Annotated in this window: 67 protein-coding genes and 1 tRNA gene (1 of these 68 only partly in view); 55 read left to right on the top strand and 13 right to left on the bottom strand. The window is 60.7% G+C overall.

Annotation, left to right across the window (positions count from 1 at the left end):
* The first annotated feature begins 1,057 nt into the window (after positions 1-1,057).
* From K7H91_RS11800 to K7H91_RS11825, 6 genes are all read left to right on the top strand, one after another.
* Positions 1,058-1,771: a hypothetical protein gene (locus K7H91_RS11800; RefSeq protein WP_230720433.1), complete on the top strand. Its 714-nt coding sequence runs from the start codon at positions 1,058-1,060 to the stop codon at positions 1,769-1,771.
* 253 nt (positions 1,772-2,024) lie between these two features.
* Positions 2,025-2,624: a TIR domain-containing protein gene (locus K7H91_RS11805; protein ID WP_230720434.1), complete on the top strand. Its 600-nt coding sequence runs from the start codon at positions 2,025-2,027 to the stop codon at positions 2,622-2,624.
* Positions 2,624-3,622, top strand: a complete 999-nt coding sequence (locus K7H91_RS11810) for a caspase family protein (RefSeq protein WP_230720435.1) — start codon at positions 2,624-2,626, stop codon at positions 3,620-3,622. The genes K7H91_RS11805 and K7H91_RS11810 overlap by 1 nt, the downstream gene beginning before the upstream one ends.
* 8 nt (positions 3,623-3,630) lie before the next feature.
* Positions 3,631-3,918: a hypothetical protein gene (locus K7H91_RS11815; RefSeq protein ID WP_230720436.1), complete on the top strand. Its 288-nt coding sequence runs from the start codon at positions 3,631-3,633 to the stop codon at positions 3,916-3,918.
* A 125-nt stretch (positions 3,919-4,043) separates the two neighbouring features.
* Positions 4,044-5,051, top strand: coding sequence for a nucleoid-associated protein (locus K7H91_RS11820; protein ID WP_230720437.1), 1,008 nt, complete (start codon positions 4,044-4,046; stop codon positions 5,049-5,051).
* Complete coding sequence (locus K7H91_RS11825) at positions 5,044-6,252, top strand: hypothetical protein (RefSeq protein ID WP_230720438.1); 1,209 nt, start codon at positions 5,044-5,046, stop codon at positions 6,250-6,252. The genes K7H91_RS11820 and K7H91_RS11825 overlap by 8 nt, the downstream gene beginning before the upstream one ends.
* A gap of 93 nt (positions 6,253-6,345) precedes the next feature.
* On the opposite strand, the gene K7H91_RS11830 is transcribed toward K7H91_RS11825, so the two are convergent.
* Positions 6,346-7,020: an XRE family transcriptional regulator gene (locus K7H91_RS11830; protein ID WP_230720439.1), complete on the bottom strand. Its 675-nt coding sequence runs from the start codon at positions 7,018-7,020 to the stop codon at positions 6,346-6,348.
* Between the two features lie 181 nt (positions 7,021-7,201).
* Between K7H91_RS11830 and K7H91_RS11835 the strand changes: the two genes are divergently transcribed.
* The 9 genes from K7H91_RS11835 (at position 7,202) to K7H91_RS11875 (ending at position 13,701) form a co-directional block, all read left to right on the top strand.
* A complete protein-coding gene (locus K7H91_RS11835; protein WP_018066439.1) occupies positions 7,202-7,489 on the top strand; it encodes a helix-turn-helix domain-containing protein in 288 nt (95 codons plus the stop codon).
* A 211-nt stretch (positions 7,490-7,700) separates the two neighbouring features.
* Positions 7,701-8,054, top strand: a complete 354-nt coding sequence (locus tag K7H91_RS11840) for a hypothetical protein (protein ID WP_230720440.1) — start codon at positions 7,701-7,703, stop codon at positions 8,052-8,054.
* A complete protein-coding gene (locus K7H91_RS11845; RefSeq protein ID WP_230720441.1) occupies positions 8,054-8,863 on the top strand; it encodes a ParB N-terminal domain-containing protein in 810 nt (269 codons plus the stop codon). The genes K7H91_RS11840 and K7H91_RS11845 overlap by 1 nt, the downstream gene beginning before the upstream one ends.
* Complete coding sequence (locus tag K7H91_RS11850; RefSeq protein WP_230720442.1) at positions 8,860-9,318, top strand: hypothetical protein; 459 nt, start codon at positions 8,860-8,862, stop codon at positions 9,316-9,318. The genes K7H91_RS11845 and K7H91_RS11850 overlap by 4 nt, the downstream gene beginning before the upstream one ends.
* A complete protein-coding gene (locus K7H91_RS11855; protein WP_230720443.1) occupies positions 9,315-11,273 on the top strand; it encodes a transposase domain-containing protein in 1,959 nt (652 codons plus the stop codon). Before K7H91_RS11850 ends, K7H91_RS11855 begins: the two co-directional genes overlap by 4 nt.
* Before the next feature lie 94 nt (positions 11,274-11,367).
* Positions 11,368-12,396, top strand: coding sequence for an AAA family ATPase (locus K7H91_RS11860; RefSeq protein WP_230720445.1), 1,029 nt, complete (start codon positions 11,368-11,370; stop codon positions 12,394-12,396).
* Positions 12,396-12,698, top strand: coding sequence for a hypothetical protein (locus K7H91_RS11865; protein WP_230720446.1), 303 nt, complete (start codon positions 12,396-12,398; stop codon positions 12,696-12,698). The genes K7H91_RS11860 and K7H91_RS11865 overlap by 1 nt, the downstream gene beginning before the upstream one ends.
* Entirely contained in the window at positions 12,695-12,934 is a 240-nt protein-coding gene (locus K7H91_RS11870; RefSeq protein ID WP_230720448.1) for a hypothetical protein, read from the top strand. Before K7H91_RS11865 ends, K7H91_RS11870 begins: the two co-directional genes overlap by 4 nt.
* A gap of 173 nt (positions 12,935-13,107) precedes the next feature.
* On the top strand, positions 13,108-13,701 hold the full coding sequence (locus tag K7H91_RS11875) for a DUF3164 family protein (RefSeq protein WP_230720618.1): 594 nt from the start codon (positions 13,108-13,110) through the stop codon (positions 13,699-13,701).
* 14 nt (positions 13,702-13,715) lie between these two features.
* On the opposite strand, the gene K7H91_RS11880 is transcribed toward K7H91_RS11875, so the two are convergent.
* The gene (locus K7H91_RS11880) at positions 13,716-14,471 is read right to left on the bottom strand and encodes a hypothetical protein (protein ID WP_230720451.1); all 756 of its coding nucleotides are present in this window, start codon (positions 14,469-14,471) and stop codon (positions 13,716-13,718) included.
* Between the two features lie 62 nt (positions 14,472-14,533).
* Between K7H91_RS11880 and K7H91_RS11885 the strand changes: the two genes are divergently transcribed.
* The 37 genes from K7H91_RS11885 (at position 14,534) to K7H91_RS12065 (ending at position 42,293) form a co-directional block, all read left to right on the top strand.
* Positions 14,534-15,157 (top strand): regulatory protein GemA, encoded by a 624-nt coding sequence (locus tag K7H91_RS11885; RefSeq protein ID WP_230720453.1) that lies wholly within the window; start codon positions 14,534-14,536, stop codon positions 15,155-15,157.
* The gene (locus K7H91_RS11890) at positions 15,154-15,426 is read left to right on the top strand and encodes a hypothetical protein (RefSeq protein ID WP_230720456.1); all 273 of its coding nucleotides are present in this window, start codon (positions 15,154-15,156) and stop codon (positions 15,424-15,426) included. The genes K7H91_RS11885 and K7H91_RS11890 overlap by 4 nt, the downstream gene beginning before the upstream one ends.
* Positions 15,419-15,778: a hypothetical protein gene (locus K7H91_RS11895; protein ID WP_230720459.1), complete on the top strand. Its 360-nt coding sequence runs from the start codon at positions 15,419-15,421 to the stop codon at positions 15,776-15,778. The genes K7H91_RS11890 and K7H91_RS11895 overlap by 8 nt, the downstream gene beginning before the upstream one ends.
* Positions 15,779-15,877: 99 nt before the next feature.
* Complete coding sequence (locus K7H91_RS11900) at positions 15,878-16,579, top strand: N-acetylmuramoyl-L-alanine amidase (protein ID WP_230720461.1); 702 nt, start codon at positions 15,878-15,880, stop codon at positions 16,577-16,579.
* A gap of 8 nt (positions 16,580-16,587) precedes the next feature.
* On the top strand, positions 16,588-16,836 hold the full coding sequence (locus K7H91_RS11905) for an NAD(P)+ transhydrogenase beta chain (protein ID WP_230720463.1): 249 nt from the start codon (positions 16,588-16,590) through the stop codon (positions 16,834-16,836).
* A gap of 2 nt (positions 16,837-16,838) precedes the next feature.
* Positions 16,839-17,210 carry a hypothetical protein gene (locus K7H91_RS11910; protein ID WP_230720465.1) on the top strand — a complete coding sequence of 124 codons (372 nt, stop codon included), beginning with the start codon at positions 16,839-16,841 and terminating at the stop codon, positions 17,208-17,210.
* Positions 17,158-17,460: a hypothetical protein gene (locus K7H91_RS11915; RefSeq protein ID WP_230720467.1), complete on the top strand. Its 303-nt coding sequence runs from the start codon at positions 17,158-17,160 to the stop codon at positions 17,458-17,460. The genes K7H91_RS11910 and K7H91_RS11915 overlap by 53 nt, the downstream gene beginning before the upstream one ends.
* Positions 17,450-17,668 carry a TraR/DksA C4-type zinc finger protein gene (locus K7H91_RS11920; protein ID WP_230720470.1) on the top strand — a complete coding sequence of 73 codons (219 nt, stop codon included), beginning with the start codon at positions 17,450-17,452 and terminating at the stop codon, positions 17,666-17,668. The genes K7H91_RS11915 and K7H91_RS11920 overlap by 11 nt, the downstream gene beginning before the upstream one ends.
* On the top strand, positions 17,665-17,994 hold the full coding sequence (locus K7H91_RS11925; RefSeq protein ID WP_230720472.1) for a DUF2730 family protein: 330 nt from the start codon (positions 17,665-17,667) through the stop codon (positions 17,992-17,994). The genes K7H91_RS11920 and K7H91_RS11925 overlap by 4 nt, the downstream gene beginning before the upstream one ends.
* A gap of 1 nt (position 17,995) precedes the next feature.
* Positions 17,996-18,295, top strand: coding sequence for a hypothetical protein (locus K7H91_RS11930; protein ID WP_230720474.1), 300 nt, complete (start codon positions 17,996-17,998; stop codon positions 18,293-18,295).
* 3 nt (positions 18,296-18,298) lie between these two features.
* Positions 18,299-18,889 (top strand): DUF3486 family protein, encoded by a 591-nt coding sequence (locus K7H91_RS11935; RefSeq protein WP_230720477.1) that lies wholly within the window; start codon positions 18,299-18,301, stop codon positions 18,887-18,889.
* Positions 18,886-20,505, top strand: a complete 1,620-nt coding sequence (locus K7H91_RS11940; RefSeq protein ID WP_230720479.1) for a hypothetical protein — start codon at positions 18,886-18,888, stop codon at positions 20,503-20,505. The genes K7H91_RS11935 and K7H91_RS11940 overlap by 4 nt, the downstream gene beginning before the upstream one ends.
* Position 20,506: 1 nt before the next feature.
* Positions 20,507-21,982, top strand: coding sequence for a DUF935 domain-containing protein (locus K7H91_RS11945; RefSeq protein ID WP_230720481.1), 1,476 nt, complete (start codon positions 20,507-20,509; stop codon positions 21,980-21,982).
* On the top strand, positions 21,975-23,213 hold the full coding sequence (locus tag K7H91_RS11950) for a PBECR2 nuclease fold domain-containing protein (RefSeq protein WP_230720483.1): 1,239 nt from the start codon (positions 21,975-21,977) through the stop codon (positions 23,211-23,213). The genes K7H91_RS11945 and K7H91_RS11950 overlap by 8 nt, the downstream gene beginning before the upstream one ends.
* A gap of 103 nt (positions 23,214-23,316) precedes the next feature.
* Positions 23,317-23,820, top strand: a complete 504-nt coding sequence (locus K7H91_RS11955; protein WP_230720485.1) for a phage virion morphogenesis protein — start codon at positions 23,317-23,319, stop codon at positions 23,818-23,820.
* Between the two features lie 236 nt (positions 23,821-24,056).
* The gene (locus K7H91_RS11960) at positions 24,057-25,163 is read left to right on the top strand and encodes a peptidase (RefSeq protein WP_230720488.1); all 1,107 of its coding nucleotides are present in this window, start codon (positions 24,057-24,059) and stop codon (positions 25,161-25,163) included.
* Between the two features lie 10 nt (positions 25,164-25,173).
* A complete protein-coding gene (locus tag K7H91_RS11965) occupies positions 25,174-25,554 on the top strand; it encodes a hypothetical protein (RefSeq protein ID WP_230720490.1) in 381 nt (126 codons plus the stop codon).
* 25 nt (positions 25,555-25,579) lie between these two features.
* The gene (locus K7H91_RS11970) at positions 25,580-26,512 is read left to right on the top strand and encodes a capsid protein (protein ID WP_230720492.1); all 933 of its coding nucleotides are present in this window, start codon (positions 25,580-25,582) and stop codon (positions 26,510-26,512) included.
* A gap of 16 nt (positions 26,513-26,528) precedes the next feature.
* Positions 26,529-27,095, top strand: a complete 567-nt coding sequence (locus tag K7H91_RS11975) for a hypothetical protein (protein ID WP_230720494.1) — start codon at positions 26,529-26,531, stop codon at positions 27,093-27,095.
* Between the two features lie 2 nt (positions 27,096-27,097).
* Entirely contained in the window at positions 27,098-27,523 is a 426-nt protein-coding gene (locus K7H91_RS11980; RefSeq protein ID WP_230720496.1) for a gp436 family protein, read from the top strand.
* Positions 27,520-27,945: a phage tail terminator protein gene (locus tag K7H91_RS11985; protein WP_230720498.1), complete on the top strand. Its 426-nt coding sequence runs from the start codon at positions 27,520-27,522 to the stop codon at positions 27,943-27,945. Before K7H91_RS11980 ends, K7H91_RS11985 begins: the two co-directional genes overlap by 4 nt.
* Positions 27,942-28,085, top strand: a complete 144-nt coding sequence (locus tag K7H91_RS11990) for a hypothetical protein (protein WP_230720500.1) — start codon at positions 27,942-27,944, stop codon at positions 28,083-28,085. The genes K7H91_RS11985 and K7H91_RS11990 overlap by 4 nt, the downstream gene beginning before the upstream one ends.
* A gap of 2 nt (positions 28,086-28,087) precedes the next feature.
* The gene (locus K7H91_RS11995) at positions 28,088-29,017 is read left to right on the top strand and encodes a phage tail tube protein (protein ID WP_230720502.1); all 930 of its coding nucleotides are present in this window, start codon (positions 28,088-28,090) and stop codon (positions 29,015-29,017) included.
* A gap of 57 nt (positions 29,018-29,074) precedes the next feature.
* Positions 29,075-29,449 carry a hypothetical protein gene (locus tag K7H91_RS12000; RefSeq protein WP_230720504.1) on the top strand — a complete coding sequence of 125 codons (375 nt, stop codon included), beginning with the start codon at positions 29,075-29,077 and terminating at the stop codon, positions 29,447-29,449.
* Positions 29,450-29,472: 23 nt separating this feature from the next.
* On the top strand, positions 29,473-29,814 hold the full coding sequence (locus tag K7H91_RS12005) for a DUF1799 domain-containing protein (protein WP_230720507.1): 342 nt from the start codon (positions 29,473-29,475) through the stop codon (positions 29,812-29,814).
* Positions 29,814-33,779: a phage tail length tape measure family protein gene (locus K7H91_RS12010; protein ID WP_230720509.1), complete on the top strand. Its 3,966-nt coding sequence runs from the start codon at positions 29,814-29,816 to the stop codon at positions 33,777-33,779. The genes K7H91_RS12005 and K7H91_RS12010 overlap by 1 nt, the downstream gene beginning before the upstream one ends.
* Positions 33,779-34,417, top strand: a complete 639-nt coding sequence (locus K7H91_RS12015; protein ID WP_230720511.1) for a hypothetical protein — start codon at positions 33,779-33,781, stop codon at positions 34,415-34,417. Before K7H91_RS12010 ends, K7H91_RS12015 begins: the two co-directional genes overlap by 1 nt.
* Complete coding sequence (locus K7H91_RS12020; protein WP_230720512.1) at positions 34,414-35,043, top strand: hypothetical protein; 630 nt, start codon at positions 34,414-34,416, stop codon at positions 35,041-35,043. Before K7H91_RS12015 ends, K7H91_RS12020 begins: the two co-directional genes overlap by 4 nt.
* A gap of 2 nt (positions 35,044-35,045) precedes the next feature.
* Positions 35,046-35,471 carry a DUF6950 family protein gene (locus K7H91_RS12025; RefSeq protein ID WP_230720513.1) on the top strand — a complete coding sequence of 142 codons (426 nt, stop codon included), beginning with the start codon at positions 35,046-35,048 and terminating at the stop codon, positions 35,469-35,471.
* Positions 35,471-38,101: a phage tail protein gene (locus K7H91_RS12030; RefSeq protein WP_230720514.1), complete on the top strand. Its 2,631-nt coding sequence runs from the start codon at positions 35,471-35,473 to the stop codon at positions 38,099-38,101. Before K7H91_RS12025 ends, K7H91_RS12030 begins: the two co-directional genes overlap by 1 nt.
* The gene (locus K7H91_RS12035; protein ID WP_230720515.1) at positions 38,101-38,541 is read left to right on the top strand and encodes a hypothetical protein; all 441 of its coding nucleotides are present in this window, start codon (positions 38,101-38,103) and stop codon (positions 38,539-38,541) included. Before K7H91_RS12030 ends, K7H91_RS12035 begins: the two co-directional genes overlap by 1 nt.
* A 2-nt stretch (positions 38,542-38,543) precedes the next feature.
* Entirely contained in the window at positions 38,544-39,014 is a 471-nt protein-coding gene (locus K7H91_RS12040) for a hypothetical protein (protein ID WP_230720517.1), read from the top strand.
* The gene (locus K7H91_RS12045) at positions 39,011-39,388 is read left to right on the top strand and encodes a hypothetical protein (RefSeq protein ID WP_230720518.1); all 378 of its coding nucleotides are present in this window, start codon (positions 39,011-39,013) and stop codon (positions 39,386-39,388) included. Before K7H91_RS12040 ends, K7H91_RS12045 begins: the two co-directional genes overlap by 4 nt.
* Positions 39,388-40,326, top strand: coding sequence for a phage tail protein (locus tag K7H91_RS12050; protein ID WP_230720519.1), 939 nt, complete (start codon positions 39,388-39,390; stop codon positions 40,324-40,326). Before K7H91_RS12045 ends, K7H91_RS12050 begins: the two co-directional genes overlap by 1 nt.
* A 12-nt stretch (positions 40,327-40,338) precedes the next feature.
* The gene (locus tag K7H91_RS12055; RefSeq protein ID WP_230720522.1) at positions 40,339-41,001 is read left to right on the top strand and encodes a DUF4376 domain-containing protein; all 663 of its coding nucleotides are present in this window, start codon (positions 40,339-40,341) and stop codon (positions 40,999-41,001) included.
* Positions 41,002-41,144: 143 nt separating this feature from the next.
* The gene (locus tag K7H91_RS12060; protein ID WP_230720523.1) at positions 41,145-41,966 is read left to right on the top strand and encodes a DNA adenine methylase; all 822 of its coding nucleotides are present in this window, start codon (positions 41,145-41,147) and stop codon (positions 41,964-41,966) included.
* A 108-nt stretch (positions 41,967-42,074) separates the two neighbouring features.
* Positions 42,075-42,293 (top strand): hypothetical protein, encoded by a 219-nt coding sequence (locus K7H91_RS12065; RefSeq protein WP_230720524.1) that lies wholly within the window; start codon positions 42,075-42,077, stop codon positions 42,291-42,293.
* 46 nt (positions 42,294-42,339) lie between these two features.
* Here the strand turns inward: K7H91_RS12065 and K7H91_RS12070 are convergent, their stop codons facing one another.
* Positions 42,340-42,681: a hypothetical protein gene (locus K7H91_RS12070; protein WP_230720526.1), complete on the bottom strand. Its 342-nt coding sequence runs from the start codon at positions 42,679-42,681 to the stop codon at positions 42,340-42,342.
* Between the two features lie 247 nt (positions 42,682-42,928).
* Positions 42,929-43,858, bottom strand: a complete 930-nt coding sequence (locus K7H91_RS12075; protein ID WP_230720527.1) for an MrcB family domain-containing protein — start codon at positions 43,856-43,858, stop codon at positions 42,929-42,931.
* A 557-nt stretch (positions 43,859-44,415) separates the two neighbouring features.
* On the opposite strand from K7H91_RS12075, the gene K7H91_RS12080 reads away from it, so the two are divergent.
* Entirely contained in the window at positions 44,416-44,595 is a 180-nt protein-coding gene (locus tag K7H91_RS12080) for a hypothetical protein (protein WP_230720528.1), read from the top strand.
* Positions 44,596-44,797: 202 nt separating this feature from the next.
* Here the strand turns inward: K7H91_RS12080 and K7H91_RS12085 are convergent.
* From K7H91_RS12085 to proS, 5 genes are all read right to left on the bottom strand, one after another.
* Positions 44,798-44,882 (bottom strand) — tRNA-Leu (locus tag K7H91_RS12085).
* Between the two features lie 245 nt (positions 44,883-45,127).
* On the bottom strand, positions 45,128-45,391 hold the full coding sequence (locus tag K7H91_RS12090; RefSeq protein WP_230720529.1) for a hypothetical protein: 264 nt from the start codon (positions 45,389-45,391) through the stop codon (positions 45,128-45,130).
* A gap of 445 nt (positions 45,392-45,836) precedes the next feature.
* Complete coding sequence (locus tag K7H91_RS12095; protein ID WP_230720530.1) at positions 45,837-46,523, bottom strand: ABC transporter ATP-binding protein; 687 nt, start codon at positions 46,521-46,523, stop codon at positions 45,837-45,839.
* A 9-nt stretch (positions 46,524-46,532) separates the two neighbouring features.
* Complete coding sequence (locus K7H91_RS12100) at positions 46,533-47,825, bottom strand: lipoprotein-releasing ABC transporter permease subunit (protein WP_230720532.1); 1,293 nt, start codon at positions 47,823-47,825, stop codon at positions 46,533-46,535.
* Between the two features lie 13 nt (positions 47,826-47,838).
* Positions 47,839-49,167: a proline--tRNA ligase gene (gene proS / locus K7H91_RS12105; RefSeq protein ID WP_230720535.1), complete on the bottom strand. Its 1,329-nt coding sequence runs from the start codon at positions 49,165-49,167 to the stop codon at positions 47,839-47,841.
* Between the two features lie 555 nt (positions 49,168-49,722).
* Here proS and K7H91_RS12110 point away from each other — a divergent pair.
* Positions 49,723-50,337: a hypothetical protein gene (locus K7H91_RS12110; protein ID WP_230720537.1), complete on the top strand. Its 615-nt coding sequence runs from the start codon at positions 49,723-49,725 to the stop codon at positions 50,335-50,337.
* A gap of 67 nt (positions 50,338-50,404) precedes the next feature.
* On the opposite strand, the gene K7H91_RS12115 is transcribed toward K7H91_RS12110, so the two are convergent.
* The 4 genes from K7H91_RS12115 to K7H91_RS12130 all read right to left on the bottom strand — a co-directional run bounded on the left by K7H91_RS12115 (position 50,405) and on the right by K7H91_RS12130 (position 54,046).
* Positions 50,405-51,094: a Crp/Fnr family transcriptional regulator gene (locus K7H91_RS12115; protein WP_230720538.1), complete on the bottom strand. Its 690-nt coding sequence runs from the start codon at positions 51,092-51,094 to the stop codon at positions 50,405-50,407.
* Between the two features lie 117 nt (positions 51,095-51,211).
* On the bottom strand, positions 51,212-52,477 hold the full coding sequence (locus K7H91_RS12120) for a TRAP transporter large permease (RefSeq protein WP_230720541.1): 1,266 nt from the start codon (positions 52,475-52,477) through the stop codon (positions 51,212-51,214).
* Positions 52,474-52,977: a TRAP transporter small permease gene (locus K7H91_RS12125; protein ID WP_230720543.1), complete on the bottom strand. Its 504-nt coding sequence runs from the start codon at positions 52,975-52,977 to the stop codon at positions 52,474-52,476. The genes K7H91_RS12120 and K7H91_RS12125 overlap by 4 nt, the downstream gene beginning before the upstream one ends.
* A 70-nt stretch (positions 52,978-53,047) precedes the next feature.
* Positions 53,048-54,046 (bottom strand): TRAP transporter substrate-binding protein, encoded by a 999-nt coding sequence (locus tag K7H91_RS12130; RefSeq protein ID WP_230720545.1) that lies wholly within the window; start codon positions 54,044-54,046, stop codon positions 53,048-53,050.
* A 388-nt stretch (positions 54,047-54,434) separates the two neighbouring features.
* Here K7H91_RS12130 and K7H91_RS12135 point away from each other — a divergent pair, with 388 nt between their 5' ends.
* Positions 54,435-54,864, top strand: the 5' end (the start) of a protein-coding gene (locus K7H91_RS12135; RefSeq protein ID WP_230720546.1) for a peptidylprolyl isomerase. It continues 524 nt past the right edge of the window; only the first 430 of its 954 coding nucleotides appear in the window; it begins with the start codon at positions 54,435-54,437; the stop codon falls past the right edge of the window.

Genomic DNA, 54,864 nt, shown 5'->3' on the forward strand with positions numbered 1-54,864 from the left:
CGATATTGTTTCCCGTCATGAACTTTTGAATCCGGCTCTAATGTCCGTTCAGACGGATCGGATTAACGCCGTGATAGATGCCAGAAAAGCGGCCGCGTCAAAGCTCGACAAGAGTTGATAGCATAGCGCAAGGTTGAGCTACTTTGAAAAGAGAGCTCTCCTTGGCGTTCTATGGGAAGCTAGTGCCACTCGGGTTTTGAATGCTAAATCGGGGTGTCGCAAAACCGGTTGCTGCAAAACCAGCTGTCAAAATTGCAAAACCGCGCGTCACGCTACACTACTGTTGTTTGTCAGATGAGGTTGCAATATCCGGGAATAGGCGAAAACAGGCGGGAAGCCGCGCGAATGCCTTATTTCGCAGGCGATCTGCCAATATATCGGCCGGCGATGCTAGGAACCAACTTTGACAGTTGAGGTTTTCAAAGTTCCTCCTTCAGTGTGAAGCGCAGCCCAGTCGCAGCCAACCTCTTCAAAAGGCATGAAAACAGAAGAATCCGGCGCGGATGCGTCATAAGGCCCCTTATGGAACTGAACCGTCCCCTCCCCGCGAAACGACTGAGATTTAAGGCTTCGCGGGACTTGAGGGGTTTTCACGGGTCGGCTTCAAATACCCTTGGAAGATGATTTAAAGGCCATCTGGACGTCGCTCTGAATGCCGTAAAGAAAGCCCAAATTGCAATCCGAACATGGAAGCTTCTGCCATTTTCGAGGATTTACGAAACATTTCAACGCATTTGCCTTTAAATTGGCCTCAAGAAACATGGAAGTGGAGGTTCCGTCAGCTTTGCGCCGCCCGAGCCGGTCGCTCAATTCCCGGAGTACAGTTCCCGAAAGCTGCCGTTCGTTGCGCGGAGTACTGAGGTCCACAGAGGGAGAGAGCAGACCGTCGCTGGGGGTGGAGATGCCCAGGAAGCGGACGCAACGCTTAAGGACTCAGCCCCCGCAAGACACGACGCTCCCGACCCGACGTTGTTCGTTCGGTGATGTCGTCTTTCGAGCAGCCCAGTTCTAAGGTAGGGTCAGGCGTTTCATTTCGTGGCGTTTGCCGGGAGAACCAATGACAACCTTGAGCATCGAAAACAGAAACATGCTGTATTCGTTGTCGTGGTACATGTCAGCAAGACAAACTGCGCTGCGCGCAGCGCTCTCGTTCCGCACTCCACTCTCCGTCACTGATCAGGCGGACATGCGAGTTCACTACTCTGGCTATTTTGTGAATCTTCTGGCGGCGACAGAACTCTTTCGCGAAACGAAAACGCTGCAACCAAACGACTTTGAAGTGCAGTTGTATTCGCGCATGGTGTTTCCTGGATACGAAGACGGAGAGGCAAACTATTCCTATATCCGCGAGTTGCGCAACGCGGTCGTTCACCGTGGATTGGACATCACGTCTAAAGCACACGTCGACGGCAACTTCCCGATGTTTCTCGCTGAGCCGGAAGTTAAAAACCAAAATGGAAAAAAGACATTCTGCGCCTTCGGCAGCTACTTGCTAGATGTCATCGCAAAGTGCGAATCGGTCGTTGGCCCGGTGATGCTTGATTGTTTGAATGCCGCAAGCACCTTTGAATCGACCACAGATGTGGAGGCTGCCGTTGCCGAGACCCCTGCCTTCATTGAACAATCGGATGACATGCCAGAAGACGTCAAGGCGATAGCTTTGACAATTGAATTTAAGCATGAATGGTTTGCGGCCGCCCACAACTCTGCGATGGCTAAGCTGCGCGCAGCGTTGGAACCCTGTAATGCCACCAAACAAGCTGTTGCTTAGGAGACGTCGAATACTTCCGAAATGCGGATTTCGGTGGTTACAATGCCGCGACGTCACGGGCAGCTTTCCACCCTTGCTGTCAGAGACTGGCGCCACGACGCGCGAAACACTAACGGCGGATCTGGGGCTGATCCTGCCCAAACCCGCCAGTCCGCTTCCGGCCCCAACTCAGCCGCTCATGCGCTCAGTAGTACATCCCGAAACAGTTGTTCGTTGCAGAGCAAGCCGAGAATTTAGAAGGGCCGGAAGCGGTTTGGCGAACAGATTCCATTATGCGAGTCCGCGAGCCCCAGAAATAGAAGGCAATCCACCAAATGGCCGACATCAGATCAGTCCGGTCGAGAGTTCCGGTATATTGACCTTGTTAATCACAAACCGTTTAATGCCGCTATTCGAAGAAACAGCTGAACAAACGGAAGTGGCCTGGACTGGTTTTGCCGTTTATCCGCTCGAAGAGCCGCTGGCTGGGAGGAGACAGATCGTGACAAACAAGAAAATAGTTTTCGTAGCTTTCGCCATAGAGGACGAAAGATGCCGTGACTACGTGAAGGGACAATCCCTCAACACCAACTCTCCTTTTGAATATATCGATATGTCGGTGAAGGAACCGTACGACGAAAACTGGAAGGATCGCGTTCGCAGTCGCATTAAGCGCTCCGATGGCGTACTCGTTCTTGTTAGCGAGAACTCGCTTTCTTCAAGCGGCCAGAAGTGGGAGATTAAGTGTGCCAAGGAGGAAGGCAAGCCCGTCCGCGGCATGTGGTGCTATAAGGACGATCGGACCAAACTAGACGGCCTCAACACTATGGTTTGGACCTGGAGCAATATAGCCAACTGGATCGATAGCCTCTGATGCGCAAGGCCCTCATAGTCGGCATCGACCATTACCTACACATTTCCGGCCTAAATGGCTGTGTAAACGACGCGTATGCCGTGAAAAGCGTATTGGAGCGTAACGCGGATGGCACCGTCAACTTCATCACACCTAAGCTTATAATCGGAACAAACTCTGAAGAAACAGTTGGCCGATCGACAATCAAGGAAGCTGTCAGAGAATTATTCAAAGATGATTCCGACGTCGCGCTATTTTACTTCGCCGGCCACGGCTACATCGAAGACACGGGCGGCTACCTTTGTGCTGCTGACTGCAAAACAGGAGACGACGGACTTTCCCTAGACGAGGTGATGACGCTCGCGAAAAAATCGCCCGCCAAAAACAAGGTGATTATCCTCGATAGCTGCCACGGTGGGATCACTGGCGATAAGCCTGCGGGTAAGGGAATGGCCGAAATCCCATCCGGTTTGACCATACTCACTGCATCAACCGCTGATCAGTATGCGATGGAAAAGCAAGACGGCATTCCCGGTGGCGTCTTCACCAGCTTGATGGTCGACGCACTTCAAGGGGCAGCGGCCAATCTTGTCGGTGATGTGACCCCCGGCAGCGTGTATGCGCACATAGACCAATCGCTAGGTCCATGGTCTGGTCAACGCCCCATCTTCAAAACCAATGTGAAATCCTTCGTGTCGCTTCGGAAGGCAGCAGCGCCCATTCCTCTAGCCGATCTGCAGTCCCTCACCAGCCTCTTCCCTACCGAAGGCTACGAGTTCCCTCTCGATCCTTCCTATGAGCCGGAAAGATCACCGGAGCAGAAGCGAGATAGATCCATTCCGGCTCCTGATCCGGACAAGAATGCCGTCTTCGCAGTGTTGCAACGTTTAGTGAAGGTAAACCTAGTTCGTCCTGTTGGGGAGGAGCACATGTGGCACGCGGCCTGGAACAGTAAAACCTGTCAGCTGACCGCGTTGGGAGAGCATTACCGTCGTCTGGTCGAAGCCGACATGATATGAGCACCGATATGGACACGGATCAAATAATCGATGATTTAATCGAAAAACTAGCCGGCATTGAGCATGCACGCTGGGCGAAGTGGCAGTACTACCTACACAACAAGGCCACTAAGCAGGCGGATGGATCGCTCGTCATTCCAGCTGACCTTGTTGCACGTTGGGAAAGGCAGATAGAAACGCCCTATTGTGAACTCTCCGAGGAAGAGAAGGAGAGCGACCGTGAGCAGGTGCGTAGCTACACAGAAATCATTAAGTCTGCTTTGCGGATCGAGAAAAATAGATACCATTCTGAGTGAAATACCGTTGCAATTAGGGCGAAGCCCACCGATACCCCATTCTTGGACAGACACTAAACGATTATAGCAATCCAAGAATAAATTTGGTCTTATTTGTGATAGAGAATCAGCCAATGGAGGGGCAGTTGGCGGACAATATTATTTCGGTCGCAATCCACCACCTAGAGAAAGTAGATGCCGGGGAGTATCAAGTTCATGCAGGCAACGGTGCTTTGGCGGTAGGGAATACAGCCAAGCGCCTAATCGATGATCTGCACAGGCTTTATGCGAGACGCCCGTCGAAGGCTTACGGCAGATTTTCGACCGACACTGACAATTTCCCCAGTTCTCTTCGCCTCCGTGAGTACATCATCGGGACGGCCACATTCGAAGAGACAACGTTGGCTCTTATGGATACTCTCTCCAAAGAAGCGAGCGCTCGTCCGGCTTCCGAAGGCGGACACGTATTTTTCGCTCATTTCGCTCGAGAAGAAATCCAGTACATTCTAGTGGCGATTGTCAATGACAAGATAAGCGCCGCGCTTACGGAAAACACCGACCTCGAAGACGTTAAGCACCTTGATGTCGACGGATACCGCTTTGCAGGTCGTGTTAACCTCCACGGTTGGGACAACGATCAGGAGCGGTATGTCAGCTTTCTAAAAGGCAAAGGCGCCGTTTCGGAGTATTTCAAGGCCTTTCTGGGCTGTGACACCACGGTTCTGGCCAGAGTTGAAACCACCAATATGGTGGAAGCGCTGAAAGACTTCGCCGAAAAACAAAATATGAACCCAGCCGAACGAACCAGCTTTCTGGATCGCGCTGTGGACATCTTGTCGCGTGATGTCAAACTTGACAAACCAGTCGATTTCGCCGCCCTGGCAAATGAACTTTTACCAGACGATCCGGAACCTCTGATTGAAGTGCTCGCTGACCCGGATCGCAGCCTCAACGACGGCTTTGTAGCAGATCGGCGAGCGTTAAAAGGCCTAGTTGAGTTTAAGCAGAAGACATCAAACTGGACCGTTGAGTTTGCGCGCAAAGCACTGCATGAAGAGAAGGTCCGCTTCGATCCTGTCGAAAACAGTCTAACTCTGTTAGACGTGCCGGAAAACATGCGGCAAGAACTAATTAAGGAGATCGAGGGTGACTAACGCGACAATCGCTTGGTCAGACCTATTAGACGTTTATCTCAATACAGTCTGGGACGATGGCGAAGAGGGTAACATCTCCATCGCTACTCCTAGCATCCTTGAGACACTTCAACGAATCGAAAATTCGGACAAGGCGGCGGAAACCGCGGACATCGCGATTTTAGGTTCTATGGAGCAAGCGGCTTTAGGCAAAGCTATTCGCGCGCGCATTGGTTATCCGCAGTATAAGCTAGGGATACTCACCGAAAATTGGGATGGTTTTCTCAACGCCCCACAAAGGCGAGTGGAAGCCCCTTCAAACTTCTTCATTAAGTCTGATAAATCTCATTCAAGTCAGCTTCCGACCTCCGTCCCTCTTGAGAAATACAGAGCGATACTGAGGTTTGTATGCATTCTTCGTAAGGCCGCACTTTTCACCGACGTCAGTCACGCATTGCTAGTTTATTTCGGCGATAGGCGCATAGAAGTACCGATTAATTATTGTTTTAACGATTTTCAGTACGTGGACGAAACAAAGATTGATGATCTTTCGGCCACACTGGAAGGTGATTTGCACAGAGAACAAAGGCTGAGCATTCTTGGAGAATCGATAAAAACGCTAGTGGCAGGGCAATTGGAAAATGGCCGCTTCATATACCTGCTGCAGAATGCAGATGAACTCAAGAAGCGGGTGGAGGAAGGTTACAAGCTATTTGCGTCGAGCTTTTCTTACTCCAAGGTCCGTGGAGAAATCGAGAAGAGCCAAGCCGAATACATCGCCAGAGTGCATAAGACATTTACGGATATTCAGGGCCAATTATTGGGATTACCTGTCTCCGCCATCATCATAGCGACCCAATTGAAATCGACGAAGACTTGTGGCCCAGAAGCTATTGCGAACATCGCCATTCTTGGCGGAGCATTCCTTTTCGTCGCCCTTCTCATCGCGTCTTGCTGGAATCAAATGCTTACACTCGACGCCATAAGCCGCGAGATCAAAGATCAGCGTAAGAGGCTCAACTCGGATTTCAGTGAAATTAGCGGCATGTTCAACAGCGCATTCGATGCGATCAATGCGCGGATATGCTGGCATCGGGGTGTACTGCTTGCGATCAGTCTTTTAGCGCTAGCAGGCGCTTGGTTCACATGGCGCGGATATAGCATGACGACTGAGCTGAATGCTTGGGGTTGCCTCTTCGGTGGCCCAGCGCCGCCTGGATAATCCATTACAGCACACTACAACCATCCGACCAATCTGACGACGTCTTATTTTAGCAATGCTGTCCCAACAAGCTCAAGAGTGGTTGGTGATCGCTCACGGCGCCCGGCAAAAATACACCACTCTCCCCAGCACGCTCAGCGTGTCCGCGTGCGTCTGGTCGAGGAATTCGGGCTGGTAGGCGGAGTTGTCGGAGCTGAGTTCCAGTTTGCCATTCATGTGCCACCTTGCTCGCTTTACCAGGAGCACGTCCGCTACTCTGAAGACGTAGAGGCAGCCGTGTTCGATTTTTTCGGTTTGGCTTTGGTCTATGACCAGGATGGAGTCGTCCGGGATTGTGGGCTGCATGCTGTCGCCGCGGGATTTCATGACGAAGCAGTTGTCTGGCGAGGCGCCGAGGCCTCTCAGGAAGGCGCGTTCGAAGGCCACTGATCCGGCTGGCAGTTCTTCCAGGGCTATGCGGCCGAAGCCGGCAGCGGCCTCTGCAGCGAAGAATGGCAGGGGTAGCCAGTCCGATTTGCCCGCTCCGCTCTTGTTGGCGGCCAGCGCGCCCTCCCCGTTTGACGCGAACATTTCACCTTCGCCGGTGACCAACCATCCAACGTTGACCTTGCAGTGAACGCGATAGGCGTTGATCGCGGTCGCCGTCGGCTCCGACTCCCCGCGCTCGTAGGAAGCCAGCGTGTTCTTGCTCACGCCGATCGAGCGGGCGAGCTCTTCCCGTTCCGGATCCCCGATAGCTTTTCGAAGGTCGCGAAGACGCTGCGCCAAAGGGGTTTTGGGTTCAACTTCCGGCCTAGCCAATCAAAATCACGCTATAAAACCACTTTTCCGTTTTACAAAAACAGATTTCTGGTTTAATCCTACATCTGTAGCGCACTCGCTGACGGCAAATGCGCGTTGTTTGACCAAAAATAAGGGCTGCGCCAACAGCCCCAGACCGGAGAGACAGATGCCGGATAAGCCCAGAACGTGGGATCAGTTCGCGATCAAGGCGGAGCTTCATCGTCGCGGCATGACGCTGACGAAGCTCGCCGAGATCAACAAACTCAACCCCGGAACCTTCCGCGCCGTATGGAAGCGGCCAAATCAGAAAGTGGAGCGTGCCATCGCCCGCTTTCTCAAGGTTCCCGTCGAACTGCTTTTCCCCGGCCGCTATCCCAAACGGTCGAACACCATTCTGTCGCGCGAATACGCGGCAGAGTCCACAGGCGAGAAGACCACGAAGGACGCCGCCTGATGAACGTGGAGCGGATGGATCAGACGGTTCTGGCCAGTTTCTCCGGCTTTTCGGAGAGGCTCATCTCTGACGAGACGCTTGAGCCCGGCCGACGCAAGCTGTCCTTCCGCTCCACGACTCGCATTTTTTCCGTTTTCCGCCGCAACCACAAGTCTAATCGTCATGGCGAATTAGACATGCCGTTTGCGACTTCGACATGCCGGAGCGACGCATGACCATCAATTTTCACAGCGCTCATGAACGCGAACACGCGCTCTACCATGCCTGCGTCATGGCGGTGCGGGAGGGTTTTCCCTATCTGACGATCGCCGAGATCATCGACCCGCCGCATGAAATGTTCGACGCGGCGCTGGCGCGCCAGATCGCGCTGCACATGCTGATCCGCAAGTTCAACGTGCCGAAACGGCGCGTGGCGCGGATGCAGGAAAGATCGCGCGAGTCTGTATATCGGGCTCTACGCATCATCGACTATCGCTGCGAAAATCCGGTGTTTTTCGCCTACTACAACGCCATGGCGGAGCGCGCCGACGCGGCGCTTACCTCCATCTACGAGGAGGCAGCGTGATGGCTGTTTCCAAGACCATTCCCATTGCCAAAATCCATGTGCCGGAGCGGCTTCGCGCGGTCGAGGAAGACCATGCGCTGGCGATCTCTGCTTCCATTGTGGAGCACGGGCTTTTGAACCCGGTGACGGTGCGGGCCACGCCCGCCGCCAAGGGCGGAGCTTACACGCTGGTGGCGGGCGCCCACCGGCTGCGCGCCATGGAACTGCTGGACGAGATGGAAATCGACGCTGTTGTCGTCGATGCGGATCAGCAGGAGTCGGTGCTTCTGGAGATCACCGAAAACCTGTTTCGCAATGAGCTCTCGGTGATCGATCGCGCCGTCTTCGTTCAGACCTATCGCGATGTTTGGGAAAGCAAATACGGTAAGGTCGAACCGGGTCGCCCGGAAAATAGGGTAAACATTACCCAATTAATGGAAGACGAGGCGCGAGGCGGATTTAGCAAGCATGTCGCTCGTCGGATGGGCGTCTCGCCCGAGACCGTAAAGCTGCTCACACGCATATCCCAACGCCTGCATTCCGACCTCCGCGCCGCCGTGCGCGGCACGCCGGTGGCCGACAACCAGGCGGCACTGTTGAAGCTCGCCAAGATGGAGCCGCAGGAGCAGCGGCGCGCGGCGATCGCCCTTCGCGCCGAGGGCGGCGATCTGAAAAAGGCGTTGGGTCATGTGAAGGCCGTCCGCTCCACCGAGAAGCCCGAGGCGAAGCGCGACGGCATGTTGAAGGCGCTGCTCGAAATCTGGTCGAAGGCTGATGATGCGACGCGCAAGGCGTTTCTGGCTGAAATCGGCGTGGAGGATGCGGCATGAAGCCCGATCCCGATCAGCTCGATTTCTTTGCCGCGCCGCTGTTTCCAGTGCGCGAGGCCGCGCAATCCATCGACCTTGAGCGCTTCCGGGCACGGGTGAAGCGAGCCATGGCGCGGGCAATCCGCGAATGCCCTTACGACCGACCCACGATCGCGGCGCGGATGGCGCTTTATCTCGGGCTCGCCAGCATCTCCAAGGCGACACTCGATGCCTACACGGCCGAGAGCAAGAACGGCCATGATATCAGCCTCGCCCGGTTCAAGGCGTTTGTGCGGGCCACCGGCGCGGTGTGGCTTTGGGACGAGATCGTTTCCGATGACGGGCTGTTGTTGCTTGAAGGTGATGAGGCGCGGCTTGCCGAGATTGCCCGGCTTGAACAGGAGCGGCGCAAGCTGACCGCCGAGCTGAAGGCATTGACGGCGCGGCCCGTGAATATTCGGCGGGGGCGGACATGAAGGAGTGGTTTACCTCCACCGAGCTCGCCGAGGCGAAACTGCCGGACATGCCCGGCACGCGGCGTGGCATCGAGCAGTTCGGCGAACGCCAGGGCTGGCGCGCCAGCGCCCATGTTCGCAAGCGCGCGGGGCGCGGCGGCGGGTTTGAATATCACATCTCGCTTCTGCCGAACGCCGCTCAGGCGCGGCTGAAGGTCGGTCATTTCGAGGCCGAGCATAAGCAGGACCGCGAAGCCGCCGCCGCCCGCAAGCAGCTTTGGGCGAAATATGAAGCCCTTTCAAAGCCCCATAAAGAGGCCTGTGAAAGGCGTTTGAAGGCGCTTTTGAAAGTCCGTGAAATGATCGACGCGGGCGTTACCGCCCGGACTGCCTTCGAGGTTGTTTCGAAGATGGAGGGCGTCAGCCAGCGCGTGCTCTACTATTGGCAGTCGCTCGCCGACAAAGCGCCGCGCGCCGATTGGCTGGCCGCGCTCGCGCCCTCGTTTTCGTCCGCGACACGGGCTGCTGAATGCAATGAGGATGCTTGGCGGTTTCTGATTTCCGATTATTTGCGGCCGGAACGCCCGGCATTTTCAGCCTGCTACCGCCGCATGGCCAAGGTCGCCAAACGCGAGGGGTGGACGCCCGTGCCTGGCGAGCGCTCGCTTCGCCGTCGGCTGGAGGCAGAAGTGCCGCGCGCCGAACAGGTGATCGCCCGTGACGGCAAAGAAAAGGCGAAAGCGCTTTATCCGGCGCAACGGCGCAGCCGGGCCGGTCTCCATGCGATGCAGGTCGTGAATATGGATGGCCACAAGGTTGACGTCTTCGTGTCCGTGCCTTGGGCGAAAGACCCGACGCGCATGTATCTGATTGCCATTCAGGACGTCTACTCCGGCAAGATCGTCGCATGGCGGCTTTCAGAAGCCGAGACCTGGACGGCGGTGCGCCTGGTCATCGGCGACATGGTCGAGGCATTCGGCATTCCCGATGACATGGTGCTAGACAATGGCCGCGCCTTTGCCAGCAAGTGGATTTCCGGCCAGACGCCGACGCGGTTCCGCAACAAGGTTCGCGAGGAAGACCCGCGCGGGCTGGTGACGACGCTCGGGATCAATCTGCACTGGTCCCTGCCCTATTCCGGCCAGTCGAAGCCGATCGAGCGCGCCTGGCGGGATCTGGCCGAGGCGATCGGCAAGCATCCGTTCTGCTCGGGCGCCTATACCGGCAACAAGCCCGACGCGAAGCCCGAGAACTATCGCGAGCGCGCTATCCCGCTCGATGAGTTCAAGGCGCATGTGGCCGCGCAGATCGCCGAGCACAACGCCCAGACAGGACGCCGGGCCGAGACCTGTAAGGGCCGCAGCTTCGACGAAACGTTCGAGGCAAGCCTCGCCAAGCCCACCAGCATCGTTCGCTGGCCATCGGCGGCGCAACGCTCGCTCTGGCTGCTCGCCTCCGAAGGCATCAAGGCTTCCAAGGGCAATGGCATGATCCATTTCCAGAAGAACCGTTACTGGTCGCCGGAGCTCACGCAATATGCGGGCAAGAAGGTCACGATCCGGTTCGACCCGGACAATCTGCACCAGCCGGTCAGGATTTACGATCTGCAGGACCGGCTCATCTGCGATGCCGATTGCATCGATGACGCAGGCTTCCTCACCATGGGCGAAGCCCGGCAACACAACAAAACTCGTAGCGAGTTCCAGCGCGCCAACAAGGCCGCGCTCGCGGCCAAGAAGAAGCTCACTGCGCGCGAGCTCGGCGAGATCATCTATCGCGGCGAAAAGCCCGAAGTCCCCTCGCCTGTCGAGCCTCAGCGCCCGGTGGTCACGCGCATTGCCACCGTGCCGCAGATGAAGCCGCGGCAGCAGGAAGACGAGATCGACTTCGAAGAGAGTTTCTCCCGCGCCATGTCCATGATCCGGGGCGATGGCGGGGTGATCAAGTTCCCGAAAGGGAAGGCGTCGGACGCCTAGTCATGTCCGGCGGACAACCGAAATGTAGTGCGTACGGTTCCAAAAAAACGGGCGGGGTCACCCCCGCCCAACAATCTAAGCAAAGGAACCATAAATGAACATCTATTCCGGCACAAGCCAAACCAAGACACTCTGGGAGCGCCCCGTCGCGGGACCGGAGCTTTCCACAAACCGCAGCCAGGACGATATCGACCAGTGGTGGTCGCTGATCGACCGCACCATCGAGGTGGCGAACGCCAATGGCTGGACAAAGGCCGAAGTGGCGCGCCGCTGCGGCATGGCCGACGGCACATTCTCGCAATGGGTCTCCGGCAAATATAACGGCCGCCTGGACAAGCAGAACCAGACGGTGCGCCAATGGCTCGACGACGTCGAGGATCAGGCGGCGTTCGCGGCGAAAGTCCCGCAATCGCCGACCTTCCTGAAAACCCGCACCGCAAATGAGGTGCTGGAAACGCTCAACTGGGCGCAGGTCACCTCCGATTTCGTGATCGTCACGCTGGCCGCCGGCATGGGCAAAACCATGGCCTGCAGGCATTACTGCGCCACCCGCCCGCATGCCTATCTCGCCACCGTCAGCCCGCACACCAAGAATGTGCATGCGATGCTGATCGAGCTTGCCGCCGAGCTGAATGTGCAGGAGCACAATCCGGCCAAGCTGACGCGGGCGATCGGCAAGAAGCTGGAGCGGATCGGCGGCGGCACGCTGTTGATCATCGACGAGGCGCAGAACCTTGTCGATGACGCGATCAACCAGCTCCGGCACTTCGTCGATATCTATGGCTGCGGCGTCGCGCTGGTCGGCAATGACGAGGTCTATGGGCGGTTTGCCAGCAAATCCGAGGGCCGCTCCTATGCCCAGCTTCGCCGGCGCATCGGCAAGCGGCTCAACCGCCGCCAGCCGCTCCGGCAGGATCTGGAAGCCTTTATCGATGCCTGGGGCGTCACCGATCCGGTCGCGATCAAGACCCTGATCGGCATGGGGCTGAAAGGCGGCGCGCTCGGGCAGATCGACAAGACGCTGAAGCTTGCCGCGATGCTGGCAATGGCAAACGACGAGCCGATCAATGCCCGCCATGTCGAGACCGCCTGGAAGAACCGTGACGTCGAGGACATCGCCTGATGAGCCACCTTGACACGACGCTCAGCGACACGCTGTCGCACTACGCCATCCAGTTCGAGGATTGCTCGCACACCGGCTGCTCGCTTTCGGCGGAGGAAACCTTCCGCTTCGTCAAGCAGCTCAAGGCGATGCGCAGGCTTGCCCGATCGATGGAAGAGGAAGTCGCGATCCATCGGATCACCGAACAGCGCAACGCCCAAAGGACCATTCTCGACCGCGAGGCCGGCCGCAAGCTCGGCCAGCTCGTCACCGACCCGGAGGGCAAGATCGTTCGACCGGATTTCACGGGAGGAAGGCGATGAACCTGCAGGCATCCGAATATCTCGGCGGCGTGCGCGACGAAATGCTGCTGTTCATCCGCGCGCAGAAGCGCCCGACGGTGAACGAGCTGGAGGGCATCCTCACGCGTCTCAACACCGGCATCGCGCTTACCGAGGAGCTGGAGGCGGAACATCGCCTCCTCGCCGAAACGCGGCGGCCCCTTCCGCCGCTGAAACTGACCCTGACCGAAGACACCAATGGAGGCGACGCGGCATGAACGCGATGGAAGCATGCATTCTTGAAAACGAAGAGCGGCAGGTCCGCGTCGCCGAGATCGGCGGGGCGTGCTATGTCGAGGACGTACGCGGCCGGTTCGTGCCGGAGGCGCTTTACCGGGCACAGGTGCGCGAGATCGGCACCGGCGTCACGCTGGTCAATGGCCGGGATTTCATGACGGATGCCAGCGCCCGGCTGGTGCCGCTCGACATGGTGAAACCGCAGCACAAGCTGGAGGACGAGGTGGTGCGCAAGGTCATCGCCTTCGCCTTCGACCTTTCCGCCCAGATCGGCCGGTTCCTCGAACACACGATGATCGACCTCGACGGCTTCGACGCGCTGCTGGCGCAGGAATATGAGGTCACCAAGGGCGGCAAGAAGGGCAACCGGACCTATCAGTCCTATGACGGACTGCTGAAGGTTCAGGTGCAGGTCGCCGAACGGATCGACTTCGGGCCGGAGCTGCAGATCGCCAAGGGGCTGATCGACGAATGCCTGAACGAATGGTCGGCGGAGAGCCGCCCGGAGATCCAGGCAATCGTCACCCGCGCCTTCAACACCGACAAGGAAGGCCAGATCAACCGGGCCGAAATCTTCGGCCTGCTCCGCCACAACATCGAGGACGCGCGCTGGCAGCGCGCCATGGGAGCGATCCGCGACGCGATGCGGGTGACGGGCTCGAAACAGTATGTGCGGTTCTATCACCGGCGAACGGTCGAGGACCGGTGGCAGGCGATCACGATCGATCTGGCGAGGGCTGGGGCATGATGACCGGGAAGATATCAACTGTTGCTGAGGGTTCTCTGCACATTAGCGAAGACGCTGTCCGCGAGCGACAAAAGGTCTTCCAAGAGCAGATCCATTTCTGCACAAAACTCGCGCTTTTCTTCCTCAACACGGTCGATGAAAATGGAACGCTTCGACTCGTCTTCGTTGGTGAGACGAGGATCGCGCCAGACATCTTCCCGAGTACTGATCCTCGTGTTTTCCTCGCGGCAGAGGTAACAGACGAACTCGGCGATCTGGCAGATGTTAACTATTCTATCCTCCGTATCGCGCGACACGAGGTCCTCAATGTTGCCCCATTCTTTATCGTTGAGGATCGAGAGAGCCAGGCCAAAAGAGTTTCTGAATGTGATAATTTCACCGTGGTATTTTTCCCAGTTCCCTTCGGGAGTTCCACTGGTGAATGTGCGCGATATTTTATTTCTTTTGACCTTGTCGCGCAGGTGCTGCAGCCGTCGCCAATCCGGATTCAGCAGCCTCTCAAGTCGGCGCGCTTCCGGACGAAGAGAAAGCCGCAAAGAGGTTCGATCACTTACACGCATCTGAACGATCGTGGCCACCGCCGCAGCCACAGCGAGAATACCTGTCAGAAGCGTTTCGTGGTGTCCGATGAAATCCCAAAGTGTTTGAAATGCTTTTATGGGAACTGCAGAAAACACCAATACGAAGAGCACGAGCATAACCGCACTGGCGGCAATCCACTTCAACTTATCGCTAACGCTCAAGGCCCTCAGTTTCTTTATAGCGGTCATCGCTTTTGCCCCCCGAGAATATTTTGGTTCACGCAATCTGCCGTGTCGTGTGGGGCTTAACAATGACCATCCACCGTGCCATCTACGCAATCTCAATCAAATTAGGCCTTGATGATGAAAGCCGCCGTACAATCTACGAGCGCGTCACGGGCAAGCCAACGCTCACGCTAATGAGCGAAGCAGAGAAAGACGCCGTTGTCGCGGAGTTTCGGCGGCTTGGCGGCGACCGTCGGCCAGACGGCAGGAGGAAGCTCTCCGGTCCTTTTGCACCGAAACTTCAGGCGTTGTGGATCGGCGCCTGGAACCTTGGGATCGTCGAAAACCGCGACGACAAGGCGTTGCTTGCCTTCGTCAAGCGCCAGACCGGGATCGACCACACGCGGTTTCTCTATTACGACGATGACGCCGCCAAGGCGATCGAGGCGCTGAAGGCGTGGATGGCGCGTGAGGCGGGCGTGGACTGGCGCGTCCATCGCGACATGCCTCTCTGGCGGCAGGCGGAGGGCTACAAGATTGCCGTCGCGCAGTGGGCTTTGCTCCAGCAGGACCCCAAGGATTTTGTGACCGTGGTGTCGTTGCTCTGCGATGGTCAGCCGGACGACCTGAACCTGACGCGCGCTGAATGGATCAAGGTTATGAACAGTCTCGGTGGAGCCCTTCGGAAGATGAAGGCAGAGGCACGATGAGCGGTCGCCGTAACATGCCGGAAACCGGCTTCATCGTTCCGATCGTCACCGACCGCGCGGTGCTGCGCTTTGTCGAGCGCTTTCACGGCATCGATGTCGAGACCATGCGGCTGATGATCCAGAGCCGGTGCGTGGAGGGCGTCAGGTATGGCGCATCCGCCGTGATCTCCGATGGCGCGAAATTCATCCTGCGCGGCGATACCGTGGTGTCATGCTATCCGAAGCACTGGCCTTCGCGGGACTATCGCGAGGGAGGGGCCGATGGGTGATCCGATCCCGGCCAATCTGGAGCCCTATGTCGAGGTGCTTGGCGAGGACCTCGCCATCACCTTCTTCCTGAATTTTGGTGGCGCGCCTGCCTACCTCTCGGAAAACCCGCGCTCGGGCTCAGACCTTTCCCAGGTGATTGGGCCGGAGAAGGTCAAGGCTCTTGCCGAAACGCTCGGCGTGGGGCAACTATATCGCGTGCCGATCAACAAGGCATGGATCGCGCAACGCCTGAAAGCGCGTGGCTGGTCGGTTCTCGCGATCGCGCGCGAACTGCATGTTTCAGACGTTACGGTTCGCTCCTATCTGCGAACGGAAGACCGCCGCCAGCTCTCCCTCTTCGAAAAGAACTAGCCGGGTTCGCAAGCGTTTGCGACCTGTAATCGGCCTCTGAACGTTCAGACTGTCCGCAATTGATTGTGACTGGTTTTCACACGAATTGCGGAACTGCCGATGCGCCCCATCAACGAAATCATCATCCATTGCACCGACACGCCGGCGGGCCGGCCTGTCAGCGTCGCCGAGATCAACCAGTGGCATCTTGAGCGCGGCTGGTCGGGGATCGGCTATCACCGCGTCGTTCATCTCGACGGCCGCCGGGAAGCCGGGCGGCCGATCGAGCGGATCGGCGCACATGTCGCCGGGCACAACACCGGCACGATCGGCGTCGTTTATGTCGGCGGCAGGTCAGCCGATATGAAGCGCACCGCTGACACGCGCACCCTCGCCCAGGAAAAGGCGCTGACCGCAGAGATCATCGAACTGCGCGACCGGTTTGGGATCACCCGTATCAGCGGCCATCGCGACTATGACAAGGGCAAGGCTTGCCCGTGCTTCGACGCCCGCGCCGAGTATGGCCATCTGTTCAGCGGCATGAGCGATGTCATCCCCTATCAGGACAAAATGCTGCGGCGTGGCGATCGCGGCCTGGCCGTTGCCGCCTGGGTCGATGACCTTGCCCGTTACCGCGAACAGATCGGGCATGAATGGCCGGTCCAGCCCACTGACGCCTTCGACCACACGATCGAGATGGTGACGATCTGGTTCCAGAAGAGCCGCGGCATTGTCGCCGATGGCATCGTCGGCCCGCAGACGCGCGACGAGATGGAGCGCGCGCTTGCCGGTCAGCCGCCCTTCATGGCGCTTGCGGCATGAGGCGAACAATGATGCAGAAGCCGCATTACCGGTCCTCCAAGCGCTACATGCTGGTCTCGCAGATCGCCGCCTGGATCGTGATCTTCACCGTCGTGATCGCGGCCTGCCTGGACTCCGCCGGCGCGCTGTCGCTTGCGCCGACGGTCATTCCGATCATGGCCGGGCTGGTTGCCGCCATGCTCGGCATTCACCGGGTCACGGGCTCGAAGGACATGCAGACGCTTGCGCGCCAGAGACATGACCGAGGGGGCGAATAGCATTGGCCTGGCTCTCCGCACTTTTCTCGAAACGGATGATGCCCGTGATCCTGGTCGCAGCACTTCTGGCTGTTGCCGGCGTCACCGCGCGCACGGCCGTTGGCAAGGTTTCCGACATGATCGACGATCGGGTCGCGGCGGCAAAGGCCGAGCGCGATGCCTATTGGCGTGCCGAGGTGGCCGAGGCCAATGCCGCGCTTTCCGGCGCGATCGCCGAACTTGCCCGGCAGGCGATGCGCGCCGATGGCGAAATCCGGGCCGCCGAGGCCGCAGCGCACGATCAGCTCAAACAGATGGAGGACGACAATGCGGCATTGCCTGATGGCGATGGTTGCGGGGTTAGCGCTCGCCGCCTGCAGCTCCTCCCCCGATGATTCGGCCCCCGCGATCAAGCTGGTTCAAACGCCTGTCGAGGCGCCGGAAAGCGCCCGCCGACCATGCGCGCCGTTGCTTTCCGAACTGCCGGAGGAAGGTGACCTGTCGGAGCGGGAGGTCGTCGACAAATGGGGGAACGACCGCATGGCGGTGAAGATCTGCGATCAGCGCCGGGCCGGCGCGGTCGCGGCGATCGACGCGGCGAACGCCGCCCTAAGACAAGCAAGCGAGAGACAGCATGAACCGTGAAGCCAGGCTGGAGGCGGTCACCGAAGGCCACGACGCCGCGCGCCGGCGCAGGATTGAAAGCGCGCGCCGGGCGCTGGCCGCCTCAGGCGCGAAGGAATGCGCCGATTGCGGCGAACCGATCCCGGAGCCGCGTCGCAAGGCCGCGCCCTTCGCCAGGCGATGCGCGGCATGCCAGTCGGAGTGCGAGCGGGAGTTTTACTGCCGATGACCGTTGATCCGCTTCTGCCCTGGCTCACGGCCATCAACAGCCTGATCGCGCTCGGCTCGTTCATCTACGCCTGGCTGACGGCGCGGGCGAAGGGCAATACCGAGAAGCTCGCTGCGATCGAGAAGATCATGATCGAGCACGACCGTCGCATCCAAGAGATCGAGGGCGAGCTCCGACACCTGCCCGACAAGGACAGCGTCGTCGACCTGAAAATTTCCATGGCGAAGGTGGAAGGCGCGATGTCGGCGCTGACGGAGCGGCTCAGCGGCATGGGCGCCACCGTGACCCGCATTGACGATTATCTGAGGACGAGGGGTGAAGACTGACATGATTTCGTTTGAGGAGTATTCCGCCCGCGACGCGCGCCTGATCATCCTTCGCGGATTGTCGGTCGAGACCGACGGCACGCTGAACGAGACGCTACTGACCATGCTTCTGCGCACCTTCGGCCATAACCGCAGCCGCGATTACGTGCGCACGCAGATCCGCAAGATGGAGGAGCTCGGTGCGGTGACGGTCACGGAAGCCGGCAGCGTGCTGATCCCGTCGATCACGCGGGCCGGCCTCGATCACGTCGAGCGCCGTTCGATCATCGAGGGCATCGCCCGCCCCTCCCCGGAGGTCTGAGCCATGGCCAAGCGAGGACGCGGAAGGCTTTCGAACATCCAGCTTTTGCCCGAGCCCTGTGCGCCTACGGTTGCCTGGGCCTCGGCCGAGCTCAACAAGAACGATCGCACCCAGACCGATATCTACAAGGAGTTCGTCGCACGGCTGGAGGCAATCCATTCCGAGTTTCGCGGCGAGCTCGACTTCGATATCCCGTCGTTTCAGGCATTCAACCGCCATTCGGTGAAGCTTGCCGAGGCGACGGCGCGCATGAATGACGTCCGCCAGATCGTGTCATCGCTTGCCGAAAATTACGATCCAGAAGACAGCGATCAACTCACGATCATTGCGTCTGAGGCGATCAAGTCGCTGGTTATGGAGCTCTATATGGCCAGGCGCGGCTCCAGCATCGATCCGAAGGGGGCAATGGCGCTCGCCAATGCTCTGCGGTCGGCCGTGCAAGCACAAAGTGTTTCCACTTCGCGACGGCAGAAAGTCGAAGCTGAATTCGCCGAGAAGGCAAAGAAGGCTGTCCAGACGGTCGCCAAGACCAGAGGGCTGAGCGATGAGGCCGTTGGGGAGCTTCTCGACAAATTCCTTGGGGTCAATAAATGAGCGGCCCGATCTCCGAGGAAGAATGGGCGCTTGCCCGAAGGCAGTCGACCGATGCGGTGCTTGAGAGGATCGAGCGCCGCAAGGCTTTGCTGCCCTATCAGGCGCGCACGGTTTCGCTCCTTGAGGGCGTTTGCCCAGTCCTGTTCGTCGAGAAGTCGCGCCGGATCGGGCTCACCTGGGCCTGCGCGGCCTATGCCGTTTTGCGCGCGGCGCGCTCGCGCGAGGCCGGCGGCATGGATTTCATGTACATCTCCTATAGCCAGGAGATGACACGGGAATTCATCGACGCTGCCGCCATGTGGGCACGATCCTTCTCCTCGGCCGCGATGGAGATGGAGGAATTCCTCTTCGACGACAGCGACAAGGATGGCGAGCGCGCGATCCAGGCGTTCCGCATCAAGTTCGCCTCCGGCTTCGAGATCGTCGGGCTTTCGTCCGCGCCGCGCACGCTTCGCGGCAAGCAGGGCGTGGTGATGATCGACGAGGCGGCCTTCGTCGACAGCCTGGAGCAACTCCTTAAGGCGGCGCTTGCCTTCCTGATGTGGGGCGGCCAGGTGATCGTCTGCTCGACCCATGACGGCTTCGAGAACCATTTCAACGAGCAGGTTCAGGATATCCTCGCCGGGAAATCCAGCTATGAGCATATGAGGATCGATTTCGACGATGCGCTGCGCGACGGGCTTTACGAGCGCATTTGTCTCGTCACCGGCAAGGAATGGTCGCCCGAGGCCGAGGCCGCCTGGCGCGCCTCGATCATCAAGTTCTATGGCAGCGGCGCAGATGAGGAGTTGTTCTGCATTCCTTCGCTTTCATCCGGCGCCTATCTGTCGCGAGCGCTGATCGTGTCACGGATGCGCGATGATATCCCGGTCATCCGCTGGCATCCGCCGCAGGGCTTTGTCGACTGGCCGAAGGATCTGCGCGAGGCCGAGGTCGAAGCGTTCTGCAAAGAGCAGCTCCTGCCGCATCTTTCAAAGCTCGATCGTCATTACCGCTCCTGCCTCGGCCAGGACTTCGGGCGCACGGCCGACCTTTCCGTCATCCATCCGCTGCAGGTGCGCCCCGACCTGACGCTGGCGACGCCCTTTATCCTCGAACTTCGCGACGTGCCCTACACCTCGCAATTCCAGATCGTCTGCTTCATCAAGGCGCATCTGCCGCGCTTCTTCCACGCGGCTTTCGACGCAACCGGCAACGGCGCGGCGTTGGCGGAACTGGCGCGGCAGGAATTCGGCGCGGTCTACGTCTCGGAGATCAAGCTTTCGGAGGTCTGGTACATGGTCAACATGCCGAAGCTGAAGGCCGCCTTTGACGACGGGCTGATCGAGCTTCCGAAGGATGACGACATCCTCAACGACTACCGGGCGCTGAAAATGCAGCGCGGCATCGCCAAGGTGCCGGTCGATTTTCACAATATGGGCGCCGACGGCTTCGAGCGGCACGGAGACGCGGCCCCGGCCGGCGCGCTCGCGGTCTTCGCCAGCGAGCAGGACAGCGGCGAGATCGGCGCGGGAACGACCGGCGAGAGGCCGAGCGCCGAGCCCATGAGCGAATTCGGCAAGGGCTTCAACCTCGTCGATCGCCTCACCGATCTCTTCAGCTTCACGAGGTTCTGACATGGCAAAACCCGATCGCACCGAAATCGCGACGGCTGCAAGCGATCCGTTCATCCCGTCGTTTCAGGGCGTGCTGCAGCCGATGGACGAGGTGCTCGCCGCGCGCGGCGGCGCAAGCGCGCTCAAGCTTTACGACGAGATCAGGCGCGACCCGCACGCCCATGCCGTTCTCTCCAAGCTGAAGCTGGAAGTTGTCTCGCGCGAGTGGGCGGTGTTTCCGGCGTCGGAAGCGAGCGCGGACAAGAAGATCGCCGAGGCGGTCGAAGCCCAGCTCAAGGCGATCAATTTCGACAGGCTGACTCGCGGCCTGCTCGGCGCGTTCCTGAAGGGCTTCGCCGTTGCCGAGATCACTTGGAAGAGCGAGGCCACGGGCTGGAAGGCGACGGCCGTGAAGGTCAAGAAACAGCGCCGCTTCCGTTTCACCGTCGAGGGCGAGCTACGCATGCTGACCCGCTCCAGCACCATGGACGGCGAGGCCGTGCCCGATCGTAAGTTCATGGTCCATCGCCACTCGATCGACGATGACGACGACGACCCTTATGGCGTCGGCATTGGTTCGGTTCTGTTCTGGCCGGCCTGGTTCAAGCGGCAGGTGCTGGCGCACTGGCTGCGCGGCGCAGAAAAGCACGCGACGCCGACGACGCTTGCGCAATATAGCGGCGGCTTCGACCAGGCGAAGCAGGATCAGTTGCTCGATGCGCTGCGCCGGATGGCGAGCGACACCGGCCTTGCCGTGCCGGACACGGTCGAGGTCAGCCTGCTTGAAGCCAAGAATGCCGGCAATGGCGTCTTCGAGGCGCTGTCGCGCTATCTCGACGAGCTGATGAGCGAGGCGGTGCTCGGCGAAACGCTGTCGACCAATTCGGGCGAACGCGGCGCGCGCTCCCTTGGCGAAATTCACAACGAGGTCCGCATCGCAATCGCCAAGGCCGCGGCCGATCTCGTTTGCGAGACGGTGCGCGATACGCTGATCCGCTGGTTCGTCGAGTTCAATTGGCCGGGCGCGGCAATCCCCGAAGTTTGGCGCGATTTCTCGGAAGCCGAAGACCTCAACGAAAAGGTCGAGCGCGACAAGACAATCTACGAGATGGGGTATGAGCCCGAGGACGAGGACTATTTCAACGAGACCTATGGCGGTGCCTGGGTGAAGCGGAAGGCACCGGAACCGGCAGTCGATCCGAGCGGCAAGCAGCCGCCGAAAGCTGAAGTCGAGATGGACTTCGCCGAGCATTCTCACCCGCCGGATGCCGCGTTGGAGATCGCCGATCAGATGGAAGCGCTCGGCGATCCCGTCATCGCGGCGATGATCGCCGAGATCCGCAACCAGGTGAACACGGCAACCGACTTCGACGATCTGTCGCTTCGGCTCGCCCGGCTTTCGGCCGAAATGGACGTCGACGGTTTCGCGGAGCTGATGGAACAAGGCATGACGCTCGCCCGCCTAGAAGGCCACGACAGCGCGGGCTCCGATGGCTGATCAAATCCCGTTCAAGGAGGCGATCGATTTCCTCTCCGGCAAGGTCAACCTGCCGACGCGCCGCCATGACGACCTGAAACACGCCGCCCATGTCCGCGCCTTTTCCGTCGCCGGCGTGACCCGCGACGACATGCTAGCGGATTTCCGCAAGGCGATCGAGAAGGCGCGCGCCGCAGGAACCGGCCTCAAGGAATTCCGGAAGGACTTCGATGCGATCGTCGACCGCATGGGCTGGCGCTACAATTCGCACGGCAAGACCGAGGAAGAGCGTCGCGCCTGGCGCGCGCGGATCATCTACACAACGAACATGCGCACGTCCTACATGGCCGGGCGCTACAAGCAGCTCACCGATCCCGATGTCCTCAAATACCGGCCCTACTGGAAATACGTCCATTCGGGCGCGCTCCATCCGCGCAAGCTTCACCTCTCCTGGAACGGGCTTGTTTTGGCTGCGACCGATCCGGCCTGGCGGATCATGTTCCCGCCGAATGGCTGGGGCTGCGGCTGCGACATCGAGGCTTTATCGGAACGCCAGTTGAAAGCGCTCGGCAAGGATGGTCCCGACCAGGCGCCGGACCTTCGACCATACGAGGACGCGGATCCGCGCACCGGCGAACCCGAAACCCGTTATCCGGGGATCGATCGCGGCTGGGCCTACAACGTTGGCGAGGAATGGCTGCACGGCGTGGTGCCGCCGGAGCTGCACAAGCCGATCGAAGCTTACGGCAATGAGATCAAGCCCGCGGCGGACCTGCCGCCGCTACCCGAGCCGGTCAAAGCGCGCGCCGGCGATCTGATGGCAACCGGACTTGCGCCCGAAGCCTATGTCGAAGCCTTTTTGAAGGCGTTTCAATTCGACGATGAAGGCGGCTATTTCCGCGACAGAAGCGGCGGCATCATCACGATCGGCCGAGCGATGTTCGAACAGCGCAACGCCTTGGGCGAAGTGCTCGGCCTGAAGGCCGACAAGCGCGGCAGGGGCGCATACACGTTGCTCCTTGCCGACGCCATCAAAGAACCGGACGAAATCTGGGTGGACTGGGCGGCCGTCAAAAGCGGCGTCGTGCTGCGCCGGGCTTATCTGAAACGGGTCATTCTGCCGGACGGGCGGTCTCTTCTGGCCCGCTTCGAATGGACATCGAGGGGCTGGACGGCGGTTACCGGTCTCGACACGACCGACGCCTATCTCTCACAATTCAGGAAAGGCACGCTGCTCTACAGGCGCAAATAAAACGCGCCGTGTCGGGCGGCGCGCTCGGCGTCCGGCCTACGGAGGGCTCCCGAAAGCCTCGACCGGACACCGATAATATAAGGCAGGAGGCCTTGGTTCGCAAATGGCTGCAGCGACACTCACGATCCGCGACGAGACGATCGACGCCGGGCTCACGCGGCTTTACGAGGCCGCCGACACGATCACGCCGGCGCTGAAGAATATCGGCGAACATGAGGCGTCGGCCACGCGCCGGCGCTTCGTCGATGAGGAGGACCCGCAAGGCCGGGCATGGAAGCCGCTCAATCCGCTCTACCGGAAGACTAAGAAGGGCTCGGGCATCCTCAAGGGCGAAAGCCGGTCGCTGTCGCAGATCATCTGGCAACTGGTCGATGACACCTCGGTCGAGGTCGGCTCCAATGAAATCTATGCCCGCATCCACAATGAGGGCGGCGTGATCAAGGCGAAGGATGCGCCGGCGCTGGTGTTTTCGATGGGCGGCAAGACGATCAAGGTGAAATCCGTCACCATTCCGAAGCGACAGTTCCTCGGTCTTTCCGAAAAGGACCGCGCCGATATTCTCGACATCATCGAGGACCATTTCGCGCCGTTCGCGAGCGCGGAGTGAAAACCCTCATATTTGCCTCAGGACGCGCGAAGTCTCCCCTGCCCGCTTCGTCACCCGTAAAATTTGTCCGCGCGCGCCCAGCGGCTTTGAAAGTACTTCGAATTTGATCCGGCAAATGATTGTCAGGGGCGGTTTGCGGGTTTAAGACTGAAACCGGCCCTTGAGCCCAAATCGGGGCTCTCTCGCAAGGCGCTTGTGAATGTTTCGCGCCGACCGCCGCTGGCATTGTCGGCGGCATGAAAACATTCGAAATCTTCCGCACCGGCACCCATACCACATCGAAGGGCGAAACGCTCTCTTTCGGTGACGCCGATCTTGGCGCGATCGCCACCGGCTACGATCCGGAAGCCCATCTCGCCCCGATCGTCGTCGGCCATCCGAAACAGGATGCGCCGGCCTATGGCTGGATCAAGAGCCTGAAGGTCGAGGGCGACCGGCTTGTGGCCGAGCCCGATCAGCTCAATCCCGATTTCGCCGAACTGGTGCGCACCGGCGCCTTCAAGAAGGTTTCGGCCGCGTTTTATGCGCCGGCAAGCGCGGGCAATCCGACGCCCGGCCGCTATCACCTGCGCCATGTCGGTTTCCTCGGTGCGCAGCCGCCGGCCGTCAAAGGTCTGAAGCCGGTCGAGTTCGACGATGGCGACGCCGTCGTGATCGAGTTCTCCGATAGCGACCTCGTGTTCCGCAATGCCTGGGCGCTCGAAAGCCTCACCAAGCTGTTTCGCGGCCTACGCGACTATTTCATCGAAACCACCGACGCCGAGACGGCAGAAAAATTCCTGCCCGATTGGGAGATCGACGATCTCGCGCGGGCAGCGGCCGACATGCGCGCCGAGGGCCGCGCCCAGGAAACCCGGCCCGCCTTTTCCGAGACCACAACCGAGGACGACACCATGGACAAGACTGCCGAAGAGCGGCAGGCCGCGCTCGATGCGCGCGAGGCCGAGCTCAACAATCGCGAGACCGCCTTTGCCGAGAGCGAGCGCAAGCGCCGCGCCGATGACGATGCGGCCTTCGTAAGCGGGATCGTGAAGGACGGCCGTCTTCCGGTCGGCCTGCAGGCGACCGCGACCGCGCTGTTCTCCGAGCTTGGCGACGACGATCTCACCTTCTCCGAAGGCGACGAGACGGTCGAGACCTCGCCGCGCGCGGCCTTCCGCGACCTGCTCGCCAAACTGCCCAAGCCGCTGATGACCGGCGAGTTCGCAACCGGCGACGGTCCGGACTTCTCCGACCCGGTCTATGTCGCGAGCGCCATCGAAACCGAAATCGCCAAGGCGGCCGAAAAGGGCGAGACCCTTTCCCCGGCCCAGGCCGCGATGCGCCTGACGGCGCGCAACTGAGGATTTTTTCATGACCCGTATCGTCAAGACCTTCGTCGCGGCCGGCGCAATCGGCCACCGTCGCCTGGTCGCCTTCACCGCCAATGACGGCGAGGTCGCGCTCGCCACCAGCCCGGACGATCCGATCTCCGGCGTCGTCGACTTTCCCTCCGGCGCGACAGCCGGTCAGCGCATCGATGTCGTGCTGTTCGGCCCGGCCGAGGTGGTCTGCGGCGGCGACATCACGCCGGGCGATCCGATCACGGCCGATGCCGACGGCGCGGCGGTCGCGGCAGCGCCTGGCGCAGGCGAGAATGTCTCGCTCGCCGGCTTCCTGCTCTCCGGCGCTGAAAGCGGCGATTTCGCCCGCGCCATCGTTCAACGCGGCACGCTGACTGGCGTCGCGGCCTAACCCTAACCTTTCCCAGGAGCAATCAATGTCCGGTCAGCCCTTTCCCGTCGATCCCGTCCTTGTCGGCATCGTCCAGGCTTACAAGAACGGCGCGCTCATCGCCGATCAGGTTCTTCCGCGCCTCAGCCCGCTTTTGCCGCGCGAGCAGTTCAAGTGGTGGTTCTTCGACTTCGGCCAGTTCATCACGCTGCACGACACCAAGGTCGGCCGCAAATCCTCGCCGAACGAAGTCGAGTTCGAGGCGAAGGAGAAGGAGGACCGCACCGAGGATTACGGCCTTGATGACGTCGTCCCGATCGCCGACAGCGCCAATGCGCCGTCCGGCTACGATCCCCGCGCCTTCGCCGCCCAGCGTCTTATCGATCTGGTGCTGCTCGATCGCGAGGTACGCGTCGCAAATCAGGTCTTCGATCCCGATCTTTACGGCGACGACAACAAGGAAACGCTTGCCGGCGCGGACAAGTGGACGAGCCCGGACTCCAAGCCGATCATCGCCTTTGCCGAAGCGGCCGACAGCATGGTCGTGCGCCCGAACAATGCGGTGATGGGACGCGGCTCCTGGACGGCGCTGCGCACCAATCAGAGCGTCTTGCGGGCGCTTACGCCATCGGGTGCTGCCGACGGCTACGCCAATAAGCGCGCGGTCGCCGATCTGCTTGAGCTCGACGACATCATCATCGGCGAAGGCTGGGTGAATATCGCCAAGCCCGGCCAACAGGTCGAGCGCCGGCGCTGCTGGGGCAATCACTGCACGCTGTTCCACAAGGCAGGCCTTGCCGACAGCGTCTCGGCCGTTCCGACCTTCGGCTGGACGGCGCAGTTCGGCACGCGGGTTTCCGGATCGATCCCGGAACCGAAGATCGGCCTGCGCGGCTCCGATCGCGTCCGCTCCGGCGAGAGCGTGAAGGAAGTCATCTCCGCGCCGGACCTCGGCTACTTCTTCGAAAACGTCGCCTGACGCGCAACGCCCGGCCTTGATCGCCGGGCGCGGCCAAACCCGAGAGCTGGAGCAGACAATGGCACGACAGAAACAGACCGCTACGCCCAAGGCTGAGGAAACGGTCAAGGCGGATGCCGATAGCGACATCAAGAAAGCCACCGATACAGAGGCCGCTCAGGCCAATGATGCGAACACCGAAGCGGGCGCCGGTTCTCTCGGTCCGTCGGATGCCGGAAAGGAAGACCCCCAGACAAGCGCCGAGCAGGCTTCGGCTGAGCCGAAGACAGACAGTTCGACAACGGAGGCTGATCCGCTCGGTGAAAAGACGACGAAACCGCCGGAAGAAACAGCGTCGCCTGCAGAAAAGACCAGCGCAGGCTTGAGCCACGACGAGGCAAACGCGTTCCTCGAAACCGTGCTTGGCACCAAGAAGAAGGAGAACCGGCGTCGCTTTGTGGTTCTGAAGCCGGTTCGCTTCAACGGCAAGCGCATCCCGCGCGCCGGCCGCCTGTCGGTCACTCGCGCCGGCCATGACGAGCTCGCGAGCCTCGGCGCGGTTTCGCCCATCTGGGATCACGGTACGGCGATCGAGACGGAGTGAGCATGGACTACGCCACCCTCGACGATCTGATCGAACGCGCCGGCCAGGACGAAATCCTGATGGTGGCCGATCGCGATGGCGATGGCGTTGCCGATCCCGACGTGGTTGCCAAGGCGATCGCCGATGCGGCAAGCGCCATCGACGGCTATCTCGCCGTGCGCTATCGCCTGCCGCTCGCCATCGTTCCGTCGCAGGTCAATGGCTGGGCAGTCTCGATCGCTCGCTATCACCTCCACCGCGACGGCGCGCCCGATCATGTGGTGCGCGACTGGAAGGCCGCGAACGCCGATCTCGAAAAGGTCTCGTCCGGCCGGATCAGACTGCCGCTCCCGGGCGGCGATGATCCCTCGTCCTCAAAGTCCGGCGATGTCGGGATCACCGGGCCGGAACCGGCCTTCTCGAAGGATCGCCTGGGAGGCTGGTTATGATCGCCGAGATCGTTGCCCGGCTGAAGGACGCCGCGCCGGAGCTCGCCGACGCGTTGCCGGCCGAGGACATCGAGCGGCTCACCAAGGCAACGGCGCCGAAGAGCGGCACGGCCTTCGTGCTGCCCTATCGCGAGCGCGCCGAGCCGAACCAGCGCGCCACTGGCGGACACCTGCAGATGGTGGCGGTCCAGTTTCTGGTCGCCTTCGTCATCCGCCAATACGACGCACGCGGCGGCAAGCGGGCGCGTGCCTTCGACGATTTCCGCTCCGCGATCGAGCGGGGGCTTGCCGGCTGGACGCCGCCCTCGGCCGAAGAGCCGCTGGAGCTCGTCGGCGGACAGGCAACGGCGCTTGGCAATGGCGCGAGCATCTATGTTCAGACCTGGCAGACAAGCCGGTTTCTTGAAGGGAGCGACACGTGAAACGACCGACCAAAGGCGGATGCTACGTCCGCGATCCGAAGACCGGAAAACTGATGCCGGCGGCAAAGCCGGAGCCGAAGACCGAACAGGAAACCCGCTCTGAGGCTTCGGCCGAGACGACGAAGAACAAAGGAGCCTGACAATGGCCGTTCGCCGCTACAAGAAAATGGCCGCCCTGGTGAAGATCGAGGAGGACTATGCCAGCGATGCCGCGCCGGCAGCCGCCGACGCGATGATCTTTTCCAATGTCACCTTCACGCCGCTTGAAGGCCAGGAAGTGAACCGCGACCTGATCCTGCCCTATCTCGGCAATCAGGGCATGATCATCACCGGCCAATACGCAACGCTGCAGTTCGACATCGAGATCGCGGGCTCGGGCACCGCAGGCACCGCCCCGAAATATGACGCGATCCTGCGGGCCTGCGGTCTCGCCCAGACGGTCACGGCCGCCACCTCCGTCGAATATGAGATCATCGAGGATGAAGAGGAGTCGGCCTCGATCTATTTCATCTCCGACAAGGTCCAGCATGTTCTGCTCGGCGCGCGCGGCACGGTGCGGCTAAACTTCACGCCGTCGCAAATCCCGCACTACACCGTCACCATGACCGGGCTGATCGGCACGATCTCGGATATCGGTGCCATGCCGGCCGCGTCCCAGGCCGGCTGGAAGACGCCGCTCGCGGTCTCCAAGGCTAACACGACGATGACGCTTCACGGCTGGTCGTCCGTCGCCGAAAGCCTTGCGCTCGATCTCGGCAACACGGTCACGCCGCGCTTCCTGATCGGTGACGAACTGGTGGCGATCTCCGATCGCTCCGCGACCGGCACGGCCGTCGTCGAGGCCAAGAGCCTTTCCGAGATCAACTGGTTCGATGCCGCCCGCAACCGCACGCGCGGCGCGCTTTCCCTCGTCCATGGCACGACGGCCGGCAATATCGTCGAGATCGCGGCACCTGCGGTCGAGATCGGCAAGCCGACGCAGGGGCAGACCAACAACATCGTCAACTACTCGCTGCCGCTTGCCCTCTGCCCGGTCGCGGGCCTCGACGAGCTGAAGATCACCATCCGCTGAAGCCGCTTCAAGCGTCCTTCAAAGCCCCTTTGAAGCCCTTTCGAAAAGAGAGCCGTCATGAAGTTCATCCTCAACGAAACCAATCGCTACTGGTGGCCGGTCAAGGTGCGCATGCCCGACACCGACAATCCCGGCAAGTTCGCTACCTATGAACTGGAAATCCTGTTCGAGCCGGAAAGCCAGGACAAGGCGATCGCCCGCCTCGAGGCGGCCGCCAAGCTGACCGCGCCGCGCGAGCGCATGGAGCATGAGCGCAAGCAGCTCTTCGACGTCTGCAAGGACTGGCGCGGCGTCGAGGATGACGACGAACGCGCCCTCACCTTCAATGCCGACAATTTCGGCCGCGCCATCAATCAGTCCTGGTTCCGGCAGGCCGTCTACAACGCCTATGCCGACAGTCTGAACGGCGAGGAAGCCCGCCTGGGAAACTGAAGCGGGCGGCCCGCGCCTGGGCATTGGCGCGGGTCGGCAGGTCGGAAGCGCGCGCGCCGGTCACGATCGATGACGAAACGGCGGCGGATTTTCAGAAAATGGGCGTGACGGTCGAGGTCGCGCCGGATGCATTTGAGGCCGAGGCAATCGAGATCATGGCGGACAATCGCGACAGCATGCTGGGCTTTCTGGCCGTCGAGACGCAGTGGCGCGTCGCGGCGACCATGGCCGGCATGATCTGGCTCGGGCTCGATTACAACGCCGTCGACGTCGCCATGCGCCGGCAGGCCATGCCCGACGCGGTCTTCGCCGATCTTCAGACCATGGAAGCCGAAGCGCTCGGCGTCTTGAACGGAGGCGAGTGATGGCCCAGCCGATGAAAGCCTCGATCCTTCTCGCCGTCGATAATTCAGATGCCCGGCGCGGTCTCAAAGAGACGCAGAGCGATTTCGATGCGACGGGCGCCGCAGCGCGATCGGCCGAGCCGCATGTCCAGCGCCTGGTCGAGGCGACCACCGGGCTCGGTCGCGCGCAGAGCACAAACCGCAATCGTGGCGAAGATATTGCGGCCTATGGCGCTCAGCTCGACGGTCTGCGCGCGAAGTATAATCCGCTCTTCGCGGTCACCCAGCGATACAAACAGGAGGTCGCCGAGATCCGCGAAGCGCAGCGGCTCGGCGCGATATCGACGGATGAGATGACCGCCGCGATCAGCCGGCAGCGCCAGGCGACGCTTGCATCGATCGACGCGATCAAGGGCCGCAACACGGCAACTGCCCTCGCCGGCCTTCCCGGCCTCAACGACAATGGCGCGCGCTTTCGCCGGCAGAACCTGACCTATCAGCTCTTCGATATTGGCCAGACGGCCGCCATGGGCATGAACCCGGCGATGATCATGGCGCAGCAAGGCCCGCAGATTGTCCAGCTCTATGCCGGTCAGGGCGGCGTCAACATGGCGCTGAAGGATTTCGGGTCGATCCTGGGCGGGCTCACGCGACTGATCAATCCGGTCACGCTCGGCATTGGCGGGCTGACGGCCGCCGTCGGTCTCGGCGCCGCCGCCTACGGCTCCTATCTGTCGTCGACAAAGGCGGTCGAGACGGCCGCCTCCGGTCTCGGTCGCACGGTAGCGGGCACGGCCGCGGAAATGCAGACCTCGGCCGAAGCCGGCGCCGCGGCGGCGGGCATATCGGTCGCCGCAGCGCGGTCGATGCAGACGGCGTTCCTGCGCACCGGCAAGATCGGATCGGAGAACTTCGAGAAGCTGATCGGTCTTTCCGACGACTTCGCCGCGACCATGGGATTGGCCACGGCCGAGGCCGGCGATGCGCTCGCCGACCTGTTTTCGGATCCCGCCAAGGCGGCCGACACGTTGTCGCGGCAGTATAACCTGATCGATGCCGCCACGGCCCGGCAGGTGCGCAACCTTTCCGCACAGAACCGGCTAATCGAAGCCCAGGCGCTGATCCTCGATCAACTGCCTGGGAAACTCGCCGATGCCGGCGAGGCCTCGACGCGCCTCGGCCGGGCTTGGAAGTCGATGCGGGAGGATGCCGCCAATCTGTTTGGCGCGGTCGGCGCTGGCGTGAATTATATGATCGACGGCCCTTCCGACGAAACGCGGCTGGAGCGGCTGCGCGAACAGCAGGCCGAGCTCTATGAGCGGATCAGGCGTCCTGATGACGGCCTTCTCGCCGGCGCCGTTCGCGGTCAGATGTATCGCGACGTCGCGGAGATCGAGCTACAGATCGGCGTTCTGACATCACGCTTGAATGATGCTGAGGCGAAGCGCGCGGAGGCCGAGGCGCGCCAGCGGGTGACCGCCGCCTCGACGATCGCCGACGCATCGCCGGCGCTTTCGACGATCAATCAGGTCGAGGCCTATCAGAACCAGATCGCCGCCCTGCAGAGCGGGATCGGCAGTCTGACGCCCGCCGACATCGATGCCGGCGAAGGCGATCGTCTCAACAAGGCGCTCGAAGCCAAGGAGCGCGCGCTTGACGGGCTTTTGACCAAACAGCAGCGGCTCAACGATCTCGACCGGCTCGATATCCAGATCGCCAATGAACGCAATCCGGTGCTGCAGGCGGAACTGGAGGCAAGACGCAAACGGCTGGAGTTGCAGGGTCAGGAGATCGACCAGGCGACGGCTGATGCCGAGGTGCAGCGCGCCTATGACCGGGTCATCGAAAGCACGATCGCTGGCGGGAAAGCCCAGATCGACCAGATCAACGCCGAGACCGAGATCCGCGCCGGTCTCAACGCCCAGGTCGCCGCCGGCGCGCTGTCCGCGGCCGACGCCAATCGCATCCTGCAGGAGGAGCTGCAGCTCCGGCCCATGATCGCCGCGGCCGCCGAGGCCGAGGGCGAGGAGAAGCGCAGGCTTGAAGGGATCGTCACCGGGCTGGAGGAGGCTTATACGGCGGCGGCTGAGGAAGCGCGCGCTGAAAGCAATCGCGATGCGATCAGGACGCGTCAGGAAAGCATAGCCGGCCTGAAGCTCCAGCTCGCTCTGATCGGCGCGACCTCGGCCGAGCGGCGCCGCGCGATCGCCGTCTTCGAGGAACAACAGAAACTCACCCGCGAGGGCATCGCGCTCGATAGCGCGGCCGCGCAATCCCGGCTGGGTCTTGCGGCGGCCGAGGCCGAGCTCGCGACCGCCATCGAGCGGGCCGAAGCCAGTCGCGATCGCGCGCTGAACCATGCCGAAAGCATTGAGCAGCTCCGGGCCGAGGCCGCCCTTATCGGCGCCAGCGAAACCGCCCGCCAGCGCGAGCTTGCTGTGCTTGAGGAAATGCAGGCAATCCGCCGCGAAGGTCTTTCGATCGGCGGCGAAGAGGCCCAGCAGCGCATTCAGAATGTCCGGGTCCTGGCCGACGAGACGAGCCAACTGGAGCGCATGCGCGACGCCTGGGGCGAGGTCAAATCCGCCGGCGAAAGCGCGATCGACGCGATCTTCAACTTCGAGGATCTGAAGGATGGCGATTTCGGCTCGATCTTCGACAATCTGACGTCGTCGCTCGGTCAGACCTTGATGGACCTGACCATCAACAACCCCCTGAAGAACAATTGGCTTGGCACCAATTACGGCACGCTTGGCGACGTGATGAACCGGCCGGGGGGCGGCCTGTTTTCCGCGTTCACCGGACAGAGCGTCGGGGCGATGAACGTCCAGGCGGCGAGCGTGATCGTCAATGGCGGGATTGCCTCCGGCGCGGGCGGGCTGCTTTCCGGCTTTGCCGCGAACGATAATGCCGCGGGTCTCGGGGGCGGTCTGGCGGCGAGCGGCGTGGACAAGGCGTTCGGCCTGCTCGGCGCGACCGAGAGCAACGGCCTTTCGGATATCAATGCGTTTCTCCGCGCCGGCGGCGTCGATATCAATGCCGCGCAAACGCAATGGTGCGCGGGCTTCGTCAATTCCGCCCTGGCGCAGGTCGGCATTGACGGCTCGGGCTCGCTGGTCGCGAACGCCTTCCAGAATTGGGGCGTTCAGGTCGATCCCACGAGCCTGATGCGCGGCGACGTTCTCTTGAACACGCGCGGCCTCGGCGCCGGCGAGATGGGCGGGCATGTCGGCCTTGCCACCGGCGCGTCGCGCCTGCTCGATAGCGGGCTGCAGCTTCAGATGCTCTCCGGCAACACGTCGAACGGCGTCGGCCTGACCTGGGCAAATGCCGCCGATCTTCAGGTCCGCCGCGCGACCGAAGCCGCCAATGCGCTTTCCGGCCTTGCCGGCAATGCAGGGGTCGCCACCGATGGACTCGGCACGCTCGGAAACGGCCTCAACCAGTTCGGCGGACTTCTCTCCTCGTATCAGCCTTCGAGCGGCGGCGGCGGCGGTCTGCTTTCGGCGCTCGGCTCGCTCTTTGGCATCGGCGGCGGAACCTCGCAATTGGACATCGCGCGGGCGAACGTCCTCGCCGGAACAGCCGGGCTTTACGATCGCGGCGGCTATACGGGTCCCGGCGGCATTCATGAACCGGCCGGCGTCGTGCACAAGGGCGAAGTCGTCTGGTCGCAGAGCGATATCGCCCGCGCTGGCGGCGTGCGCGTGGTCGAGGCGATGCGGCTTGGCAAGCGCGGCTATGCCACTGGCGGCGTTGTCGAAAGCCTGCCCTTTTCCGCGCCAGCCTCGAACGACAATACCGATTCTTCGGCCCGGCCGACAATCGCGATCAGCATCTCGCTTGAGGGCGCTCAGGGCGATAGGGAGATCGAGCAGAAGTCGCGGCAGGCCGCCTATGCCGGCATGAAGCAGGCGCTCGATGAATATGACGCGCAGTTCAATGACAAGGTCGCCGCCGCCGTCGATCGGCCGAGGTGGCGCTGATGATCCATCCGCTTGCCGCCATCTTCGACCGTCTGCCGATTTCGGGCTTCGAGCTCGACATCAAGCGCAATGACGAATTGTCCGGACAGGGCTCCGGCGCGCTGCTCGGCGTCGAGCTCGCCCCGCCGCTCTGGACCGCGACGATCACGCTCGGCGATGCCCGCAACAACGAGCTGAAACAGGCAGCAGCCCTGATCCGCGCGCTTGGCGGCATGCGCGACGCCTTCATGGTCTGCGATCCGACATCGCTCTGGCCTCAGGCCGACTTCAAGGGCGCGGCGCTCGCGGGCGCGAATGTCCATCTGCGCACGGTCGGCGCCGATCGGTCGGTGGCGCAGCTTTCCGGTTTTCCGGCTGGCTATGTGATGACCGTCGGCGACAAGCTGCAGCTCACCGACGGCGCGCTTCTCAGCTATCACGAGGTCCGCGCCACGGTCGCCGCCAATGGCGCGGGCGCGATGAACCTTCCGGTCTTTCCGATGTTGCCTTTCTCGCTCACCGCTAATGCCGTGGTCACGCTGATCCGCCCGGCCTTCGCCGCGATCGTTTCGCCGGGCGGCCACAAGCCCGGAACGGCCTCCTCGGCGCTGACGCGCGGCGCGCAAATCGAGATCATCCAGAAGAGGAAGCCGTCATGATCTATGCCGATCAGGCGATCATCGCGGCGCTGGAGAACGCCGCCGAGAACGGGCTCTCGGAGCGCAAGCTCGTCTATGTCCACGCCCGCGATCGCGTCACCGGCCTTGTCACGGGAATGGGCGTCTGGGCGGGTGATGAGGACCTTTCGATAGCCGTCGCCTCCGGCCTGACGGGCGCTGCCGAGACGCGCGCCTATTATGGTGGCGGCACGCTGATCGATGTCGGCAATATCGTCTGCGCCACTGACATGACCATCCGGCCACTGACGATCCGCCTGTCGCAGATCGCCGACGTCGCCCAAGCCTTGTTGCGCACGCTCGATATCCGGCTCGCCCGCGTCGAGGTCCACACGCTCTATCTCGATCCGGCCACCGGCGCGATGATCGGCTCGCTGCTCGATTTCGTTGGCGAGGTCGACAAGGCCCCGCTTTCGACGCCGGCCGCTGGCGACGAGGGCGCGATCGCGCTCACCTGCGTACCCGACCTGATGTCGATGCTCACCCGCATCAATCCCCGCAAGAGCTCCTACGAGGACCAGAAGGCGCATGCAAACGGTGACGAGTGGTCGCTCTACGCCTCGACCGCCGGCGACTGGACGATCTGGTGGGGGCAGAAAGGCGAATGACCATGCTCGATCTGACACGACGGCCCGACTGGCGGCCGAGGCTGTTCGCATTTGTCTCCGGCCTGAAGGCGCTGCGCTTCAGGTGGGGCAGCGATGATTGCTACGTCACGCTTGCCGCCGGCGCGGTCGAGACCATGACCGGCGCGGATCCGGCCGCGCCGCTTCGCGGCCGCTATCATGATGCTGTCAGCGCCGGGGCACTGCTGGCCGAACTGGGCCACCAGGACCTTTCCGGCCTGATGCGCTCCATGATGCCCGAAACGCCGATCGCCATGGCCCGCATCGGCGACATCGCGTTCGTTGCCGACGATAACGAGGTCGGCGGCGCGCTGGGCGTTGTAATTGGCGCGCGGATCGTCGTGCTGCGCCAGATCGGCACGGGCACCATGCCGCTGCTTGCCGCTCAAACGGCCTTCAAGGTGGGCTGATGCGCGTTAAGACCCTCCTCACGCTTATTGCTTTTCTGACGCTCGGAGCCGCGCCGGCGCATGCCGCGCCGGTGTTCGGCGCGGTCATCGGGATATTTCAGGCGGTCGGCGCGTTCGCGGCGTCGAGCTGGATCGGAGGGCTGATCGTCAATGTCGCCTTCGGCGCGGTCACCAATCTGATCTCCCGCGCCTTCGCCGGAAAGAAGAAATCCGGCCAGCAAAGCTTCGGCGTCAAGCTCTCCATGGAGACCGGCGACGACAAGCCGCTGTCGGTCGTGGCCGGCCGATCGGCCACCGCCGGCAAGCTCAAATATTGGGGCACGTGGGGCAATGATGGCGAGACGCCGAACGCCTATCTGACCAAGGTGCTGGAGATCGGCTCCCTGCCGTCCTTCGCCGGCGGCCAGGCGCTTGAGCATCTCTGGATCGACAGCGACAAGTGCACGATCCTTTACGGCGAGTCCCACGGCGACGGTCGCGGCTATCCGATTTCGGAGTTTCGTAAGGACGGCAAGGATCACGCCTGGGTGCGTTATCTCGATGGCGCCCAGACGGAGGCCGACGCCTTTCTGCTCGCAAAGTTCGCCAACGTCGAAAAGCCCTATCGTCCGTCCATGATCGGCCGGGGCAAACAGGCCGTCATCGTCACGTTCCGCAAGAACGACGATCTCTTTTCCGGCAATCCGGCCGTGCTCGTCGAACCGCCGCCGCTGCCCTTCTACGACCTGCGCTTCGACGATACCGTCGGCGGTTCCGGCCCGCAGCGTTTCGACAATCCCGCGACCTGGACGCCCACGCTCAATCCGGCGGTGATCGCCTACAACATCGCGCGCGGCATGCGGCACGCCGGCGGCTGGCTTTACGGCGGCCAGAATGTCGAGGCGCTCCGGCTTCCGCCGTCCGACTGGATGGCGGCCGCCAATGAATGCGACATGGCGGCACACGGCACGCCGCAATATCGCGCTGGCATCGAGATCGACGTCAGCGCCGAGCCGCTCGACGTGCTGGAGCAGTTCCGGCTTGCCTGCAACGGCATCTTCGTCGAGGGCGGCGGCGTGCTGAAACTTGCGGTCGGCGGGCCGGGCGCGGCCGTCTATGCCTTTACCGACGCCGACGTGATCATCACCAAGCCGCAGCAGCTCGATCCCTGGCCGTCGCTGTCAGACACCCACAACACGATCTCCGCCTCCTATCCCGAACCGGGCGACAAATGGGCGCGCAAGGACGCGCCGGAATATGCCCAGGACGCGGCGGTTGCCGCCGATGGCCGCAGCCTGGCGCAATCGGTGACGTTTGCCGCCGTGCCGTGGTCGGAGCAGGTTCAGCATCTGCAAAAGACCATGATCGAGGACGGCCGGCGGATGCGCGTTCACACCCTCGTTCTGCCCCCGCCCTCGCGCCTGCTTGAAGCCGGAGACGTGATCGCCTGGACGAGCGCGCGCAACAATTACCAGGACAAGGCTTTCCAGATCACCACGCTGACGCGCCTGCCGGGCTCGCTCAGCCAGGTCACGATCAAGGAGATCGATCCCGCCGACTACGATCCGCCGGCGATCGTCATTCCGCCGACGACCGGCCTGCTCGGCCGGGGAACGCCGCCGGTGCAGATCATGAAGGGCTGGACCGTGGAGCCCGCCTCCATGGCCGATGGCAATGGCGTCGGCCGGCTGGCCGCGATCAAGGTCTCCTGCGGCGCGGGCATTGATGGCGTGACGGCCGTCGTCGTGCAGGTGCGGGTCCGCGACACCGGACAGATGCTGTTTTCCGGACATACGACGGCCTATGAGGAACCCTATTCCTGGCTGATCGGCCCGCTTCCGTCCAAGACATGGGTCGAGGCGCGCGGCCGCTTTATTTCCGATCTCGTGCGGAACCAGTCATGGTCCGACTGGCTGGAAGTCGAGACGCCGAATGTCATGGAGGACCTTGGCGTCAGGCTGGATACCGTCGGCGAGGATGTCCGCAAACGCTTCGAGGAGCTACAGGCCGATCTCGACCGCACGATCAGGCGCTCGTCAGAACTTGCCGCGGCGCTTTCGCTGCAAGGGTCCGTCGGCCTTCTCGACCGTCAGGTCTTGCGCCAGCAGAGCGGCGAGGCGCTGGCGCAGATCATCGAGGAAAAGCTGGTGCGCGCCAGCGAGGATGAGGCGCTTGCCCAGACGCTTGAACTTGTCGGCGCCGAGATCGTCGACGTCTCGGCATCGGTTGTCGAGGAACGCCAGGCGCGGGTGACGGCCGACGAGGCGATCGCGCAGCAGACATCGGCCGTGACCGCGCTGCTGAACGAGAACTTTGCGGCCGGTCAGGTGAAGTTCGCAGCAACCGCCAATCAGAGCGGCGTCAATGCCCGCTTCTCCGTCCTTCTGAGAGCCGGCACGAACAGCGGCTATCACGAAAGCGGCCTCTACCTCGAAATTTACACCGAGGGCGGCGTTCAGCGCTCGCGCTTTGCCGTCAACGCCGACCAGTTCGTGGTGCTCAACAATGGCCAGCGCCCCTTCCTGTTCGAAGGCGGCGTCCTGAAGCTCAACGCCAGCCATATCGGCACGATCGTCGCCGGGCTGTTGCGCGGTTCCAGCGGCAAGACGCGGCTCGATCTCGACAATGACTACCTTTCGGTGAGCGACTGATGGCGACGCGATTTCTCATGACGGCCGGCCGCATCCTGCTGACCAAGTCGGGGTATGACGCCTATGACGGCGGGATTTCCGATCGGCACAAGCTGTTTGACTCCAACTGGAATTTCTCGGGCGTGCTGATCGCGGCCGGGACCGTCACGGACCCGGCGCCGGTCAACGGAAACGACGGCCTGACCTCGACATCATCGCCGCTTCTCATCCATTTCCCCTCGCCCGGCTATGTGCCGGCCGCCTATGTCACGTTCGAGAACCAGGGCGCGAGCACGCCTTATGACGGCGCGGGCTTTGGCGAGCTGCGGGTCGAAGACAGCACAGTCGAGGACGGCTCCAGGGTCTATGCGGATCGGCTCGAGCTTTCCCGGCCATCGATCTCCGGCGGCGGGTATCGCAGATATCGCGGCCTGATCCACTATCGCGTGTTCGGGGTCTGACGATGGCAAGACGCATCATCATCGGCAGGCATCCGGGCTTCGGCGTTGCCGGCGCGTTTTTGAGCCGGCCCGGCGACGACGTCGTCAACCCGACCGGCGCGCTGCTGCTCGACTCCCGTTACCAGAATGTAGCCGTGCATGCCGAGGGACGCTTTCGCATGGGCCGCACCACTGGCAACGGCTACTCGACATGGTGGGCAACGGTCAATTTTCCCGACCTTGGCTATAGGCCGCTGTTCTACGGGTCGATGACCTACGCCAATCCGCACAACGCCAACGCGGTTCCGGTCGACTCCAGCTATTACCCGACAAGCAGTTGCGTCAATCGCGACACGACCCTCGGCGAGGTCCCGTTTTCCTTCGGCGTCTGGCTGGAGAACAACTGGACGATTAAGGCCAAGGCTTACGCCGACACCGGCCCGCGCAACGCGGATTTCGACTTCTATTACATCATCCTGAAGAGGGCGACATGACGCGGCGGGTGTTCATCGGCAATGACAATGGCGCGTTCCGCTTTCGCGTCTCGATGCCCGGTCACGATGCGCTGACGGCGGCAGACCAGCATCTGACCATCAAGGAAGGCATGCGGCCGCTGACGCCAAAGGAGGTGGTGACCGCCTGGGTTGCCGCACGCTCCTCCGGCGGCCCGCCCTCCACCGTGATGATCAACACGGCAAAAGACTACGCGCTGCCGCCCTTCATCGTGCTCAAGGCAACGGACAACACCATTCCCGGCGAGAAGACCTTCTACGCCCGCTTCGAGCCCTATTACGACCGGCTCAGGCTCTACAACATGCTCGGCCGGCCGCTGACCATCTCCGCATTCATCTTCGACGAGGTTATCTGATGACCGCTTACGCCACAGGCACAATCACGCTCACCAATGGGTCGGCCGCCGTCACCGGAACCGACACCGGCTGGGCCACGGCTCTGGTCAAGGGTGGCGTCATCTATCCGCAGGCGGCTGGAAACCCGCTGCCGATCGCAAGCGTCGACAGCGACACGACGATCACGGCCGCGACGGAGTGGGTCGGCGCTTCCGGGACCTATGCCTACGCGCTGGCACGGCAGGATGACGCCAATCAGGTGATCGCCAATGCGGTGGCGCTGGCGGACTATATCCGGCGGCTCGATAACGCCGCGCTTTCCGCGCTCTCCGGCCTCGTCCCGGCGGCCGACAAACTGCCGTACTTCAGCGGCGAAGGCTCCGCCGCGCTCGCGACGATCACGACATTTGCCCGGACCCTTCTATCACAAACCGACGCCGCCGAGGTGATGACCACGCTGGGCATAACTGCTTTCGCCGGGACCCTGCTGGGTGATCCCGATGCGTCGACGATGAGGCAGACGCTTGGCCTTGAGAAGCAGGCGGCAGGCCAAGTCGCGTTCTTCGGAATGACAACGGCGCCGACTGGCTGGTTGAAGGCAAATGGCGCGGCGGTGTCCCGCACGTCTTATTCGGCATTGTTCGCGGTGATCGGGACCACGTTCGGCGTCGGCGATGGCGCGGCGACCTTTAATCTGCCCGATCTGCGCGGTGAGTTCATCCGAGCCTTCGACGACGGGCGTGGCGTCGACAGCGGACGGTTGTTCGGCAAGTGGCAACCGGACGAAATGAGGTCGCACACTCACACGACGCAGATCGCCAATCAGGGTGGCGGCGCTACCCGTTGGATAGCCCCAAACTCCACGGACGGCTCCGTGGCCTTTCTCAATACCGGTGCTTATGGAGGCTCCGAAACGCGTCCTCAGAACCGGGCCTTGCTCGCATGCATCAAATACTGACGGGAGGCTTTCATGAAGATCTATCATTTCAGCGCGGCGACCGGCGAGTTTCTGGGATCGGGTCAAGCCGATGCCGATCCGCTGGAGGAAGGCCGCTTCCTCGTGCCCGCAAATGCCGTGACCATCGCGCCACCCGCCGCAGGGCCGCATGAGGCAAGCGTATTTTCCGACAGTCGATGGAGCCTCGTTGCGGATTATCGCGGACAGACATGGTTCGACGAGAATGGCAACGCCGTCGAGGTCGAAAGCCTGGGTGATCCGGCCGAGCTCGGATTGCTTGCGGAGAAGCCGGTCGTCTCCCCGTCGCCGCTGACGGTTGATGAGCTGGCCGCCTATGCCCGCGACCTCTCCTGGCGCATCCGCGTCGCCGGCACGGATATCAATGGCGTCCGGGTCAGATGCGACGACGGCGCGATTGCGCTGATCAACGGCATGGCGATGCTAGCCCGGCAGGACGAGGCGCGTACCTTCAACTTTGATACCGGCGACGGGATGGTGAGCCTGTCGGCCGCCGAGGCGATCGCACTGGCGACGGCCGTCGGCGAATTCGTGCAATCGACCTTCGATCGGCGGGCGGCGGTGCTTGCCGCGATCGCGGACGGTTCCGTTACCGATACGACCGCCATCGATGACGCCTTTGCTGATCTGGCGGCGGCGTGGCCTACGCAAGCATAGCAGGCAGGTGGCCATGGCCTCACGGCCATGGCGCGGCGGGGTCTAGATTGGCGTCATGACCCGCCGGGCAGCACTATACGATAACCGCCACACCCGCACCCCGAAGGGCCCGCGCTTTGTGGCTGAGTCGTGAGATATTTGAAATGGTAAATCAGCGCCCGGTCGCCCCGGCCGTTCCCGCCGCCGGCTATATCGGCGGCAAGCGCATCCTGTCGAAGACCGTTATCCGCAAGATCAACGCGACCCCGCATGACGGTTACGCCGAGCCCTTCGTCGGCATGGGCGGCGTGTTCCTGCGCCGCGATCGCCAGCCGAGGACGGAGGTGATCAACGATATCAGCGGCGATGTCGCCAATTTCTTCCGCATCCTGCAGCGGCACTTTCCGCAGTTCATGGATACGCTCCGCTTCCAGGTCTCCGGCCGGCGGGAGTTCGAGCGGCTGATGAGGACCGATCCGACGACGCTGACCGATCTCGAACGCGCCGCCCGCTTCCTCTATCTCCAGCGCCTCGCCTTCGGCGGCAAGGTCGCCGGCCGGAACTTCGGCGTCAGCAAGACCACCGGCGCGCGCTTCAACCTGGTCAAACTCGCCTCGACGCTGGAAGACATCCACGAGCGCCTCGCCGGCGTCGTCATCGAATGCCTGCCCTGGCAAGACTTCATCCGCCGCTATGACCGGCCCGGCATGCTGTTCTATCTCGACCCGCCCTATTGGGGAAACGAGGCCGACTATGGTGCGGGCGTCTTCGGCCGGGCGGACTTCGAGGCAATGGCGGAGGTCTTAGCCGTCCTTCAAGGCACCTTCATCCTGTCCTTAAACGCCGTTCAAGACGTCTTCGAAACCTTCTCACGGTTCGTCATCGAGGAGGTGGATTGCACTTATTCGATCGGTGAAGGGAATGGGAAGGGCGTGAAGGAGGTCATCATAACGCCAGCAAAGTCTTTGCGCGTGGCGGCCGAGTGAGGTCGGCGGGAGCAAAACTGATTCACGTCCGGCCGACGGAAGCATGTGGATTGCTCGTCTTCGGCCGCGCCGAGAGCGATGGTCCGGTCATCAACAAAGGAGACCGACATGAGTGACAACAAGATCGCGATCACCCAGATCATCAAGGCCATGCAGCGCGACGCCGAGGACATCATGAACCAGATCGACCTCGCCGCCGAGGACATCGGCCAGGGCCGCCGCAACAGCGCGATAGGCGCGCTCGCCCCGGTCGACGCCACGATCGAGCGACTGGCATCACTGCTGGCGGCGGCGCGGGCCATTCATCGGGTGACGGCGATAGATTGAAAAAGGAAAGCCCGCCTCGGATAGCGGAGCGGGCTTTAGTTGGTGATCAAAAGCCAGCGCACTTCTTCTTGTGCATCGCGGCTTCCATTGCGTTTATTTTGCCTTTGGAGGTTGCAATCTCACCCTCCTTGTCCGCGCCAGCTAGGCTTCCAATAGGAACGCCGATGAGAAATACACCAAATGCATCTCCATTCGCGGCATCGTGTTGCTGCTTGGAGAGCGTCGACAAATTCTCTTTCTCGTTTGTGAGCTGCTGATTTAGCGAACTGCAGCTATCGCCGGTATACGCTTCCATCGGGATGCTTGTTGCGCTGATAGAGTCTGGCCTTCGCGCACAACCGCTTAAGAGCACCGCGACCACTGCAGTGCCGATCAATAATATTTTCATAGGGTCCCCCACTCCAGAAAGGCCCTGGTGGCCCCTCTACGTGCCTAGCATTGCCGATAAAACCAATGGGTGCAATATGAAGCGGTTTTGGGTTAGACTATTGTTCGATGCGCATTCGGAAACTGATCACGCCTGGTCAAAAAATGCAGCTTCTTGAAATCATATCGGCGGGCCTATCCATCGCGATTTTCTTCTTGCTCGTGGCGTTTGTTATCGTGAGCTTTTGGCCTCGAAAGAAGTCATAGTTTCAGCTTTCGGAATTAATATTTGCCTTCAAGACAGAGAGTTGCGACGGATCATCGAGCCTGTGTGCCATCCGATGGCAATTGGCACAGAGTACGGCAAAGTCCTTTCTTAGGTCTACTTTTCTGCTTGCACCTGCATCCAGGCTTGCAATGGGAACGAGGTGATGAGCTTCGATGAATTCGTGCCCTAAACTGCCGTATGTCTCCTCGAAGTCAAAGCCGCAAACCTCGCAGACAAATCCCTTTAGTTGCTTTACCTTCTTTGCACTCGCGGAGACACGCTCAATACGCTCATGCATGCGCAACTGGCGACGTTCCTCGACGGTTTGTGCGTCATTGTTTTCTTCTTCCAGCACATAGCCATTCTTTTCGACCAGAGTTTGATAGGCCTTGATTGCGGTCGAGAGATCTTCGATCAAAATAGTTTCGGAGGGGAGTGAGCGCCCCTGATATTCAAAACCGGAGACGTGCCCCCACTGGTAAGCCTTCGATAGAGGCGTCGCTTCGGAAAGTGAAATCTGATTAGCCGGAAAGCGAAAAGTGGGTTCGAGCCGCTGCTGCATTACCGCAGCTCTCGCTCGCAAGATATCTCTTTGTGCCTTTCCGCTTCCAAACTCTTTTTCCACGGCGGTGACCCCTTGGTTAATAGACAGGGAGACCGAACGTGCCTTGGAATTGAAAAGATAAACAATGTAGAAGCCGGCTTGGGTTGAGTTTGTAACAAGAGGATCAAGGATAGCGATCCAAGGGGTCTCGGCCCAGTTTGCACGCCCAGCACTACCTTCCACAATGTAATTTGGATCGACGTGCTTGCGAACCGCCTCGGGCGCCTCGCGTCGAATGAAGTGCGCCGTCACATGCCCAGCAAACTTCTCGGCGGTTGCCTTTGGATGATCATCGAGTATTCGACCGAGCATTTCCCTAAGCGCCATATTTCTCTCCAGCATTTTCAGCAAAGACCGTCATCAATCCAATTGTTGATGTCTAGCATCCCAACCGTATAGCAAACGGTGAATGGAGAGGAAAAAGACTATTCATGGCGTCGCAAGGCAAAAAAAACAGTCGCACAAACTGCTTAGTGAAAAACGGTTTGCTGCAAAACAATGATCTGTGCTCTGAAAACTGGACCGCTTGGTGTTGGAGTTTTCCGCGGTATTCTCCTGGACGGAAGGAAGCGGGGACTCAGATCACGACCTGTCAAAATCGCAAAAAACCGCACGTCACGCTGCTCCGCCACTCTGAATGCTGCGAACGGCTAATGCCTCCGTAAAAGTAAGGATTCGACAAAAATTCAATTTCAAGTAAACTTTATTGCTGAAATTAGTTTAGAAAATGCAAAAATATAAAAAAAACTGGGTCATGGACACGCTTGTAAATCCTTTGATGGAGGTTAGCTTGAAACAGACCATGAGTTTACATTTCGGTTCTCTGAATAGCTTGTTCTTAGCCGAAAACCCAAACTTCTGCAGTATCACGCAGGAGATCGATCATGACGATTAATCCAGTAAGGATCATTGACGATAGCCAGGTGAGGCTCAAGCAGCCTGATGATAAATGGCTCGCAGGTGCAATCGAGTCCGTGTTGCACGTTTCCATTTATCTCGGGCATTCTGAAGTGGCGGTGCGCTTGTATGGGGCGTTTGAGCTTGTGAAGAATGGCGAGGAATGAACTAGCAGCAAATCGTGAGAGCCGCCTTGGCAAAACCTCGGCGGCTTTTTCAACAATGTCCGAAGCCGCCCCGGCGCTATCATCTTCCGTTCTTACTCGACTGATCCAAATTGAGATTGCTGCAAAACCAGCTGTCAAAATTGCAAAACCGCGCGTCACGCTACAGTCACGCTACACACGCTACAAACAGCTACAGCTACAATGGTGCGCGTGGAGGGACTCGAACCCCCACACCTTGCGGCGGCAGGACCTAAACCTGCTGCGTCTACCAATTCCGCCACACGCGCAATGCCGCTCCATGGTCGCGGTTACGCAACCGGAGGGAGGACGTCGCGAAGCCTATTATGCGATGCAGGCGGGTGATGCAAGCCGATATCGTGAAACGACGGTCAGGGCGACGGACGTTCAACTGTCATGGCAGCGCCAGACAGAGATGCCCTTCCCGCCCTGATTAATCTACCTATGGTAGCAAAATTAGCCCAAAGGGCCGTTCTCAGGTGGCTGGCGACGGTCGCGAGCGACCTCCGCGGTCTCAGCCGTCGCTTTCCTGATCATAGCGGGATTTGACGTCGTCGATGATCATCATCAAAGCCTCCCGCTTGGACTGGCACTCCTTGTCGCGACCATAACGCTCAATGAATTCAGAATGTTCGGTGGTAATGACCGTCGAAAGGCTGGTCAATCCGCGCTTGCGGAAGCCCCGCCGGAAATTGCGCATGTAACGATTCCACGCTTCCCTCTCTTCCTCGGACCTGGTGTTTTTCTGATCCTGATTTTCTACTTCATTTCGACCCATAGCCAACCTCTCCTGTCTGCTAATGCTTCCAACCTTCCCGATCTCTCAGACGAGTTATAATTATAAACTCCAATCATAATAAGTAAAGATTTCTAATTTAGGATTTATTTACTTGTATATTATGCATTGTTAATTGACTAATCCAGATCACTCGTAAATATACACTAAACTAATATTAAACAATTTTCATTAAATTCATGATTTGTATATCTCACTTGTCATCAAGCGAAAATTTTCTTCATAGCAAGTGTCCGGAATACCATGTTCGCGTCCAAGCTTTCGATGGGACCCTTTTGGCATTAACTATCATAGGTTGTATTTATTATATAGGATAATATTCCTATCTTGCAAGTACTCTATGGGTGTCGGCAGGCGCAATTGTGCCCGACCGTCGAAATGGTCCAAGTTCCTGAAACCGGTGGGGGGATATGGAGGCCGCGTTTGCTCAGATCACGCGGGGCACGACCTGTCCGTCGTCGAGCGTTACCTGCCTGTCCATGCGGGCGGCAAGGTCAAGATTGTGGGTGGCGATCAGGGCCGAGAGGCCGGATTGCCGCACAAGCGCCTCCAGCGCCTCGAAAACATAGGACGCCGTCTGCGGATCGAGATTGCCGGTCGGCTCGTCGGCAAGCAGCAGCCGGGGCGCATTGGCCACGGCGCGGGCAATCGCCACGCGCTGCTGCTCGCCGCCGGAAAGCTCGGCCGGGCGGTGTTCGGCGCGATGGCCGATCCGCAGATAGCCCAGCATCTCGTCGGCGCGGGTTCCGGCCTCTTGCGGCGGCAAGCCTGCGATCAGCTGCGGCAGCATGATGTTTTCGCGCGCCGAAAACTCGGGCAGCAGATGGTGGAACTGGTAGACGAAGCCGATATCGTTGCGGCGCAGCGTGGTGCGCTCGTCATCGGAAAGCGCCGTCGCCTCGCGACCGCCGAGCATGACCTCACCGGATGTGGGCTTTTCCAGAAGGCCGGCGATCTGCAGCAGCGTCGATTTGCCCGTCCCCGAAGGCGCGACCAGCGCCACCATTTCGCCGGGCATCAGCGTCAACGAAGCGCCCTTGAGCACCTGCAGGACCGAATCGCCCTGCCCGTATTTCCGCGCGATTTCGCGCAACTCAAGTGCCGGAGTGGTCAAGAAAGGCTCCTATTCGTAACGCAGCGCCTGCACCGGATCGAGCTTCGAAGCCCGCCAGGCAGGGAAGATGGTGGCGATGAAGGAAAGCGTCAGCGCCATGATCACGACCGTCAGCGTCTCACTAAGGCTCATTTCCGCGGGCAGCGTGCTCAGGAAATAGAGCTGCGGATCGAACAGCACCGTCCCGGTGATCCAGGAGAAAAACTGGCGGATCGACTCGATATTGAGGCAGACGACCACCCCGAGAAAGACGCCGGCAAAGGTGCCGACCACGCCGATCGCGGCCCCGGTCATGAAGAAGATCCGCATGATCGCCCCCGAGGTCGCGCCCATGGTCCTCAGGATCGCGATGTCCTGGCCCTTGTCCTTCACCAGCATGATCAGCCCGGAAATGATGTTGAGGGCAGCGACGATCACGATCAGCGTCAGGATCATGAACATCACATTGCGCTCCACCTCCAGCGCGGAAAAGAAGGTGCGGTTGTTCTGCCGCCAGTCGGAAATCACGATATCCTCGCCGGCGGCCTCCCGGATCCTCGGGACCACCGCGTCGACATCGTCGGGATGATCGAGGAACACCTCAATGCTCTGCACCTTGTCGCCGGCGTTGAAATAGGCCTGCGCCTCGGCGAGCGGCATGAAGATGATCGAGGCATCATATTCCGACATGCCGATCTCGAAAATGCCGGAGATCGGATAGGCCTTGACGCGCGGATTGACGCCGAAGGGGGTGACGTCGCCCTCCGGCGAGATCATCGTGATCTTGTCGCCGACAAAAAGCCCGAGCGAGGTCGCCATGCGCGAGCCGATCAGCACGCTCTCGCCGGCGGCGTAGCCGACCATGTCGCCCTCTTTGATGTTGTCGGAGACGGTCTTCAACTTCAGCATGTCGTCCGGCCGAACGCCGCGGACCAGCGCGCCGCTGCCCGCCCCTTGCGCGCCGGAGACCAGCGCCTGGCCTTCGACCAGCGGAAAGGCGAGACGAACGCCCTCAACGCCTTCGAGCCTCTCGGTCAACGCGGCATAATCCTTGAAGGGCTCGCCGGCGGGCAGCACCACGACATGGCCGTTAATGCCGAGAATGCGGCTCACCAGCTCGCTGCGGAACCCGTTCATCACCGCCATCACGATGATCAGCGTGGCAACGCCCAGCATGATGCCGACGAAGGAGAAGCCTGCGATCACCGAGATGAACGCCTCCTTGCGGCGCGATCGCAGATAGCGCCAGGCCACCATGCGCTCGAACACGGAAAACGGCTTGGCTACCTTCAAACTCTCGTCTGTCTCTGAGGCCGCAGCCATCAATCCGTTCTCCTCAGCGCCCGTTGGTGAGCTTTGCGATCGCGGCTTCCACTGTCATGGCGTCGCGCGCGCCGGTCTTGCGGTCCTTGAGTTCGACCTCGCCATTGGCGACGCCGCGCGGACCGACAACAACCTGGCTCGGAACGCCGATCAGGTCGGCGGTCGCGAACTTGCCCCCGGCGCGTTCGTCGGTATCGTCGTAGAGCACGTCCAGGCCGGCATTCTGCAAGGCCTCGTAGAGCTTCTCGCAGACCCCGTCGCAGGCCGCGTCACCGGCCTTCATGTTGATGATCACCGCATCGAACGGCGCCACCGAATCCGGCCAGATGATGCCGTTCTCGTCATGGGAGGCTTCGATGATGGCGGGAACAAGGCGCGTCGGGCCAATACCGTAGGAACCCATGTGGACGGGGTGCTCCTTGCCGTCCGGCCCCTGAACCTTGGCGCCCATGGGCTCGGAATATTTGGTGCCGAAATAGAAGATATGGCCAACCTCGATGCCGCGCGCGGACAGGCGCTCGCCCTCCGGCAGCGCGTCGAAGGCGGCATCGTCATGCATCTCGTCGGTCGCCGCATAGAGAGACGTCCACTTGTCGAAAATGCCCTTCAGCGCATCGACGCTGTCGAAATCGAGATCGGCGGGCGGAATGTCGAAATTGACGAAGTCGCGGTGGCAGAACACTTCGGATTCGCCGGTCTCGGCCAGAATGATGAATTCATGGCTGAGATTGCCGCCGATCGGGCCGGTATCGGCGCGCATCGGGATCGCACGCAGGCCGAGACGGTCGAAGGTCCTCAGATAGGCGGCGAACATCTTGCGGTAGGAATGCTCGGCGCCTTCCAGCGTCAGATCGAAGGAATAGGCGTCCTTCATCATGAATTCGCGTGAACGCATCGTGCCGAAGCGCGGGCGGATCTCGTCGCGGAACTTCCACTGGATGTGGTAGAGGTTGAGCGGCAGATGCTTGTAGGACTTGATGTAGGAGCGGAAAATCTCCGTGATCATTTCCTCATTGGTGGGGCCGAACAGCATTGCCCGGTCCTGGCGGTCGGTGATCCGCAGCATTTCCTTGCCATAGGCCTCGTAGCGGCCGCTTTCCATCCACAGATCGGCGGACTGCATGGTCGGCATCAAAAGCTCCACCGCGCCGGAGCGGTCCTGTTCCTCGCGGATGATGCGGTTGACCTTGTCGAGAACGCGCTTGCCGAGCGGCAGCCAGGAATAGATGCCCTGCGAATGCTGGCGCACCATGCCGGCGCGCAACATCAATCGGTGCGAGACGATCTCCGCCTCCTTGGGATTCTCCTTCAGGATCGGCAGAAAATAACGGGAAAGACGCATGACAATCTGCTTTCTGGCTTATCCCGTTCAGTCGGGAATCATGGGGCAAATCAGGTTTGTTCCGGCCCCTTTTAACGGGTTGCGAACGAGAATCAAAGCGGGGATACGCGGCTGAAAAAGGATGATTTAATGGTCGCCATGGGGAGCGGCCGGAAAATGTCAACCACATGCAACGTTGCAGAATGCACAAACCTGTTTGTCAAACGTAAAAACTTCTCCCACTGTCGCAAAAATGCAAAATAAGGGATGACAAGGCCCAATCATTGGGCTAGGTTGAGCCCATAAAACAGGCAGGGAGCTTAAATCTTTGCCTTTTATTCGCGGTAAAGTCTTGGGAGGATCGATCTTGGCGCGCTTTGCGCAGCCCCGGCAACGGAACAGATCACGCGATACTTGAAAAACAGGGCCTTTGGCCTTGTTTTTTTTTGGCTTTCAGAAACCGGGCTCCCCTTAAGCCTTTGTTGACCACCGCAACGGGAAGTTGCGGCGCGTCCTTGACCCTGCACGGCGCCTGCACGACAAGAACGGTTCCGAGCATCCTGTCGAGGCCCCGTTTTGAGCCGTTTTCCGCACGTCGCCCTTCTTTCTGTCGCCCTGCCCCTCGCCACGGCCACGCAAGTCCGCGCGGCGGAGTTGTCCGACCTCTTCTATCTCGACGTTTCCGGCGGGCCGGCGGCGTTGATGCTGCACATGAATGACGACGCGATGGACGATCTGATCGCCAACACCTATTGGGGCATAGACGGGCGGCTGGGCATCTGCAGCGAGGGTCCGTTCAATATCTGCGCCGGCATTACCGGGTTTTCGAGCCTCGGCAGCACGTCCGCGAGCCTGTCACAGCGCTACGGGACCGGCACCAGCGAAACCCGGTTCTCCTCGATCGGCGGCTATGTCCAGGGCAAGGCCAATCTCGGCGTTGTCACCATCTCCCCGTTCGCGGGCTACCGGCAGCTTTACGGCACGGTCGAAACCAGCTCATCGCGCTTCGGCTATCAGAGCGAGGATATCGATACCGGCGCCCTGTTCGGCGGGTTGGAAACCAGCATCAAATTCATACCGACCGGCCTGGAACTCGGCGCCCGCATCGAATATGGCGCCTCCACGGACGACGCGGCGGCCGACGATTTCGACTACGGCCTCGGCAGCGCCTTCCTGCGCTACAAATTCTAGCTAACGCCGGCCAAGCGTAGTGACCGATCCTGCGAGGACGCCCTGGTGGATCGAAATTCGTAAAACCCTACTGCAGATTTCTCAGTCTCGGCAGATCGCGAATGTCGACAAAATTATACCCGATGGTCACGACGCCACTCGCCTCAAGCTCCTTGAGCACTTTGTGGACGCTCTGTCGGGAAACACTCAGCATTGCGGCGATATCATATTGATTGATCGCGATCTGTGCTCGCTCCATCTGTTCGGGACCAAACTGGTCTATATAGGTCATCAGGCACCGCGCCACGCGAGCGGTAAGGTTGCCGGGCGCGAAGCGATTGAATGATATCAGTGACATGCGAACGCGCTGGCACATCAATTGAAGCATTGCCTTTGTCAGTTGCAGGTCAGAGAAGATGAAATCCCTGAACTGTCCGGCCGGCACGAAAATGGCCGTGCTCTCGCCATTCCAGGCAGCATAATGGTTCGGGTTCTTGCCATCGAGCACCGACAGGAGCCCGAAGACGTCGCCAGCCATCAGATCGCCGGACAGAAACCGCTCTCCGTTTTCGGCGATATTCTCCAGCCTGACGCTGCCGCGAATAATGAAATAAATCCCATCCATGGGGGCGCTGGGCGTGGCGATTGTCTGACGATTTACAAATTTCTTGACAGAGGCAATCGTTGCGAGGCGCTCCTTCTGCTCCGCGGTCATGCCGGCCAGAAAGTTATGCGTGTCGCTGAATTCCTTGAAAAGCTGGGTAACATTTCCTGCCATGGTGGCTCTCCCTCGGGGCGGGCCGGGCCAAGCCGGTCCACGGGAGAATGTAACAATACATACAATCCCGCAACCGGTATTCCTTCAGCCAAGCATTGGACGGCGCAACGAAGCGCCTTAACGCGCGTTGACCAGCGCCATTGCGATCCAGGGCTGGAAGGTCACCAGCAGCAGGCACACGATCATCAGCAGCACAAAAGGAATGGCCGCGCGACAGACGACGCCGAAATTTTCCTTGAACGCCGTCATCGCCACAATCAGGTTCAGCCCGAGCGGCGGGGTCAGGATACCGATTTCCAGGTTCAGAACAATGATAACGCCCAGATGCGTGCTGCCGACGCCATAGGCCTCGGCAAGCGGTTTCAAGAGCGGCGCTGTGATTGCGATCGATGACGCCGTATCCATGAAACAGCCGATGATCAGCAGCATCAGATTGGTCAGCAGCAGGAACACGGCCTCGTTCTGCACATGGTCGGTCATGAAGGCGATGATCTGTTGCGGGATACGGTGTTCGGCGAGGAGCAGGTTCAAGGAGACCGCAACGGCGATCAACGGGAACAGCGCCCCGACCAGCTTCGCCGATTCTACGCAGATATGGATATAGTCTCGCGATTTCAGCTCCCGAAAGAACAGCACCTCGACCAGGAGCGCATAAAGAAGCGCAACGGCGGCGGCTTCGTTGGGGGAATAATAGCCGCTGTAGATTCCGCCCAGCAGAATGGCCGGCATCAGCAAGGCGGGAATGCCCCGAAACAGGGCCTGCCCCAGATCGGCCGTGCTGAACCGCGCGCGCGGTATCGACCAGTTCACCGCAACGGCATAAATCGAAAATACACCGGTCAGCAGCAGTCCCGGCCCGATGCCAGCCAGAAACAGGTCAGAAATATTGCTGTCGGTGACAACACCATACAGGATCATCGGCAAGGATGGCGGAATGACGATTCCCAGCGTCCCGCCAGCGCACAACGCCCCGATCGCGAAAGACCGCGAATAGCCGTTCGCGGTCAGCGCCGGATACAATACCGATCCCACTGCCAGCATGGTCACGATGGAAGAGCCTGAAATTGCCGAAAACACCGCACAGGACAAAATCGTGGCCACCGCGAGACCGCCAGGGATAGGACGTGTCAGGGCAGTCATCACAGCCACAAGCCGCGCGGCGATGCTGCCGCGGCTCATGACCGCGCCCACCAGGATGAACAGGGGCACGGACAGCAGCAACTCGCGGTCCATCGTGGCCCACATGTCCTGCAGGAAATATTCCAGCGCGCCTCCGCCCCAGATAAGCTGGGCGGAAGCCGCGACGAACATCAGGACCAGCACCAGTTCGACCCGAAGGATCAGAAGCAGGATCGCGACCCCGAGAAGCAGCAGGGCCATCATTCCAACCGCTCCTCTTCCACAGGGTTCAATTCATCAAACGTCGCATAGATCAGATGGCGAAGCGCCGAGAGCACAAAGGCCACGGGCAGGACCAGTTGAACCGGCCAGACCAGCCACCCCAGTGTGAGATCGCGCTCCCCGATCATGCGGGAAAAGGACACCATATCGATGGCGCCCCACGCCAAAAACAGAAGGATAGCCGCCGAGGCCACCCGTCCGACCCGCCGCGCGGGCGCTTCGGCGCGGCCCTGCGTGACGAAATCAAGAAACCGGGGCCGCAGATGCGCGCCGCTGGCAGTCGCCAGACCGAAGCCCGCCATGGCGCAGAAGATCAGGGCGTAAACGGCAAACTTGGAGGAACCGAACAGACCGTGCGCAAAAACCTCCCGTCCGATGACATCCAGGGACAGGGCAGCCAGCACGGCTGAAAAGGCCAGGACGACGATCGCTTTCTCGATAATCGATACGGCATTCAGAAAACGTCGGGCCATGAGGATCATAGGGGTCTTCTTTTTAGGAAACGAAAGGGGACGCGCCTTTCGGAGCGCCGCCTGTTTTCGGTTTCAAGCGTTATGATCCACAATCTGATTTCGCGTTCTGAATAGCTTCGAAGAAACCGGCGGCATCGCCGCCCAATTCTCCCAGGGATTTGTCCCAGGTGGCGCGCGCGGCGTCCCTCCAGAGTTGCTGCTGATCTGGCGTCAGTTGAACGATGGTGCCGCCGGCCTGCTGCAGCCTGTCCGCCATCGTTTTTTCAAATGCCTCGATTTCTTCTAGTTTCGCACCGAATTCCAGCACCGAAAGAGCGCCGGTCAAAGCGGCCTTTTGCTGATCATCGAGCTTTGCCCAGGTTCGCGGAGACACGATCACCGCTCCCAGGCTGAAGAGCACGTTCGCCCGGGTGAAGACCGGCAGCGTCTGCGTCAATCCGGACGCCATTGCATAGGTCAACCCGAAATTCACCGAATCGACCAGGTGGGTGCTTGCAGCAGACGGGGTGTCTTCGGCCGGTAGCGGCAAGGGTGTGGCGCCGATCGACTGGAAGAAATTGATCGATGGCTTGGAGGGCGCGCTGCGCACTTTCTTCCCCTTCAGCAGATCCGGCGACAGCAGCGGCTCTGAAGCAAACATGGCCTGATACTCGACAGGCGAAAAGGTCAACAAGTGAAACTTCCTGCCCGCTGCCTCCTGGGCGGTATCGGTCAGCTTCGGCACCGCGCACACGACTTGTTCGTCGCTGTCGAAAAGGAAAGGAAGCATGAGAGCATCGAGTTCCGGCACAACGCCGGAAAGAACAGGCAGCGAACCGGACCACATGTCGATCCGTCCGCTCAAAGCACTTGTCAGGGTGTCACCCATCGACCCCAACTGCCCGGCGTAGAATATCTCTATCTTGACCTGCCCGCCGGATAGCTCGTCAACCTTTTGGACATAGGCCTGAGTCTGCTTGGCCCAGACCGTCGCGTCAAGCGCGCCCGTCGCCAGTTTCAGCGTCACCGGTTCGGCCTGGGCAGCTGTCGCCGCGCAGGTGAGAAGGACAGCCAGCAGCCCCTTGAAAGAAATCCTCATCGACCTCCCCTTGATGATTCGTTCGATTAATCAGTCTAACCGCAGTCTTTGCGAGGATTGTCCAAATTTTTACGATCACTTCCATTTAGCGTTCCGTGATCGCGCAACGGACGGGTTCAGCTCTCAGATCGCACTGGCGTTTCCTTAAGCACAGAATCCCAGCCATGCCTTGCTTTTGCCTCCGAAATGGACAAAACATTCCCATTAGAAATACGGGATAGATATGCGGCTCGCGGACCTGCCCTGCATGTCTCCTGGACGCACGTGGGCTATGAAGCGATCAAATGCACGCTCGACTGCATTAAAGCGAAAGATGATGTGCCCCGCGCACAAAAGTTAAAGTGCGGCCGGTTGGCGTTTTCGCCCCGGCCGGGGAAAGGAATAAGACATGAACGCCGCCAGATTTACCGTGAATGCCTTTGCCGCTGCCGTGATCGCGACCGCATCGATCTTCGGCGTGCCTGCCCAGACGGCTTTCGCCAGGACCGTCGATATCGAGGTGATCGTCAACAATGTGCCGATCACCAACGACGATATCGCCAAGCGCAAGGCCCTGCTGCGGCTGATGGGCACCAAGGGCGCGACCGACGCCAAGGCGCGCGAGGCGATGATCGACCAGGCGCTGAAACAGTCCGAAATCGCGTTCCGCGGCGCCTCCGTCACCCAGACGGAAGTCGATGACGCCTTTCAGAACTTCGCCAATGGCAACAACATGTCCGTCGCCCAGATGAGCAGCATTCTTAACCAGGCCGGCGTCGGGGTCGATCACTTCAAGTTCTTCATCGCCGTCAGCATGAGCTGGGGCCAGCTCCTGCGCG

Origin of the sequence: Martelella mediterranea (assembly GCF_021021415.1) — a bacterium.
Taxonomy (GTDB): Bacteria; Pseudomonadota; Alphaproteobacteria; order Rhizobiales; family Rhizobiaceae; genus Martelella; species Martelella mediterranea_C.

Bases quoted from the DNA above. Each gene is read 5' to 3' on its own strand.
- K7H91_RS11800 (WP_230720433.1), top strand. From the start codon at position 1,058: ATGACAACCTTGAGCATCGAAAACAGAAACATGCTGTATTCGTTGTCG.
- K7H91_RS11810 (WP_230720435.1), top strand. From the start codon at position 2,624: ATGCGCAAGGCCCTCATAGTCGGCATCGACCATTACCTACACATTTCC.
- K7H91_RS11815 (WP_230720436.1), top strand. From the start codon at position 3,631: ATGGACACGGATCAAATAATCGATGATTTAATCGAAAAACTAGCCGGC.
- K7H91_RS11835 (WP_018066439.1), top strand. From the start codon at position 7,202: ATGCCGGATAAGCCCAGAACGTGGGATCAGTTCGCGATCAAGGCGGAG.
- K7H91_RS11840 (WP_230720440.1), top strand. From the start codon at position 7,701: ATGACCATCAATTTTCACAGCGCTCATGAACGCGAACACGCGCTCTAC.
- K7H91_RS11845 (WP_230720441.1), top strand. From the start codon at position 8,054: ATGGCTGTTTCCAAGACCATTCCCATTGCCAAAATCCATGTGCCGGAG.
- K7H91_RS11850 (WP_230720442.1), top strand. From the start codon at position 8,860: ATGAAGCCCGATCCCGATCAGCTCGATTTCTTTGCCGCGCCGCTGTTT.
- K7H91_RS11855 (WP_230720443.1), top strand. From the start codon at position 9,315: ATGAAGGAGTGGTTTACCTCCACCGAGCTCGCCGAGGCGAAACTGCCG.
- K7H91_RS11860 (WP_230720445.1), top strand. From the start codon at position 11,368: ATGAACATCTATTCCGGCACAAGCCAAACCAAGACACTCTGGGAGCGC.
- K7H91_RS11865 (WP_230720446.1), top strand. From the start codon at position 12,396: ATGAGCCACCTTGACACGACGCTCAGCGACACGCTGTCGCACTACGCC.
- K7H91_RS11870 (WP_230720448.1), top strand. From the start codon at position 12,695: ATGAACCTGCAGGCATCCGAATATCTCGGCGGCGTGCGCGACGAAATG.
- K7H91_RS11875 (WP_230720618.1), top strand. From the start codon at position 13,108: ATGACGGATGCCAGCGCCCGGCTGGTGCCGCTCGACATGGTGAAACCG.
- K7H91_RS11880 (WP_230720451.1), bottom strand. From the start codon at position 14,471: ATGACCGCTATAAAGAAACTGAGGGCCTTGAGCGTTAGCGATAAGTTG.
- K7H91_RS11885 (WP_230720453.1), top strand. From the start codon at position 14,534: ATGACCATCCACCGTGCCATCTACGCAATCTCAATCAAATTAGGCCTT.
- K7H91_RS11890 (WP_230720456.1), top strand. From the start codon at position 15,154: ATGAGCGGTCGCCGTAACATGCCGGAAACCGGCTTCATCGTTCCGATC.
- K7H91_RS11895 (WP_230720459.1), top strand. From the start codon at position 15,419: ATGGGTGATCCGATCCCGGCCAATCTGGAGCCCTATGTCGAGGTGCTT.
- K7H91_RS11900 (WP_230720461.1), top strand. From the start codon at position 15,878: ATGCGCCCCATCAACGAAATCATCATCCATTGCACCGACACGCCGGCG.
- K7H91_RS11905 (WP_230720463.1), top strand. From the start codon at position 16,588: ATGATGCAGAAGCCGCATTACCGGTCCTCCAAGCGCTACATGCTGGTC.
- K7H91_RS11915 (WP_230720467.1), top strand. From the start codon at position 17,158: ATGGCGATGGTTGCGGGGTTAGCGCTCGCCGCCTGCAGCTCCTCCCCC.
- K7H91_RS11920 (WP_230720470.1), top strand. From the start codon at position 17,450: ATGAACCGTGAAGCCAGGCTGGAGGCGGTCACCGAAGGCCACGACGCC.
- K7H91_RS11925 (WP_230720472.1), top strand. From the start codon at position 17,665: ATGACCGTTGATCCGCTTCTGCCCTGGCTCACGGCCATCAACAGCCTG.
- K7H91_RS11930 (WP_230720474.1), top strand. From the start codon at position 17,996: ATGATTTCGTTTGAGGAGTATTCCGCCCGCGACGCGCGCCTGATCATC.
- K7H91_RS11935 (WP_230720477.1), top strand. From the start codon at position 18,299: ATGGCCAAGCGAGGACGCGGAAGGCTTTCGAACATCCAGCTTTTGCCC.
- K7H91_RS11940 (WP_230720479.1), top strand. From the start codon at position 18,886: ATGAGCGGCCCGATCTCCGAGGAAGAATGGGCGCTTGCCCGAAGGCAG.
- K7H91_RS11945 (WP_230720481.1), top strand. From the start codon at position 20,507: ATGGCAAAACCCGATCGCACCGAAATCGCGACGGCTGCAAGCGATCCG.
- K7H91_RS11950 (WP_230720483.1), top strand. From the start codon at position 21,975: ATGGCTGATCAAATCCCGTTCAAGGAGGCGATCGATTTCCTCTCCGGC.
- K7H91_RS11955 (WP_230720485.1), top strand. From the start codon at position 23,317: ATGGCTGCAGCGACACTCACGATCCGCGACGAGACGATCGACGCCGGG.
- K7H91_RS11960 (WP_230720488.1), top strand. From the start codon at position 24,057: ATGAAAACATTCGAAATCTTCCGCACCGGCACCCATACCACATCGAAG.
- K7H91_RS11965 (WP_230720490.1), top strand. From the start codon at position 25,174: ATGACCCGTATCGTCAAGACCTTCGTCGCGGCCGGCGCAATCGGCCAC.
- K7H91_RS11970 (WP_230720492.1), top strand. From the start codon at position 25,580: ATGTCCGGTCAGCCCTTTCCCGTCGATCCCGTCCTTGTCGGCATCGTC.
- K7H91_RS11980 (WP_230720496.1), top strand. From the start codon at position 27,098: ATGGACTACGCCACCCTCGACGATCTGATCGAACGCGCCGGCCAGGAC.
- K7H91_RS11985 (WP_230720498.1), top strand. From the start codon at position 27,520: ATGATCGCCGAGATCGTTGCCCGGCTGAAGGACGCCGCGCCGGAGCTC.
- K7H91_RS11995 (WP_230720502.1), top strand. From the start codon at position 28,088: ATGGCCGTTCGCCGCTACAAGAAAATGGCCGCCCTGGTGAAGATCGAG.
- K7H91_RS12000 (WP_230720504.1), top strand. From the start codon at position 29,075: ATGAAGTTCATCCTCAACGAAACCAATCGCTACTGGTGGCCGGTCAAG.
- K7H91_RS12010 (WP_230720509.1), top strand. From the start codon at position 29,814: ATGGCCCAGCCGATGAAAGCCTCGATCCTTCTCGCCGTCGATAATTCA.
- K7H91_RS12015 (WP_230720511.1), top strand. From the start codon at position 33,779: ATGATCCATCCGCTTGCCGCCATCTTCGACCGTCTGCCGATTTCGGGC.
- K7H91_RS12020 (WP_230720512.1), top strand. From the start codon at position 34,414: ATGATCTATGCCGATCAGGCGATCATCGCGGCGCTGGAGAACGCCGCC.
- K7H91_RS12025 (WP_230720513.1), top strand. From the start codon at position 35,046: ATGCTCGATCTGACACGACGGCCCGACTGGCGGCCGAGGCTGTTCGCA.
- K7H91_RS12030 (WP_230720514.1), top strand. From the start codon at position 35,471: ATGCGCGTTAAGACCCTCCTCACGCTTATTGCTTTTCTGACGCTCGGA.
- K7H91_RS12035 (WP_230720515.1), top strand. From the start codon at position 38,101: ATGGCGACGCGATTTCTCATGACGGCCGGCCGCATCCTGCTGACCAAG.
- K7H91_RS12040 (WP_230720517.1), top strand. From the start codon at position 38,544: ATGGCAAGACGCATCATCATCGGCAGGCATCCGGGCTTCGGCGTTGCC.
- K7H91_RS12045 (WP_230720518.1), top strand. From the start codon at position 39,011: ATGACGCGGCGGGTGTTCATCGGCAATGACAATGGCGCGTTCCGCTTT.
- K7H91_RS12050 (WP_230720519.1), top strand. From the start codon at position 39,388: ATGACCGCTTACGCCACAGGCACAATCACGCTCACCAATGGGTCGGCC.
- K7H91_RS12055 (WP_230720522.1), top strand. From the start codon at position 40,339: ATGAAGATCTATCATTTCAGCGCGGCGACCGGCGAGTTTCTGGGATCG.
- K7H91_RS12060 (WP_230720523.1), top strand. From the start codon at position 41,145: ATGGTAAATCAGCGCCCGGTCGCCCCGGCCGTTCCCGCCGCCGGCTAT.
- K7H91_RS12065 (WP_230720524.1), top strand. From the start codon at position 42,075: ATGAGTGACAACAAGATCGCGATCACCCAGATCATCAAGGCCATGCAG.
- K7H91_RS12070 (WP_230720526.1), bottom strand. From the start codon at position 42,681: ATGAAAATATTATTGATCGGCACTGCAGTGGTCGCGGTGCTCTTAAGC.
- K7H91_RS12075 (WP_230720527.1), bottom strand. From the start codon at position 43,858: ATGGCGCTTAGGGAAATGCTCGGTCGAATACTCGATGATCATCCAAAG.
- K7H91_RS12080 (WP_230720528.1), top strand. From the start codon at position 44,416: ATGACGATTAATCCAGTAAGGATCATTGACGATAGCCAGGTGAGGCTC.
- K7H91_RS12090 (WP_230720529.1), bottom strand. From the start codon at position 45,391: ATGGGTCGAAATGAAGTAGAAAATCAGGATCAGAAAAACACCAGGTCC.
- K7H91_RS12100 (WP_230720532.1), bottom strand. From the start codon at position 47,825: ATGGCTGCGGCCTCAGAGACAGACGAGAGTTTGAAGGTAGCCAAGCCG.
- proS (WP_230720535.1), bottom strand. From the start codon at position 49,167: ATGCGTCTTTCCCGTTATTTTCTGCCGATCCTGAAGGAGAATCCCAAG.
- K7H91_RS12115 (WP_230720538.1), bottom strand. From the start codon at position 51,094: ATGGCAGGAAATGTTACCCAGCTTTTCAAGGAATTCAGCGACACGCAT.
- K7H91_RS12120 (WP_230720541.1), bottom strand. From the start codon at position 52,477: ATGATGGCCCTGCTGCTTCTCGGGGTCGCGATCCTGCTTCTGATCCTT.
- K7H91_RS12125 (WP_230720543.1), bottom strand. From the start codon at position 52,977: ATGATCCTCATGGCCCGACGTTTTCTGAATGCCGTATCGATTATCGAG.
- K7H91_RS12130 (WP_230720545.1), bottom strand. From the start codon at position 54,046: ATGAGGATTTCTTTCAAGGGGCTGCTGGCTGTCCTTCTCACCTGCGCG.